The 57,671-nt window shown below is 47.6% G+C and carries 54 protein-coding genes (2 of these 54 cut by a window edge); 26 read left to right on the forward strand and 28 right to left on the reverse strand.

What is annotated here, in order from left to right:
- On the forward strand, positions 1–1,024 hold the 3' portion of the coding sequence (locus QUB63_RS18540; RefSeq protein WP_332946736.1) for a phosphomannomutase/phosphoglucomutase. 503 nt of this gene lie to the left of the window's left edge; the window shows 1,024 of its 1,527 coding nt (coding positions 504–1,527); its start codon lies beyond the left edge, outside the window; its stop codon occupies positions 1,022–1,024.
- A gap of 123 nt (positions 1,025–1,147) precedes the next feature.
- The gene (locus QUB63_RS18545) at positions 1,148–1,375 is read left to right on the forward strand and encodes a hypothetical protein (RefSeq protein WP_332946737.1); all 228 of its coding nucleotides are present in this window, start codon (positions 1,148–1,150) and stop codon (positions 1,373–1,375) included.
- Between the two features lie 87 nt (positions 1,376–1,462).
- On the opposite strand, the gene QUB63_RS18550 is transcribed toward QUB63_RS18545, so the two are convergent.
- Both QUB63_RS18550 and QUB63_RS18555 read right to left on the reverse strand, forming a co-directional pair.
- On the reverse strand, positions 1,463–1,858 hold the full coding sequence (locus QUB63_RS18550; protein WP_332946738.1) for a hypothetical protein: 396 nt from the start codon (positions 1,856–1,858) through the stop codon (positions 1,463–1,465).
- A 247-nt stretch (positions 1,859–2,105) separates the two neighbouring features.
- Positions 2,106–3,185, reverse strand: a complete 1,080-nt coding sequence (locus QUB63_RS18555; protein ID WP_332946739.1) for a serine hydrolase — start codon at positions 3,183–3,185, stop codon at positions 2,106–2,108.
- A gap of 10 nt (positions 3,186–3,195) precedes the next feature.
- Between QUB63_RS18555 and QUB63_RS18560 the strand changes: the two genes are divergently transcribed.
- Complete coding sequence (locus tag QUB63_RS18560; RefSeq protein ID WP_332946740.1) at positions 3,196–3,816, forward strand: hypothetical protein; 621 nt, start codon at positions 3,196–3,198, stop codon at positions 3,814–3,816.
- Positions 3,817–3,999: 183 nt separating this feature from the next.
- Here QUB63_RS18560 and QUB63_RS18565 read toward each other — a convergent pair whose 3' ends face one another.
- Positions 4,000–4,971: an RNA methyltransferase gene (locus tag QUB63_RS18565; protein WP_332946741.1), complete on the reverse strand. Its 972-nt coding sequence runs from the start codon at positions 4,969–4,971 to the stop codon at positions 4,000–4,002.
- Between the two features lie 130 nt (positions 4,972–5,101).
- On the opposite strand from QUB63_RS18565, the gene QUB63_RS18570 reads away from it, so the two are divergent.
- Together QUB63_RS18570 and QUB63_RS18575 are read left to right on the forward strand one after the other, a co-directional pair.
- Positions 5,102–5,257, forward strand: a complete 156-nt coding sequence (locus tag QUB63_RS18570) for a DUF2256 domain-containing protein (RefSeq protein WP_293216634.1) — start codon at positions 5,102–5,104, stop codon at positions 5,255–5,257.
- A 63-nt stretch (positions 5,258–5,320) separates the two neighbouring features.
- Complete coding sequence (locus QUB63_RS18575; RefSeq protein WP_332946742.1) at positions 5,321–6,286, forward strand: isoaspartyl peptidase/L-asparaginase; 966 nt, start codon at positions 5,321–5,323, stop codon at positions 6,284–6,286.
- A gap of 149 nt (positions 6,287–6,435) precedes the next feature.
- On the opposite strand, the gene QUB63_RS18580 is transcribed toward QUB63_RS18575, so the two are convergent.
- Positions 6,436–7,686 carry a WD40 repeat domain-containing protein gene (locus QUB63_RS18580; protein ID WP_332946743.1) on the reverse strand — a complete coding sequence of 417 codons (1,251 nt, stop codon included), beginning with the start codon at positions 7,684–7,686 and terminating at the stop codon, positions 6,436–6,438.
- A 195-nt stretch (positions 7,687–7,881) separates the two neighbouring features.
- On the opposite strand from QUB63_RS18580, the gene QUB63_RS18585 reads away from it, so the two are divergent.
- From QUB63_RS18585 to QUB63_RS18610, 6 genes are all read left to right on the forward strand, one after another.
- Positions 7,882–8,475: a tetratricopeptide repeat protein gene (locus tag QUB63_RS18585; protein WP_332946744.1), complete on the forward strand. Its 594-nt coding sequence runs from the start codon at positions 7,882–7,884 to the stop codon at positions 8,473–8,475.
- A gap of 56 nt (positions 8,476–8,531) precedes the next feature.
- The gene (locus QUB63_RS18590) at positions 8,532–9,029 is read left to right on the forward strand and encodes a hypothetical protein (RefSeq protein ID WP_332946745.1); all 498 of its coding nucleotides are present in this window, start codon (positions 8,532–8,534) and stop codon (positions 9,027–9,029) included.
- Between the two features lie 73 nt (positions 9,030–9,102).
- On the forward strand, positions 9,103–9,606 hold the full coding sequence (locus QUB63_RS18595) for a hypothetical protein (RefSeq protein WP_332946746.1): 504 nt from the start codon (positions 9,103–9,105) through the stop codon (positions 9,604–9,606).
- 551 nt (positions 9,607–10,157) lie between these two features.
- Positions 10,158–10,469: a hypothetical protein gene (locus QUB63_RS18600; protein WP_332946747.1), complete on the forward strand. Its 312-nt coding sequence runs from the start codon at positions 10,158–10,160 to the stop codon at positions 10,467–10,469.
- Between the two features lie 367 nt (positions 10,470–10,836).
- The gene (locus QUB63_RS18605) at positions 10,837–11,340 is read left to right on the forward strand and encodes a hypothetical protein (RefSeq protein ID WP_332946748.1); all 504 of its coding nucleotides are present in this window, start codon (positions 10,837–10,839) and stop codon (positions 11,338–11,340) included.
- A 750-nt stretch (positions 11,341–12,090) separates the two neighbouring features.
- Positions 12,091–12,753, forward strand: coding sequence for a hypothetical protein (locus QUB63_RS18610; protein WP_332946749.1), 663 nt, complete (start codon positions 12,091–12,093; stop codon positions 12,751–12,753).
- Between the two features lie 65 nt (positions 12,754–12,818).
- Here the strand turns inward: QUB63_RS18610 and glmU are convergent, their stop codons facing one another.
- A complete protein-coding gene (gene glmU, locus QUB63_RS18615) occupies positions 12,819–14,204 on the reverse strand; it encodes a bifunctional UDP-N-acetylglucosamine diphosphorylase/glucosamine-1-phosphate N-acetyltransferase GlmU (protein WP_332946750.1) in 1,386 nt (461 codons plus the stop codon).
- A 469-nt stretch (positions 14,205–14,673) separates the two neighbouring features.
- Between glmU and QUB63_RS18620 the strand changes: the two genes are divergently transcribed.
- On the forward strand, positions 14,674–15,699 hold the full coding sequence (locus QUB63_RS18620; RefSeq protein ID WP_332946751.1) for a DNA-directed RNA polymerase I subunit RPA34: 1,026 nt from the start codon (positions 14,674–14,676) through the stop codon (positions 15,697–15,699).
- 140 nt (positions 15,700–15,839) lie between these two features.
- Complete coding sequence (locus tag QUB63_RS18625) at positions 15,840–16,664, forward strand: sulfurtransferase (protein WP_332946752.1); 825 nt, start codon at positions 15,840–15,842, stop codon at positions 16,662–16,664.
- A 163-nt stretch (positions 16,665–16,827) separates the two neighbouring features.
- On the opposite strand, the gene QUB63_RS18630 is transcribed toward QUB63_RS18625, so the two are convergent.
- The 7 genes from QUB63_RS18630 to rfaE2 all read right to left on the reverse strand — a co-directional run bounded on the left by QUB63_RS18630 (position 16,828) and on the right by rfaE2 (position 24,767).
- A complete protein-coding gene (locus tag QUB63_RS18630) occupies positions 16,828–18,300 on the reverse strand; it encodes an MBOAT family O-acyltransferase (protein ID WP_332946753.1) in 1,473 nt (490 codons plus the stop codon).
- 607 nt (positions 18,301–18,907) lie between these two features.
- Positions 18,908–20,467 (reverse strand): ATP-binding protein, encoded by a 1,560-nt coding sequence (locus QUB63_RS18635; protein ID WP_332946754.1) that lies wholly within the window; start codon positions 20,465–20,467, stop codon positions 18,908–18,910.
- An 82-nt stretch (positions 20,468–20,549) separates the two neighbouring features.
- Entirely contained in the window at positions 20,550–21,569 is a 1,020-nt protein-coding gene (locus QUB63_RS18640; protein ID WP_332946755.1) for an ATP-binding SpoIIE family protein phosphatase, read from the reverse strand.
- Positions 21,570–21,839: 270 nt separating this feature from the next.
- Complete coding sequence (locus QUB63_RS18645) at positions 21,840–22,238, reverse strand: anti-sigma regulatory factor (protein WP_332946756.1); 399 nt, start codon at positions 22,236–22,238, stop codon at positions 21,840–21,842.
- Between the two features lie 264 nt (positions 22,239–22,502).
- A complete protein-coding gene (locus tag QUB63_RS18650; protein ID WP_332946757.1) occupies positions 22,503–22,880 on the reverse strand; it encodes an STAS domain-containing protein in 378 nt (125 codons plus the stop codon).
- A 263-nt stretch (positions 22,881–23,143) separates the two neighbouring features.
- Positions 23,144–24,013, reverse strand: coding sequence for an STAS domain-containing protein (locus QUB63_RS18655; protein ID WP_332946758.1), 870 nt, complete (start codon positions 24,011–24,013; stop codon positions 23,144–23,146).
- Positions 24,014–24,272: 259 nt separating this feature from the next.
- The gene (rfaE2, locus tag QUB63_RS18660; RefSeq protein ID WP_332946841.1) at positions 24,273–24,767 is read right to left on the reverse strand and encodes a D-glycero-beta-D-manno-heptose 1-phosphate adenylyltransferase; all 495 of its coding nucleotides are present in this window, start codon (positions 24,765–24,767) and stop codon (positions 24,273–24,275) included.
- Positions 24,768–25,555: 788 nt separating this feature from the next.
- Here rfaE2 and QUB63_RS18665 point away from each other — a divergent pair.
- The 3 genes from QUB63_RS18665 to QUB63_RS18675 all read left to right on the forward strand — a co-directional run bounded on the left by QUB63_RS18665 (position 25,556) and on the right by QUB63_RS18675 (position 28,094).
- Positions 25,556–25,717: a hypothetical protein gene (locus tag QUB63_RS18665; protein ID WP_332946759.1), complete on the forward strand. Its 162-nt coding sequence runs from the start codon at positions 25,556–25,558 to the stop codon at positions 25,715–25,717.
- A gap of 403 nt (positions 25,718–26,120) precedes the next feature.
- Positions 26,121–26,951: a hormogonium polysaccharide biosynthesis protein HpsJ gene (gene hpsJ-B / locus QUB63_RS18670; RefSeq protein ID WP_332946760.1), complete on the forward strand. Its 831-nt coding sequence runs from the start codon at positions 26,121–26,123 to the stop codon at positions 26,949–26,951.
- 225 nt (positions 26,952–27,176) lie between these two features.
- On the forward strand, positions 27,177–28,094 hold the full coding sequence (locus QUB63_RS18675) for a glycosyltransferase family 2 protein (protein ID WP_332946761.1): 918 nt from the start codon (positions 27,177–27,179) through the stop codon (positions 28,092–28,094).
- 188 nt (positions 28,095–28,282) lie between these two features.
- Here the strand turns inward: QUB63_RS18675 and glgB are convergent, their stop codons facing one another.
- The 3 genes from glgB to QUB63_RS18690 form a co-directional block, all read right to left on the reverse strand.
- Entirely contained in the window at positions 28,283–30,577 is a 2,295-nt protein-coding gene (gene glgB / locus QUB63_RS18680) for a 1,4-alpha-glucan branching enzyme (protein ID WP_332946762.1), read from the reverse strand.
- A 387-nt stretch (positions 30,578–30,964) separates the two neighbouring features.
- Positions 30,965–31,639: a glutathione S-transferase family protein gene (locus QUB63_RS18685; protein ID WP_332946763.1), complete on the reverse strand. Its 675-nt coding sequence runs from the start codon at positions 31,637–31,639 to the stop codon at positions 30,965–30,967.
- A 120-nt stretch (positions 31,640–31,759) separates the two neighbouring features.
- On the reverse strand, positions 31,760–32,020 hold the full coding sequence (locus QUB63_RS18690) for a serine protease (RefSeq protein ID WP_332946764.1): 261 nt from the start codon (positions 32,018–32,020) through the stop codon (positions 31,760–31,762).
- A gap of 343 nt (positions 32,021–32,363) precedes the next feature.
- On the opposite strand from QUB63_RS18690, the gene QUB63_RS18695 reads away from it, so the two are divergent.
- Complete coding sequence (locus QUB63_RS18695) at positions 32,364–32,951, forward strand: hypothetical protein (RefSeq protein ID WP_332946765.1); 588 nt, start codon at positions 32,364–32,366, stop codon at positions 32,949–32,951.
- Between the two features lie 436 nt (positions 32,952–33,387).
- Complete coding sequence (locus tag QUB63_RS18700) at positions 33,388–35,295, forward strand: peptidoglycan D,D-transpeptidase FtsI family protein (RefSeq protein ID WP_332946766.1); 1,908 nt, start codon at positions 33,388–33,390, stop codon at positions 35,293–35,295.
- A 149-nt stretch (positions 35,296–35,444) separates the two neighbouring features.
- Here QUB63_RS18700 and QUB63_RS18705 read toward each other — a convergent pair whose 3' ends face one another.
- The 6 genes from QUB63_RS18705 to hpsA form a co-directional block, all read right to left on the reverse strand.
- Positions 35,445–36,074 carry a transcriptional regulator gene (locus tag QUB63_RS18705; protein ID WP_332946767.1) on the reverse strand — a complete coding sequence of 210 codons (630 nt, stop codon included), beginning with the start codon at positions 36,072–36,074 and terminating at the stop codon, positions 35,445–35,447.
- A gap of 594 nt (positions 36,075–36,668) precedes the next feature.
- Positions 36,669–37,307 (reverse strand): Uma2 family endonuclease, encoded by a 639-nt coding sequence (locus QUB63_RS18710; protein ID WP_332946768.1) that lies wholly within the window; start codon positions 37,305–37,307, stop codon positions 36,669–36,671.
- Positions 37,308–37,757: 450 nt separating this feature from the next.
- Positions 37,758–38,375, reverse strand: coding sequence for a pilus assembly FimT family protein (locus tag QUB63_RS18715; RefSeq protein WP_332946769.1), 618 nt, complete (start codon positions 38,373–38,375; stop codon positions 37,758–37,760).
- Positions 38,376–38,432: 57 nt separating this feature from the next.
- On the reverse strand, positions 38,433–39,509 hold the full coding sequence (gene hpsC / locus QUB63_RS18720) for a hormogonium polysaccharide secretion pseudopilin HpsC (RefSeq protein ID WP_332946770.1): 1,077 nt from the start codon (positions 39,507–39,509) through the stop codon (positions 38,433–38,435).
- 59 nt (positions 39,510–39,568) lie between these two features.
- Complete coding sequence (gene hpsB / locus QUB63_RS18725) at positions 39,569–40,222, reverse strand: hormogonium polysaccharide secretion pseudopilin HpsB (protein WP_332946771.1); 654 nt, start codon at positions 40,220–40,222, stop codon at positions 39,569–39,571.
- Between the two features lie 49 nt (positions 40,223–40,271).
- Complete coding sequence (gene hpsA / locus QUB63_RS18730; protein ID WP_332946772.1) at positions 40,272–45,518, reverse strand: hormogonium polysaccharide biosynthesis protein HpsA; 5,247 nt, start codon at positions 45,516–45,518, stop codon at positions 40,272–40,274.
- A 503-nt stretch (positions 45,519–46,021) separates the two neighbouring features.
- Between hpsA and QUB63_RS18735 the strand changes: the two genes are divergently transcribed.
- Entirely contained in the window at positions 46,022–46,945 is a 924-nt protein-coding gene (locus QUB63_RS18735) for a hypothetical protein (protein ID WP_332946773.1), read from the forward strand.
- Here the strand turns inward: QUB63_RS18735 and QUB63_RS18740 are convergent.
- Positions 46,929–47,207 (reverse strand): hypothetical protein, encoded by a 279-nt coding sequence (locus QUB63_RS18740; RefSeq protein WP_332946774.1) that lies wholly within the window; start codon positions 47,205–47,207, stop codon positions 46,929–46,931. The two genes, QUB63_RS18735 and QUB63_RS18740, sit on opposite strands and share 17 nt — an antisense overlap.
- Positions 47,208–47,389: 182 nt before the next feature.
- A complete protein-coding gene (locus tag QUB63_RS18745; RefSeq protein WP_332946775.1) occupies positions 47,390–47,788 on the reverse strand; it encodes a hypothetical protein in 399 nt (132 codons plus the stop codon).
- A 323-nt stretch (positions 47,789–48,111) separates the two neighbouring features.
- Here QUB63_RS18745 and QUB63_RS18750 point away from each other — a divergent pair, with 323 nt between their 5' ends.
- The 3 genes from QUB63_RS18750 (at position 48,112) to QUB63_RS18760 (ending at position 50,948) form a co-directional block, all read left to right on the forward strand.
- Positions 48,112–48,888 (forward strand): sulfotransferase domain-containing protein, encoded by a 777-nt coding sequence (locus QUB63_RS18750; protein ID WP_332946776.1) that lies wholly within the window; start codon positions 48,112–48,114, stop codon positions 48,886–48,888.
- A gap of 753 nt (positions 48,889–49,641) precedes the next feature.
- Positions 49,642–50,514 carry a 3-deoxy-7-phosphoheptulonate synthase gene (gene aroF / locus QUB63_RS18755; RefSeq protein ID WP_332946842.1) on the forward strand — a complete coding sequence of 291 codons (873 nt, stop codon included), beginning with the start codon at positions 49,642–49,644 and terminating at the stop codon, positions 50,512–50,514.
- A 233-nt stretch (positions 50,515–50,747) separates the two neighbouring features.
- On the forward strand, positions 50,748–50,948 hold the full coding sequence (locus tag QUB63_RS18760; protein WP_332946777.1) for a heavy-metal-associated domain-containing protein: 201 nt from the start codon (positions 50,748–50,750) through the stop codon (positions 50,946–50,948).
- Positions 50,949–51,162: 214 nt separating this feature from the next.
- Here the strand turns inward: QUB63_RS18760 and QUB63_RS18765 are convergent, their stop codons facing one another.
- Entirely contained in the window at positions 51,163–51,573 is a 411-nt protein-coding gene (locus tag QUB63_RS18765; RefSeq protein ID WP_332946778.1) for an ArsR/SmtB family transcription factor, read from the reverse strand.
- A 142-nt stretch (positions 51,574–51,715) separates the two neighbouring features.
- On the opposite strand from QUB63_RS18765, the gene QUB63_RS18770 reads away from it, so the two are divergent.
- Positions 51,716–51,883, forward strand: a complete 168-nt coding sequence (locus tag QUB63_RS18770; RefSeq protein ID WP_332946779.1) for a metallothionein — start codon at positions 51,716–51,718, stop codon at positions 51,881–51,883.
- 275 nt (positions 51,884–52,158) lie between these two features.
- Positions 52,159–52,419 carry a DUF7219 family protein gene (locus tag QUB63_RS18775; RefSeq protein WP_332946780.1) on the forward strand — a complete coding sequence of 87 codons (261 nt, stop codon included), beginning with the start codon at positions 52,159–52,161 and terminating at the stop codon, positions 52,417–52,419.
- A gap of 156 nt (positions 52,420–52,575) precedes the next feature.
- Here QUB63_RS18775 and QUB63_RS18780 read toward each other — a convergent pair whose 3' ends face one another.
- Positions 52,576–53,625, reverse strand: coding sequence for a metal ABC transporter solute-binding protein, Zn/Mn family (locus tag QUB63_RS18780; RefSeq protein WP_332946781.1), 1,050 nt, complete (start codon positions 53,623–53,625; stop codon positions 52,576–52,578).
- An 89-nt stretch (positions 53,626–53,714) separates the two neighbouring features.
- On the opposite strand from QUB63_RS18780, the gene QUB63_RS18785 reads away from it, so the two are divergent.
- Positions 53,715–54,434, forward strand: a complete 720-nt coding sequence (locus QUB63_RS18785; RefSeq protein ID WP_332946782.1) for a metal ABC transporter ATP-binding protein — start codon at positions 53,715–53,717, stop codon at positions 54,432–54,434.
- A gap of 129 nt (positions 54,435–54,563) precedes the next feature.
- Positions 54,564–55,400, forward strand: a complete 837-nt coding sequence (locus QUB63_RS18790) for a metal ABC transporter permease (protein WP_332946783.1) — start codon at positions 54,564–54,566, stop codon at positions 55,398–55,400.
- A gap of 261 nt (positions 55,401–55,661) precedes the next feature.
- Here the strand turns inward: QUB63_RS18790 and QUB63_RS18795 are convergent, their stop codons facing one another.
- The 3 genes from QUB63_RS18795 to QUB63_RS18805 all read right to left on the reverse strand — a co-directional run.
- Positions 55,662–56,342: a CADD family putative folate metabolism protein gene (locus QUB63_RS18795; RefSeq protein ID WP_332946784.1), complete on the reverse strand. Its 681-nt coding sequence runs from the start codon at positions 56,340–56,342 to the stop codon at positions 55,662–55,664.
- Between the two features lie 237 nt (positions 56,343–56,579).
- Positions 56,580–57,629 carry a WD40 repeat domain-containing protein gene (locus QUB63_RS18800; RefSeq protein WP_332946785.1) on the reverse strand — a complete coding sequence of 350 codons (1,050 nt, stop codon included), beginning with the start codon at positions 57,627–57,629 and terminating at the stop codon, positions 56,580–56,582.
- A protein-coding gene (locus QUB63_RS18805; RefSeq protein WP_332946786.1) for a CobW family GTP-binding protein crosses the window boundary here: on the reverse strand, positions 57,617–57,671 show its 3' portion. The gene runs 917 nt beyond the window's last position; only the last 55 of its 972 coding nucleotides appear in the window; its start codon lies beyond the right edge, outside the window — the gene reads right to left on this strand; it ends in the stop codon at positions 57,617–57,619. Before QUB63_RS18805 ends, QUB63_RS18800 begins: the two co-directional genes overlap by 13 nt.

The following is a 57,671-nucleotide window of genomic DNA, read 5'->3' on the forward strand; positions in this document are numbered from 1 at the left end:
CTCAGTTTATGCCAACCAATTCGTCGAAAAAATTAGGGAATCAGTCAATCATCCCGATAATTTTGAGCAGCCGCTGACTGGATTGAAAATTGTTGTGGATGCGGGTAATGGTGCGGGCGGATTTTATGTTGATAAAGTCTTAAAACCTTTAGGTGCAGACACGACGGGCAGTCAATTTTTAGAACCCGATGGCACTTTCCCCAATCACGTGCCAAATCCCGAAGATAAACAGGCAATGCAGTCAATTTGTCAAGCGGTAATTGCCAATCAAGCTGATTTTGGGATTATTTTTGATACGGATGTCGATCGCAGTGCGGCTGTGGATTACGTTGGCAAGGAACTCAATCGCAATCGCTTAATCGCGTTGATTTCGGCGATCGTCCTACAAGAGCACCCAGGCTCTACCGTCGTCACCGATTCTATCACGTCCGATGGTTTAACGCAATTCATCGAACAGGATTTGAAAGGAATTCACCATCGCTTTAAACGCGGCTACAAAAATGTGATTGACGAGTCGATTCGCCTGAATGCAGCCGGACAGGAATCGTGGCTGGCTATTGAAACATCTGGACATGGCGCTTTGAAGGAAAATTACTTTCTGGATGATGGCGCTTACTTGGTGAGCAAATTATTGATTGAGTTGGCTAAATCCAAATTAGCTAATCAATCTTTGCCGGATTTAATTGCGAATTTACAAGAGCCTGAAGAAAGTGCCGAATTTAGGATTAAAATTGGTGTGGATGATTTTAAAGCCCACGGAACTCGCGTCATCGAGCAACTGCAAGAATTTGCCTCAATGCAAGCCGACTGGAAAATCGTTCCCAATAATTACGAAGGTGTGCGAATTTCCTGCACGTCACCTAGCGAATCCGGCTGGTTTCTGTTACGCTTGTCACTGCACGATCCGGTGATGCCTTTGAATGTTGAATCTAATGTTAAGGGTGGTGTTGCTCAAATAGTCGATCGGCTTTTAGCTTTTTTCCAAACAACAGAATCCCTCGATATGTCGGCACTTTCGAGCTAAGTTTCACGAACCTGACTACTAAAGGATGTTTTAGGTACGTTGTTGCGCTTGGGCGCTCTTGTTGTATATATGAAAGAGCGCTCTTCGCGCCACAACGTACCTTACCCAAGGAGGAATTTTATCATGTGGCTTTTAATAATTAAATGTTCTGCAGAAAGCTGGACTCTCAATTCCAAAGCTTTCAAAGCGATCGCAGAAAAATATCCGGCCACGCCTCTTTCTTCTAAAAAGATGAAAGGCGACGGTCAACGCATTATGGAATATCAACTTGAAAATGTCAATGATGTAGAGGATTTTATGGAAGAATGCTTGACTTTAGATGGCTTTACTGCTAGTTTTGAATCTCTGTAAATCTCAAATCGACTGACAGGGCGATCGCCATATCGCCTAAAATAATTCTACGATGGGCGATCGCAACTGTCCGAAGTGCTGTTAAAGTCAATTTGAGCTGCGAATGCGACCGTTGTAATCGACTCTTATCCTCCCATCTTGGGAAACAGTAACAACTGTCTCTACCGTGTAGACAGACGAACCGGGCTTGTAACCTTGAAACGTAAATGTCCAAGTACCGTCACCATTGTCAACAAACGGCGATTCTGCTGATGCACCGTGCATAGAGGCTTCGGCTCGATATTGGCCCAAACCTCCGTTAGCATTTTCTGCTGCTTGACGGGCTAAGTTTTTCGCTCGATTGAGCTCGATGTTATTGGAAATAACTGTAATATCTGTGAATTCACTTTGAGAAGAGCGAATGGGGTTGCTCAAGGCGGGGGAGACTCCCACGGCTAAGGTTGAGAGCGCTAGCAAACAAGCAAGTCGGGTGGTTAGTTTCATAATACAAACTCATTTATAGTTTGTAAACTCTACGGGACTTGCGCTAACATACCCGGAAGAGTTAAAAATTGTCTGAACAGGCTCGAAGTTAGAGGTTTTTATCGGTTGGTAGTGAGGACTTCAGTCCTCTGATTTGGATGCGGACTGAAGTCCTCACTACCAACCTATTTTAGGTGAGGATTTCTGTCTTCCGATCCCAGATGCGGACTGAAGTCCGATGCTGCGAACCAATTTTAGGGTGAATCAATTAATTTTTAATTTTCACTTTTAAATCGGCGGGTGTTTCTCCGTCGTTCAAATAGCGGTAACTCATCTTAGAAATATCCCGAATCAAACTTTGAGCCGGCTTCTCGGTTTCCGGGGGATGCTTCACCATCACCGCTACTAAATAACGCTTCCCGTTTGGTAAATCCACCATCCCCGCATCGGCTAGCATTGTATTGATGTTGCCGGTTTTGTGAGCAATAACTGCTCCTTCGCCCAAACCTCTCGGGAGCAAAGAATCGTTTTGTGTTTGGCGCATGATTTGCAAAATCCGATCGCGCGATTTGACTGAAACCAAATTTCCGCGATCGACCTGCGCTATGATATTAATCAAATCCTTCGGGCTGGTAGTATTAGTTCCCTCCAAATCCGGCAACTTATTGCGCAGTACCGTCGCCCTCAAACCCCAGCTTGCAAAATGCTGATTCAAAACCTCAGCACCTCCCAACAATTCAACCATCATATTTGTCGCCGTATTGTCGCTGACAACAATCATTTTTCTCGCCACTTCCAAAGCCGAATACTTCTTACCCGGAGCGTCGTCTTGCATCTCCCCAGAACCGCCGACAATGTGTTCGGGCTTCAGCGTCAGCACCTGATCTAACTGCACTTTGCCTTCATCTACTGCTTGGAAAAAAGCCACTAAAATCGGCACTTTAATCGTGCTCGCTGAAGCAAAAGCAGCATCGCCGTTAAAATTTAGGTAGCTTCCATTATCTAAATCAACTAGAAATATTCCGGCTGTCAAAGTAGGATTTTCTGTTGCTAAAACCTGAACTTCTGTTTTTAAAGCTGCTAATTCTTGATTCAGTTGCAGCGCTTCAGGGGCCGCCGGTGCAGCAGAGGCGCTGTCGGCTGCGTTTTTCTCGCCTGCGATGGTTTGTTCTTGTGTCGCTACAGTCGATCGGCTCACAGCATTTACCACCGACAGCAGCGTACCGCAAATCACCGCAATCCCAACTCCCAAAATCAGCAACCGAGTAGCGTGCACCAACGGCGGCACGTTCCGAGTTGCAGAACGTTTGCCCGGTCTCTGACTCGCTTGCGGGCGCGGTTTCGCCACGGGGGTTTTTTTGGCATTTGCGGGCGTTTTCGCGTCTGGAATGCTCGCAGGGGGCGCGCTGGAGCGACTTTTACGGGGTGCGGGGGGAGTTGTCGTTTGGGGTTCGCTGGTGGGATTGCTGGCGGGAGTGCTTACAGGCGAAGTCGGTTCGGGAAAATTGAACAAATCGACAGCAGCGAGATTTTTTTTGCGCGGTTGGCGACTCTTCGCCTCTCCAATTTTGGTGGTTTTGGTGGTTCTGGGTTTTCTGGGGTTAATTGCGGATCTGGGATCGGACAAAAAGTCCTGTGTATTCAATTCTTCGGGGGAAGGTGCGGGAGAATTGGCTCTAATTCTGGTGCTGCGGCTTGGTTGCGGAGGGAAAGTCGCAGGTTCTGATACTGGAATTTCTGCGCCGTTTTGCGGTTGGGGAGGGCGGCGGCGGCCGGATTTGCCAGACTCGGTTGAAGCGCCGGATTTAGGCGGCTTTGGGCCGGAGTTGGTAGAGGGTATCGAGGACATTGAGGACATCACTGATAATATCGATCGTTTGGGAAACCGCTCTGCCACGTCTTACTCCTTCTGCACTGTAAATTTCAAGTTTAAGATTTTTCAGCTTGCCAGCCAATCGATTTTAGATTTTAGATTTTAGATTTTAGATTTGGGATTTACCCGAAACGCACCCGTGGTATTAGAAACCGGGTTTCTTGCCGGGAAATTACCTTAAAGCGTAGGTTTTTAGTCAAGAAACGCGGTTATGAAGGTGACAAGTTGGTAAATCCAGTTCGATAGCCAAAAATCGTCAATGTCACATCCCAAATTATCAGCATTTCCCCTAGCTATCCGTTGGATTTTCTGGCAGCGCCCCATCCAGAGTATCAGAAACTGGCGATCGCGCGTAAGTTTTTATTGCCCATTCTGTTTGGCGGATCGCGCCCCGCAGCATGGCGACTTCATCAACACTCGGATAAGCCCTGTTGTACAAACGCCGAAATTTTTCCATCCGACTTGCTGCTGTGTGCGGATGCAAATATCCAATTTTCAGCAGCAGCGTTTCTAGTTGCTGGTAATATCCCTCCAAATTGTCCAAAGAAGCACTGGTGAGGGGAGGGTCCGATGGGGATCGGGAGAGGGGGAGAGGGGGAGATTGGGAAAATATTCCCTCTTTCTTATTCTTTGTATCCGTTACATCCGTTACATCCGCTACAGAATCCGTTGCCGAACTTCTCTCCGTTACATCCGTTACATCCGCTACAGAATCCGTTGCCGAACTTCTCTCCGCTACATCCGTTACATCCCGTACAGTGCTCGTTGCCGAACCTGCTTCCCGATACAGTTCGTAGCAGCAAATAGCCACAGCTTGGGCGAGATTTAAGGAAGTGTAAGCATCGCTGCTGGGAATCCGAATCAAGCGCTGGGCGCGGTTTAATTCGGCGTTAGTCAAGCCGCAGTCTTCTCGACCGAAAATTAGGGCGCTGGGGGCTTCTAGCAACCAAGGTAAAGCATCTGCTGGTGTTTCTAGCTGCATTGGGTGCGATCGAGAATCGTCTCCTGTAGTTGCGATCGCCCTGACACATCCTACCAAAGCCGCCGACAAACTCTCGACTACTTTCGCCGCGGACAGTATGTCGGCGGCGCGCACAGCCATCAGTCGGGCTTCTTCCCCTAAATAATCGCACTGGGGATTTACCAAAATTAATTGGCGCAAACCCATATTTTTCATCACGCGGGCTACTGAACCCACGTTCAAGGGCCCTGCGGGTTCGACTAAGACGATTCGGATGTTGGCTGATGCCGTTTCGACCATTTTTACTGGGGAGATTTTTTGCTGAAATTAAACGGCGTTGCATAAATCTTCGATCGGTCAACCGCAGATTTAATGCTTATTTACGCCCATTTACGCAGATAATCTAAGATAGCGTACTGTCAAAATTAGCATGGCCAAGCAGCGATCGAAATCGGATTTACCGACAAAAATGTGCCCGGTGTGCGATCGACCTTTTACTTGGCGCAAAAAATGGGCCGACTGCTGGGATGAGGTGAAATACTGCTCGGATCGCTGTCGCCGTCGCCGTAATAGCACAGAAAATTAAGAATCTGTTGCTATTTGCCAAACAGAAGCTAAGATTGCAAAAGAAAATTTCACGGTTAGAAGTATGGCATCGCAACAGGTGCAACCAAAGCTAGTTATTCACGGCGGTGCCGGCAGTTCTCTACACAGCAAGGGCGGAATTGAAGCGGTGCGCAAATCGCTTTATGATGTTTTGGAGGCAGTTTATCCGCTGCTCAAAGACGGTGCGAGTGCCGTAGATGCAGTGGTGCACGGCTGTCGGTTGTTGGAAGATGACCCGCGATTTAATGCGGGTACGGGTTCTGTGGTGCAGTCGGACGGGCAAATTCGGATGAGTGCTTCGCTGATGGACGGTTTGGTGCAGCGTTTCAGCGGCGCGATTAATGTTTCTCGCGTTCAAAATCCGATCGAACTTGCTCAATTTTTGCAGAGTTCGGACGATCGGGTATTGTCTGATTTTGGTTCGGCGGAATTGCTGCGAGAACTTCAGTTGCCGATTTACGATCCGATGACGGATTTGCGCTTGCACGAGTGGATGCAGGAACGCCAAGGCAATTTTAACAAAGCAATGGCTACTGTGGTGGCGGAAACCCCCCTACCCCCCCTTACCAAGGGGGGACAAAGGGGGGTTGGCACGATCGGAGTTGTAGCTTTGGATGCCGAGGGGCGCTTGGCTGCGGGAACATCGACTGGCGGCAAGGGTTTTGAGCGCATCGGGCGGGTTAGCGATTCTGCTATGCCGGCGGGAAATTACGCGACTGGGAATGCGGCTGTTAGCTGTACTGGTATCGGCGAGCACATCATGGACGAGTGTTTGGCGGCGCGAATTGTGGTTCGGGTAACGGATGGTTTGAGTTTGAAAGCTGCTTTTGAGCGTTCTTTTGCGGAAGCTGACGATCGCAAGCGAGATTTTGGTGCGATCGGAATTGATGCTAGCGGTGCGATCGCGATCGGCAAAACTAGCGAGATCATTCTCGGTGCTTTTCACGACGGCGTGCAAATGGGCGATACTTTGGAAACGAACAAGGGAACGCTGGTTTTTGTTGCTTAGGAATGAGAATTAAATAACTTACAATCTTTATTGTTCTTGTGGGATGGGCTCTCCCGCCCATCCCACAAACTTGTGTAAATTATTTAATTTGCGATCCTTACCGGGATTTGCTAGTTTTAATAATTTAGCAATAATTATTGAGATTAATATTAAATTCGCAACTGCCAAAGTTTAACTGTACCATTATCGCTACCGCTAACCAGAGTTTCGCCCAACTGCCCGATCGCCACCGCAGAAACAGGGCCCGAATGTCCCTCTAAAGCGTGCAGCAATTCGCCGCGCAGATTCCAAAGCCTAACAGTACCGTCAAAACAGCCCACTGCAAAATATTTCCCGTCGGGGCTAATCGCGGCGGCGGAAGTGATGCGAATTCCTGTTTGCAGGGAATGCAATAATTCGCCTGTTTGCAAATTCCACAGTGCGATCGTTTTATTGCCATGACAGACGAGAGTTTGGCTGTCTGGAGTAATTGCTACATAATTTTCGCTGCCAAATGTTCGCCTCACTTCTCCCCCCGGCAATTCCCACAAAGTGACGGTGGCCCGACAGAAACCGCTGGCTGCATTCAGCCCGCTGGCTATTAACATTTTGCCGTTGGGACTCAGGGCGATCGCACTTATATCATCCCCTTGATAGCCTTTCAAAACTTGCAGCAGTTGGCCGCTGTTGAGGTGTTGCAGCTTGACAGTGCCGCAGGTGGTGCCGATCGCCAAAATTTGCCAGTCGGGGCTCACGGCGACAGATTCGTGGCGGTGTACGTCTGCTAAGCGCTTCAGCAGTTCGCCGTTTTGCAGGTTCCACAGTTTGACTGTACCCGCGCGCGATCGCGTCAGCAGCGTTTTGCTGGCGGGGCTGAAAGCCACTAGCAACACGGCGGTTGAATGTCCGCAAATAGTCCGAAGCAGTTCCCCGCTGTGCAAACTCCAAACTTTGACTGTACTGTCGTGGGAGCCCGTTGCTAGTAATTGTCCGTCGGGACTGATCGCGGCCGATAAAATGCTGTCTGAATGCTGGAGAGTGGCTTTTAAGATGGCGCCGGATGAGGTTTTTGGTTGTTTTTTATACCCGGCTATTGCCAGCCAGTCGATCGCGTCTCTCCAATTTTTGAGTGCATTTCTCTGCCGATTTGTCAATATTTCTATGTATCGGTACAAAGTTTTGGATAAGTCAACCTCTACACCCTTGATTTGTTTGTTGAGAAGTACCGCCATCTCGGCGGGGCTGCAGCCGCACAGCAAGCCGCACAAGTGCCTTTTTTCCACGGGTGTCAGCCCTCTTCTGGTGTGGGGGGCGAATTCTAGTTTGGCGTTTGCTAAGTCGCTGTACAGCTTTTCGATGTCCCAGTCGTAAATTGCCCGTGCAAAAGGTTCTTCGGGTCGATCGGGGGTAGAGGGTGTCATTTGTGGCAGTCGCGATCGAGTTCCTAGTCAAAATCCTAACCAAAATCCTAACATTCGCTGTGCGCGATCAAACTGTTTTCACCGCTAATCTATTTTTAACACAGCAAACAGCAGCAAGAGTTTCCGGTAAAAAATGTGCCGAAATCCTGACCTTTACAGTTTGCTAAATAACTCTACATTAACCGGAGAAATAAAATGCCTGGAATTGCGATCGCCTTATTTTTTATCCTCGGTTTGGTTTTAAGTCTTGTTGGTTATATTTGGGGATTAGTTCAAGCTTTTGGAGAGGAAACTATTTGGGGAGTCCTTTACTTGGTTGTTCCCTTTGCCGCCTTGGTTTTTTATGTCAAAAATTGGAGCAATAATAAAATCAGAAAAACCTTCTTAATTCAATGTGCTGGTTTGCTGATGTTTGTTTTGGGAGGTGTTACTACTTCAGTATTTTATGGCGGAAATTTCACAAAAACCTCTGCTCCTCGCCTGAATCTAGAACTAAAAAATAACGATAGCTCTCCTTCTTCTTTTCCTTCGGAGCTTAACATTTATCCATCACCAAGTCAAGAATCATCTCCGGCTGCTGATCCATCTCCTCAAAGTTCTATAGCGCCGATTCAAAAAGACGAATTCAAACAATCGATGAAACTCGGGTATGTCTACTACGGACAGAGAGACTATCAAACGGCTTTAATCAATTTTAACAGAGCTTTGCAGGTGCGTCCTGGCGATGCTTATGCTGTCAAGGCTGTTGACAATACCAAAATGGCGATCGCCGGTAGCCGGACTAAATAATCCGTGGCTTAGAAATTAGTAATTCACATCCTTTCCCAAAATAACAGGATAAACTTATGAAAATTCTCAAACAAACACCAACGCAACTAACAATTCAAACCTCTAGCATCTGGGATGGTTTACTCTTGATTTCTCCTTTTATTGTCATTGGCTTATTGCAGATTATCTTGGCGTCAAACTGGATCGGTGGAGGTATATTTCTGTTATTCTCGCTGTGTTTGTTGGACGGCGCAATATCTGAAATCTATATCTTTGACAAAACTTTGGGTAAAATGACCGTTAAACGACGGGGTTTGTGGCTGAATCATGTTACCGAACGCTCAACTCGCGATATTTGTGCGGTGGAATTAGACGAAATAGCAGATAGCGAGGGAAATTGTAGCTACTATGTTGAGTTGTTGGTGTTGGGATGCGAGATCCTTTGTTTGAGAAGCAATTCGGTAACAGAACAATGCCAAATGGCTGACTCGATCCGCAGCTATGTCTCGACGTGCGATCGCAGCACTGAAACAATATCTTTGCCAAGCAAGTTCACCGGAGGCCTTGTCAAATAATCTGTGCATGATAAAATGGACACAATAGAGAAATTAGCAATTCAAGTTTTTGTGTCATCAAAAGGATGAATTCATGAAAAAACTCAAGGGAACGCCATTTAATGAACTAAAAATTAAAAGATCTAACATCTGGCTGGACTTGTTATCTAGCTTGCCCTTTATTCTCGTTGGATTGTGGATGATTTTTAATGCACAGAATACAACAACTCTAAGTTGCCAACGCATAGAATCTAAACAAGGCAATTGTAAACTCACAGGATCGAGCTTATCGGGTTCAAATACTCAACAAATATCTCTGGATAATTTACTGGGAGGCAAAGTTACCAAAGGTAGAAAAGGTAGCAGCAGAGTTGTACTGTTAACCAAATCGGGGGAAATTCCGTTTACTGATGGCTACACTCGTTGGGGGGATAAAAATATTTCTGCTAATAAAATCAATGATTTTGTGGCAAATCCCGATCGCAAATCGTTGCATGTAAGTCAAGACGATCGCTGGTTTGTATGGATATTTGGGATCATGTGTGTGCTGGCTGGGGTATTTAATTATGTTGAGAAACGCGAAAAATTAAATCTGTAGATATACAACTTTAGGCAAAATGACAATTTAACAACGCGGTTGACTGGTGAATAATTTTACCGGATACTTCTATTGCGATATTTATGGGTAGCAGCAGGCACAGGAAAATATAAGAAGTAAGGTATTCGCTACTATCTTTGTCTGTTAATGCGATCGCAACGCAACCTATTCTTTAACCGCAGTCAACAAAAAAAAATGGCTGATTTGATTCGTGGCTATCTGACTTAGCGATCGCAGCACAGAAGCAATATCTTTGCCAAGCAAGTGCACCGGAAGCCTTGTCAAATAATCTGTGCATGATAAAATGGACACAACTGAGAAATTAGCAATTCAAGTTTTTGTGTCATCAAAAGGATGAATTCATGAAAAAACTCAAGGGAACACCATTTAATGAACTAAAAATTAAAAGATCTAACATCTGGCTGGACTTGTTATCTAGCTTGCCCTTTGTTATCCTTGGATTGTGGCTGGTTTTTTGTGCACAAAATACAACTCTAAGTTGCCAACGCATAGAATCTAAACAAGGCAATTGTAAACTCACAGGATCGAGCTTGTCGGATTCAAATACTCAAGAAATATTTCTGGATAATTTAGTGGGAGGCGAAGTTACCACAGGTAGGAAGGGTAGCACCAGAGTTGTACTGTTGACCAAATCGGGGGAAATTCCGTTTACGGATTACTACACTTCTTGGGGGGATAAAAATGCTCTTGCTAATAAAATTAATGATTTTGTGGCAAATCCCGATCGCAAATCGTTGAATGTCAGTCAAGACGATCGCTGGTTTGGATGGATATTTGGGAGCCTACTTGTGCTGGCTGGGGTGTTAAAATATGTTTGGAAGCGCGAAAAATTAAATCTATAGCTTTGATAAAACTTTCGGTAAAATGACTGTTGAACAACGGGGTTAGCGGGTGAATAATTTTACCGGATACTTCTCTTGCGAGATTTATGAGTAGAAGTAGGTACTGGAAAATATAATAATTAAGGTATTCGCTGCTATGTTTATCTGTTAATGCGATCGCAACGCAACCTATTCTTTAACCGCAGTCAACAGCAAAAAAAAATGGCTGATTTGATTCGTGGCTATCTGACTTAGCGATCGTAGCACTGAAGCAATATCTTTGCCCAGTAAGGCGCCGGAGGCATTGTCAAATAATTTGTGCATGATAAAATAGACACAAGAGAGAAATTACCAATTTAAGTTTTTGTCTCATCAAAAGGAGAAATTTATGAAAAAACTCAAGGGAACGCCATTTAATGAACTCAAAATTCAAAGTTCTAACATCTGGCTGAACTTGTTATCTAGCTTGTTCTTAATTGTCGCTGGATTGTGGCTGGTTTTTTATGCACCAAATGCAACTCTAAGTTGCCAACGCATAGAATCTAAACAAGGCAATTGTAAACTCACAAAATCGAGCTTGTTTGGTTCAAATACTCAAGAAATATCTCTGGATAATTTAGTGGGAGGCCAAGTTACCAAAGGTTCTAAGCGTAACACCCGAGTTGTACTGTTAACCAAATCAGGGGTAATTCCGTTTACGGATTACTACACTACTTCTTGGGGGGATAAAAATGATCTTGCTAATAAAATTAATGATTTTGTGGCAAATCCCGATCGCAAATCGTTGAATCTCAGTCAAGACGATCGCCGGGGTGCATGGATATTTGGGAGCATATTTGTGCTGGCTGGGGTATTACCATATGTTTGGAAGCGCGAAAAATTAAATCTATAGCTTTAATAAAACTTTCGGTAAAATGACTGTTAAACAACGGGGTTAGCGGGTGAATAATTTTACCGGATACTTCTCTTGCGAGATTTATGAGTAGAAGTAGGTACTGGAAAATATAATAATTAAGGTATTCGCTGCTATGTTTATCTGTTAATGCGATCGCGCTGACAATTATACTTTAAAAGCAAAAAAACAGGCTGACTCGATCCGCAGCCCTTTGGACGAGCGATCGCACTGAGTTAATACACTTGCTGCTAAAGTGCGTCAACCGTAGCTATCCAGTAGGGAATAGCCCAAATCAATAAGTAACAATAATTTCCTAGGCGCTAAAAACTTTGCATTCTGTTACATTATAAAGTTTTCCTCATCTTTCTTTGCCATTATTTGCTGTAATATCGCGCTAAAGCTAAGGTTTCACTGGCACTGAAATAATTAATATATTTTTAAGATTCATCTACTTTAAATCACGGAAAGCTTTCTTAAACGACGCAGCCGGAGGTAAACTCGCGACATTTGTTGTCGGTCAAACATTTTAGTGCTAGTGTATTACCAAGATAAGAAGGGTCATGGCATAGGATGACTTCCAATAATATATAAGTTAACAATTGGGCGGATATGGGTCAGCAACTCGATCGGTAGCATCAATTTTGGAATCAAAGGGCGCAGTAAATGAAAATAATCAAGCAAACAGCAACTGAACTAATAATTCAGACGAAGAGCATATTGGATTTGTGGTTCCCTAGTAGTTTATTAATGGCATTTGGACTGATCTGGCTGGCTTTTGACTATCATGCAGCAACCCTGAGCTGCCAGCGATCGCAGGAAAAACAAGGAAATTGCCAGTTGGTGCGATCGCACTTACTGGGATCGGACATCCAAGAAATTCAGCTTGCTGCTTTGCAGGGAGCTAAAGTTGAAAGATTTGGCTCCAAAAGCAGAGTTGTACTTGTGACGAATGTTGGGGATGTTCCTTTCAGTGCTAACTCGACTAACTGGGGGAATAAAGACGCTGCTGCTTCGGACATCAATTTTTTTGTTAAAAATGCAAAACATCGCTTGCTGCGCTTAAGCCAAGACGATCGCCCCTTGGGATGGACAGGAGGCATATTTTTGCTCGCAGCAGTCGGAGCGATCGTGTTGGGAAAGAATGAAACCTACAGCTTCGATGAAAAATTAAACACCCTGACTGTTAAACAGCGGGGTTTGTTGGCACGTAAAGTAATTGAATACTCTCTGTGCGAGATTTATGGGGTGGAAGTCGAGCGCAAAAAAGATCGGGATAATGACATTTGGTACGAAGTCAGACTGTTAGTTAGTGGAGGAGATCGCATTTCCCTGCCGCACACTATGAGTCCGTACAAGCAAGTAGAAATCGCCAAAGCGATTAATAACTACCTGCACGCGCGATCGCACTAAGGTATTGGTAGTAAGGACTTTAATTGCGAAAATTCTGCGGACTAAAGTCCTCACTACAAACCTAGTTATTTCTTCGCATCTTTTAACTTCCAACCGGGTTTGACAACTTGCCGCGATCGGGCAATTACTAAACAGTCATTCGGCACATCTTCTGTAACTACAGAACCTGCCGCTACGGTAACATCTTCTGCCAAAGTTATCGGTGCCACCAGCACGCTGTTAGAACCGATTTTAGTCCGATCGCCTATTTGAGTTTTGTGCTTGTTTTTTCCGTCGTAATTCGCCGTAATCGTCCCTGCACCGATGTTGACTTTTTCTCCCAAAGTCGCGTCTCCTAAATAAGACAAGTGAGCGACATTAGTGCGATCGCCTATTTTAGCATTTTTCAATTCTACAAAATTGCCGACTCGACAGTTCGCCCCTATTTGTGCGTGTCCGCGCAAGTGTGCGTAAGGGCCAATTCGCGAATTTTCGGCCACAATACTGTCAGAAACTACCGAATAAAGCACAGTCACATTTTCTCCAATTTGACTGTTTTCAATCAAACTGCCGGGGCCGATGCGACTCCCAGAGGCGATCGAAGTTTTCCCCCGCAAGTGGGTTTGCGGTTCAATTACCACATCCGGCTGCAACTCTACGGTATCGTCGATCGTGATGCTTTGGGGATCGATCAGCGTTACGCCCGCCGTCATCCACTTGTCCTTTACCCGCGCTTGCAAAATATCGGAAGCTGTGGCTAAATGTTTGCGATCGTTAATTCCCAATATTTCTTGATAATCTTCAACATCCACCGCCATCACAGGAGAGAGGATACTTACCGTATCAGTTAGGTAATATTCTTTTTGGTCATTGTCTGCTTTCAAATCTGGCAAAATTTTCTCTAAATGCGGCCAGTGAAAACAGTAAACACCTGCATTAATTCGCTGGTTTTGCCTTTGAGCTGTTGTGCAGTCGCGGTCTTCGACAATTTGCTGCACTAGGTTTTGACTGTCGGTAAATACTCGTCCGTATCCTTGAGGATTTGGCAAATTAGCTGTCAATATAGTAGCAGAGTTTTTGTGCTGTGTGTGAATTGCTATCAATTGTTTGATAGTTTCTGCCCTCAGCAAAGGTACATCCCCATTTAAGACCAGCAAATCTCCTTTCCATCCCTGTAAGTGAGGCAGCAGTTGCTGGATGGCGTGACCGGTTCCCAATTGTTCGGTTTGTTCGACAAATTCTAGGGGAGGAAATTCGGGATTTTCCGGTATTTCTTGACCTCGAATCAGGGATTGTTTAACGAGTTCGCCTCGATAACCGACGATGACAAGTCGCCGGGAAATTTTAATTTCTTGACAGCTTTGGAGGACTCGCTCAACTAGCGATCGCCCGCCCAATTCGTGTAGAACTTTAGGCAAGTCAGATTTCATGCGCGTGCCGCGTCCAGCAGCTAAAATTGCTATTGCTATCATTGTGCGATCGAGCTATTTGCTATAAAAACTAGAATATTGACTAAATGATGATATCACTGGCTGTCCGTCGATGGTACTGCGATCGCACAATTTTTTAATCTCCAATCTCGAATCCGGGCGCCGCACGTCTTTTTGCAGCCTGATGTCGGTTTTAGGGGCGATGCTTGCGGTATCTTGGAGTTGCGCGCGGTATCAAATTGCTGAGGACTGAAGTCCGAACGATCGAACCGAACTCAGGTTCGATCGTTCGGACTTCAGTCCTTCCCCGAGGGATGCGAGGGGAAGCGAGAGTGATAATTTGCATCTTTGAGCTTGAATTTACCGAGATAGATTATACTATTTGTTGAATTTCAGTTATGCTGTTTTCAAATAAAAAAAACTATTGTTTCGTGACTTTTTCATTCCTTCTTCCGACTTTCCTCGGACTTCTTCCTTCTTCCTTCCTTTCGGCATTATCAGGTGTCCAGCTATGACAGAGCTTAATTTTCAGGAACTTGCCAAGCAGGGAAATCCACAGGCGATCGCATCTTGGCTCAACAGCCAGTTGCAATCTGAAGGGATCGCAGCCACCGCGAATCTCGACGGCGACTGTTTGGATGTAATTCTTGAGGCCGAGCAAGTACCGAGAGAAGATACTTTAGTTGATTTTGTCCGCAGCCAACTGACGAATTTGCAGCCGGATTCGATTCGCAAAGTGAAGGTTGAGGGGCGAGAAAGCGGTAAGATTGCAGCTTGGAGTCAGGAGTTTAGTTTGGAGAATAGCAGTTTGGAACGAGAGAGCTTTGCGCCAGAAGGTGTGGCAAATACGGAGGTTGCTAATACGGACTCGCGCCCTGAGATGGAGAGCAGTATTGAGGAGGATAAATCGCCGGAACTTGCTGCATTCCAGAAGCGGCTGCGATCGACTTTCATTGTCGTCGGGCTGGTAACGGGTATGTTGGCGATCGCCGTGGTGGCGTTTGTCAGTAAGATGTTGAACGAGCCGACAGCAACTGCTCTGAAGAATCCAGATGAAACAGAGAATTTAGCAACTGTACCGGATACTTTTCGAGATGCCGTTAACAGCGCCGTCAAAGCAGCAGAGTTAGGGCGAGTGGCAAAAACGAAGCAAGATTGGACGATGGTTGCCGATCGCTGGCAAGAAGCGGTATCGTTGATGAGAAGAGTACCGGTGTCTAGCGCCAACCACGAACTAGCTCAGACAAAAGTGATCGAGTATCAAAAATATCTGCTTTACGCTCAAGAATCAGCAGTAAATCCCCCTGTACCCGAGCCAACTCCCGCAACACCCCAAAAAGAAACTTCCCAGAAAGCAACTCCTAAGAAATCTAATTCTGACAAAGAAACTTCTGAGAAAGCAACTCCTAAGAAAGCCAATTCAGAAAAAGACACATCTGAGAAAGAAAGTCCTAAAAAAGCCAATTCCGAAAAAGAAACTCCGAAAAAATCTAATTCAGAAAAAGCAGAACCAGAGAAAGCAAATCCTTCTCGATAGATTAGTCTGAGACGCACCGTTCAGAAACCGGGTTTTTTCCGAAAATACTTCGCGAGAGCCGTATAAATGCTAAAAAACCCGGTTTCAGGGGTCTTTTAGCGTAATTCCCTAGAGATGTTAAAATACAGATTTGAAGAGTTATGACTGACACCAATTTAATCGTTTCTCCTGAATGGTTGGCCGCCAATACCGAAAATCCGCAACTTGTAATTATTGACTGTCGGTTTTCCCTCGCTGACCCAGAATTGGGACAAAAACAATATCAAGAAAGTCACATTCCCGGAGCTTTCTATTTAGATTTAAACCAAGATCTCGCGAGTGCAGTTGGCACGCGCGGCGGCAGACATCCGCTGCCAAATATCGGAGAATTAGCGGATAAATTGAGCGCGATCGGCATTAATTCATCAGAAACTTTAGTGGTGGCTTATGACGATTCGCGGCTGGCTTTTGCGGCTCGGTTGTGGTGGCTGCTGCGATATATGGGACACAGCAAAGTCGCTTTGTTAGACGGGGGTTTGGGCGCCTGGAAAGCGGCGGGATATCCGGTAACAAATACTTTGCCCGATCGCCCCCACGGTAAATTCGTGGTGAAATTGCAGCCGGATATGGCGGTAGACATTGAGGCTGTAAAAGAGCGAAAAGACTTGCCGGACACGGTTTTGGTCGATTCGCGGGAGAGCGAGAGATACGAGGGTTTGCGGGAGCCGATCGACCCCATTGCAGGCCACATTCCGGGTGCTGTCAACTACCCTTGGCAAGGGGTGACGGATGAAACTGGAAAAGTGCGATCGGCCTCCGAACAAAAACAGCGGTGGACTCAATTACAAAAAGCGGAAGAAATCATCGTTTATTGCGGTTCCGGGGTGACAGCTTGCGTTAATTTACTGTCCTTAGAAATCGCCGGAATTCCCGATGCTAAACTCTATGTCGGTAGCTGGAGTGACTGGTGTTCCTATCAGTTGTAGGGTGCGTACCAAAGCACCAATAAGATTCGGCGGTATTCTTGTCTTGAACCCACGGAGGTGGGTTTCGTCTGTATAAACCTGGTTTCAACCGCCCGGTATTTTTGTCTTCAACCCGCGGAGGCGGGTTTGGTATGTATAAACCTGGTTTCAACCGCCCGGTATTCTAGAAATCAAAATAAATATAAGGCAAACCCCCATCGGGAGCCAACACCCAAACCGCATACAAACAAAGCGGCACCAACACCAATTTCACAGGCCAATTTAACTCCAACTTCAAACCCCGACTCAGCGCATAATTCCCCAGCATCGCCGCAGCCACAGCCGCCAAAATCCAAATTAAATGCACTCTTTCCAAACCCAAAGCTTCCACATAAACTTTATGAACAAACTGCACGTCAGCAGGGTGTCCCCACAAATGCGAAATCGCCCATCCCGAATCCTTTAAATCGGGAAGTCGGAAAAATATCCAACTACCAAAAACCATCGCCTGAGTTAGCAGCCAACCCATCGCCATCCCGATCGGATTTTCCCACAAAAACTCGATCCGCAACTTCTTAAAAACCACATCCGTCACCCGGTGCACCGCCAAAGCCAAACCGTGCAAACCTCCCCACACAATAAATCCCCAAGCTGCACCGTGCCAAATTCCGGCAATTAACATCACCAGAGACAAATTCAGACAAGTGCGCCACAAACCGACTCGCGAACCCCCCAACGGAAAATACAAATAATTGCGCAGCCAATCCCCTAAAGTCATGTGCCAGCGGCGCCAAAAATCAGCGATGCTGGCACTAAAATAAGGGAAATCAAAATTTGGCGGCAAATACCAACCCAGCAGCAAAGCAGTACCCCGCGCCATGTCAACATAGCCGCTAAAATCGAGATAAAGTTGCAGCCCGTAAGCAAAAATCGCCAGCCACAAATCCTCGCTTCCCGCCCGCTGCAAGTTGGTAAAGCTTAAATCGACATAAATTCCCAAGTTGTCGGCGAAAAGACCTTTTTTTACTGCGCCGAAGGCGATCGTCCAAAGTGCCTCAGAAATGCGATCGGGCGTCGGAAATTTCTGTGATTTCAGTTGATAAATCAAATTGTGATACCGAGTAATCGGGCCAGAAATCAGTTTCGCAAAAAACAACTTGTAAGCAGCAAAGTGCAGCAGCCCCGTAGCAGCCGGCGCGCCTCGGTACACATCAATCAAATAAGCAATGCACTCAAAGCAAAAGAAACTCAATCCCAGGGGTGCGATGACGTGAGTTTTCACCCAGTTAGCACCGTCGAGAGCAACAGGCCAATTTAACAAAGTGCCGATCGAATTCAATAAAAAAGGCACATACTTAAAACCCAGCAGCAGCAACACATTCAGCCCAATTCCGAGCCACAGCAGCCACAAGCGGCGGCGGTTCCAAGATTCATTAGCAATCCGCCAATCCAGAGGTTCCCCGATCGCCATCGCCAAGCAGTAATTAAATACAACACCGACTAACAGCAGAGGAATGTACCAAATTTGCAGCGAAGCATAAAAAATCAGACTACCCGCCAGCATCACAAACAGCCGCCACCACCGCAGGGGAACCAACCAGTAAGCCGCGAACAAAACTAACAGAAACAGGGCATATTGAAGGGAGATGAAAGTCATGCGATTTTAGATTTTGGATTTGCGATTTTGGATTGAAAAATTGGGGATGGCTTATTTTGTATTGGTTTGGATCGCGGGCCTAAATTTGCATTATTTTTTTAACTAATGTCATTTTTTACAAATAAACAAGATCGGATATTCGATCGGGACAGGGCGCAGTACCCCTTGGTGTCAACAATCGGTTAAAACCATCTGTATCTCTCGTTTTTAGCCCAGCCTCGATCCCCCTAAATCCCCCGATCCTCGGGGAGTAGGGGTCGAATTTGAAAGTGCTTCCAGTTCCCCCCTTAAGAAGGGGGGCTAGGGGGGAGCGAGATTTTGCTAATAACGAGATTTATCATGGATTTTAGCCGATCGCCCACACGAACAAAACCACCGCCCAAGTCCCTACTGTATAGTCGGCAACGGAGAACTGCTACATTTTACAGCACAAGTGTTAAATGCAGTCGCAAATTAAATAAAATTCGTTTTTGTAAACCTGGTTTCAACCGTACCTCCGATCTATCTTGAAATTATCTGCGTTTATCTGCATCGATCTACCCGATATTTGCGGTTTCGGGATCGAAGATTTATGCAATAAGTCTAAAGACTAGCCGATCGCAAACAATCAGCACCGTTGGCGGCGCCCATCGCAGTACAATGAATTTCTACCAGCAAGTCTTTGGGCAAATACCGAAAAACTCTTTTGATCCTTCACGATCAAAACTTTTGGTGCTGAATCCCGCGCAGGCGATCGAGAATTTGCCCCTGTTAACCGTGTTTCATTTCCCTTAGCTGCGGACATTTCCGAAGATTCTTCTGGATCTCCAGCATATACGATCGGCAAATTGACAAAAAAAGTCGAACCCACCCCGGGCGAACTTTGTATTTCAATACTTCCCCCCAGAAATTCAGCCATTTTTCTGCACAGAGACAATCCCAATCCCGTGCCTTTCACCCCCTTCTGCAAGTGATTTTCGACTTGGACAAATTCTTCAAAAATCCGCGTTTGGTCGGCTGGGGGAATGCCAATGCCCGTATCTGCCACAGAAAAAGTAACTGTTCCCCCCTCTCCCATTTGGGCAGCAACTCGGACTTCTCCTGTTTCGGTAAATTTGAGAGCATTAGAAATCAGATTGCGCAAAATCTGAGAAACTTTTCCCTCATCGGTGGTGAGGGTTGGAAGTTCCAGCGGCACTTGAAAAATTAGACTGACGGGCGATTTTTGTGGTAGCAGGGGGCGCATCATTCCCCGCAGCGCGCTGAACAAATCTTCGACTTCAAAATCAGCCACGCGCACAGTTACTTTTCCGGCTTCGACTTTGGCTAAATCTAACGAATCGTTGACAAGTTCTGCCAGAGATTCGGCGGATTTGCGAATAAAATTTACTTGCTTGTCTTGTTCGGGTGAAAGTTCTCCGTCGAGGCGATTTAACAAGATTTCGGAAATGCTGAGAATTGTGGTTAGCGGAGTGCGAAACTCGTGACTCATATTGGATAAAAAGCTGGTTTTGAGTTCGCTCGCACGCTGGAGAGATTCGGCTTTGTCGTTCAATTCCGCATAAAGTGCCACGACTCCGCGATTGGTATCTTCTAGTTCTTGATTTAATTGTACGAGTTCTTCTTGACGCTGGCGGAGTTCGTCTAAAGTCCGCAGCAATTCTTGATTTTGCTGCTGAATTTCCGCATAGGGATCTTCGGGAATTTGGCGCGCTAGTTTGTCAACTAATTGATTGAGTTCGATCGCACTCAGCGCAGGCATCAGTTTAGAAAACTGCTTAATTAATTGTACAGCCGTTCCGCGATCGGGCGCCGAATCGATTTGCACCTCGTCCATCAACCGTTTCGCGGCTGCTAAACCGATGCCAGCACCAGTTTGCGATCGAAAATTGGGGCCCAACACCGCCGGTAAATCAGCAATTCCCGGCCCGCTGTCAGAAATCCGAGTCCGAAAAACTTGTTGCGATTCGCCTTCGACAATAAATTCTACTTTGCCGCCGCCTGCATATTTAAAAGCATTGCGGGCAATTTCGGAAACTGCTGTCGCGATGCGGGTTTGTGATTGGGAATCGAACCCTAGCCCCTTAGCAATTTGGCGAGCTCTTTGGCGGACTTGTACGATGTCTTGTTCAAAGCGGACTTCCGTCGTCAAAATTGGGTAAATCATGCCATTTTCGCATTGGAGCATTAGGGATTTTCGATCGGGGAATCACTGATGACTATCATGGTTTAGAGCTCGCCTACAGTTTCATTCTTTTTGGGAACTGGTATCAAGCTGGTTGTCTCACCTTGGCTACCACAACAGTCATGTCATCGCGGGTGCGTTTGAAGTCCCGGTAGAGTACGGCTGCGATTAAAGCCGGATGTCTGGTAGCTAAACCAGGGTAGCGGTTTAAATCCCACTGCGCCGCCAAACCGTCGGAGTGCATGATGAGTAAGGACTGCTGCGACCAAGGATAGACAAATTCTGCTACTTTTTGCATCCGATGTCCCACTGTGCCATTGTAAGAAACCATGCTGCGGGCTTGGTTGTCTGTGAACACTACACCAGCAATGTTGCCAACTCCGGCAAAACAAATCGTTTTTTCGGTACGATCGATTCGCGCGATCGCAGCAGCCGCTCCTCTGGTATTTTTTAAAGCAGCGTGCGCCTTCTCCAAAATAGCTTTCGGCCCCAGTTTAGCGTTTTCTCCAAATACCCGCACCGCTTCGAGCGACGCTTCCTCGGCCAAAACCCCGTAGCCGAGCCCGTCGGCGACTAAAATCAAATTTTTGTCCAGGCAATTTTGGGCCGCCCAGGAATCGCCACAAATTTGCTCTCCAGCTTTCGGCAAGCGAACGACCCCAAATTCCAAGTAATTGCGGTTTTCGGAAGCTTCCCGGCTATTTTGGGTCGGGGAAAGTCGCATTAATAAAGCTGTCCCCAGTTTTGGTACAGAATGAATATCAAAAAAACTAGAGAGGCGTTTAATCGCGCCGAGTCCAGTTCCCGGGGTTCCCGCAGTCGAAAAACCGTCCCGCAGACACTGGCCGACATTTGCCATTCCCGGCCCCCGGTCTAGCGCTACTATTTCAATGCTATATCCTGCCGCTGTTTTTACGGTTTGCAGCAAAAGTTCTCCTTCGCGGGCGTGTTTGACCGCGTTTTTTGCGGCTTCGGTGGTCACAATTGCCACTTTACCGCGATCGGTCTCGTTAAATCCGAGTTCGGCCGCGAGGGCGACAGCGATTCGCCGCGCTTCTCCGACTTGACTTTCTTCTGTTACGGGCAGGACTACGGCATCTATCATTATTTTGTAGTTCTCATCTAAAGCTGGCGCGCATTTAAAAAGTCATCAGTCATTAGTCATTAGTCATTAGTCATTAGTCATTAGTCATTAGTCATTAGTCATTAGTCATTAGTCATTAGTGGTTTCAGAAACCGGGTTTCTTCCTAGATTTATCATGACCAAACACAAAACTCGTAGAAACCCGGTTTCTCGCCCCCTCTCCCACTCTCCCCATCCCCCCATCTCCCCCTCTCCCCATCTCCCCCTCTCCCCATCTCCCCATCTCCCCACTCATCGCCAGCGGACGATCGCAATTTTAGTCCCCTTACCCACTTTGGAAACAATCTCAAATTCGTGCATCAACCGCTTAGAACCGCTCAGCCCCAACCCCAAACCACGATCGGAAGTATAACCGTCAGTCATTGCCAATTCGATGTCTGGAATTCCCGGGCCCTTGTCTTCAAATATCAGCCGCAGCCCTTTGCGGCTACCTGATTGGAGCGTTTCGAGAGTTACAGTTCCCCCTTTACCGTAGTCTACAGTATTGCGGGCGAGTTCGCTGGCTGCGGTAACAATTTTTGTTTGGTCTACTAAGCCGAATCCCATTGCTACAGCCCAACTTCGCACTTGCTGTCGGACGTGGACTATATCGGAGGACGATCGAATTTCTAGTGTCTCACGTTTTGACATGGCGGCTAATCTACTACAATAGAACTTCTCCACAAAAGATATGACTTACCCTCATCAACCAAGTTTCCCGTAAGAAATCTAAAGTTTGTCAACAAGCTATCTAGAAACAAAGCAGGTTTCTTTACACCTGTGTTAAAAAAATGCAACTATAGGCAACTACCCAGCCATATCCAGTAAGTCATTCCCATCTAAAATCTCAAATCTCAAATCTCAAATCGAAAATGGTATTACTTCCTGTGCCTAATTCACGGAAACATTTATGGCTTACACTTCCGCCTCAGGAGAAAAACCCAATGATTTTCGCAACAAATTCATGCCCTTTTCAACACTTAAAGCGGTGCGAACTCCTGTCAGGGAAAGCCCCAATTCAACCAGCGTGATCGCAACTGCTGGCTGCATCCCCACCACCACTGTTTCAGCATCTAAAATTCGCGACATGGTAGCGATATTGTTGAGAATGCGACCGATAAAAGAATCGACGATTTCTAGGGAAGAAATTTCGATTAAAACACCTTTTACCCCTGTTTTGACGATGCGGTTGGTCAGGTCGTCTTGCAGCGTCATTGCCAAGCGATCGTGCATATCTACTTGGATTGTTACTAGCAGAAATTCTCCCATTTGCAGGATCGGAATCCGTTCCATAAATTCACCTATCTCTGAGCTTTGAATCAAATAAACTTTCAGGCCGGAAGACAATATAGCCCTTCTCAATTTTCGTGAGGTACGCGGGCGAGCAATTACCTTTTTCCCGATTACCAGTTACCTTTTTACCGATTCCCCATTACCTTTTTCCCGATTCCCAATTACCAATTCCCCATTACCAATTACCAATTCCCCATTACCAATTCCCCATTACCAATTACCAATTACCCAAATGCACTGTTACACCATAAGTGCTATAGTTTTTATCTTTCCTCTTTAAGATTTTTTATAGTTAAACCTTGGCGCTGCAAAGCGACTTTAAAAGCATCTGCTAAAGTAGCTTTGGTGAGAATATCCTGCAAGTCAACTCCCAAATGAACGATGGTTTGAGCGATTTGCGGGCGAATGCCGCTGATGATGCACTCAGTACCCATCAAACGGGCGGCGGCGACAGTTTTTAATAAATGTTGAGCGACTAAAGTATCAACAGTCGGCACGCCTGTAATGTCTAAAATCGCAAATTCTGACCCGGTTTCCATGATTTCCTGCAACAGAGTTTCCATGACTATTTGAGTGCGGGCGCTGTCGAGAGTCCCGATCATGGGTAAAGCAAGAATGCCTTGCCAAAGTTTGACTACGGGTGTTGACAATTCGAGCATTTCTTGCTGCTGGCGTTCGATGACTTCTTCGCGAGCTTTGAGAAAGATTTCTGTCACCCAAAGCCCTAGCTGATCTAATAAGCTGGTGGAAAGCCATAGTTGTTCGACGAGTGCGTCGCGGTTTTGTGTCAATTCGTGACAAAGCCGATCGAACAATGGCTTTTTGAAGCATAAAATAAAACTCGCTATCTCTGAGGGGGTAAAGCCCCTCTGAACGCGCGATCGCGAAACTTCTGCCAGCAGCAGCCGCATATTCTCCCATTCGGGCGTCTGGATGTCGCTAAAGTTACCGTGCCCCACTGCAATGTGGAGCAATTGCAGGAACTCTTGACACTCCGATCGCAATTCTTTGGCTCTCATCAAGTCGTCCCGCCGCAGCCCGGTGTTTTGCAGTTCTTTGAGCCAGTCTGCTAGTAGCTCAGCTTTGTTTTTTTCTAGGATTTGGGCGATCGTGTTATTGCTTGTGAGTTCCATTAAAATTATCTCCTGCTTAGCAATTGGGATGAAGTTGTACGAGCGATCGCACTCTTGGTATTTTAGATGGGGCAACTTCTGAGTTTACCAGAAATAATTGGTTTAAAGCCCCAAGCCTTGTAGGGAGAAATTAAAAAAAGACGATTCATTATTCCAATCCTCGGACTTCCAGGTAGAGGTCGCCCTCAAGCAGTCAACTGTCAACTGTCAAGCGGTCAACTGTCAACTGAACTCACTGTTTGCTGTTTGCGATCGGGGGCTAGGCGCCTAACTGCAAAATGCGTTTGACGATCGCGCTGGTAGAACTCGGAACTTCTATTTCGATCAACGAAATCTTGCCGCCTCCCGCGATAACCGCCGGTGCTTCCGGCAGAGTTTCCCGTTGATAGTCGCCTCCTTTAACGTATATATCAGGCTTCAGGATACTTATCAGTTTAGTTGCTGTAATCTCGGAAAAAATTACTACGGCGTCTACTGATTTGAGGGCGGCTAAAACTTCGGCTCGCTGATTTTCCGGTACGATCGGGCGGGGCGGCAATCCTGGCTGCTGCGGTTTGATAGCTTGCACGCTAACGTCGCTATTCAAGCCCACCACGAGCGATCGCCCCAAAGCTTTTGCCGCCTGCAAATAGCGGACGTGGCCCGCGTGCAGGATATCGAAGCAGCCGTTAGTAAACACGATCGGACGCCAGGAATCCGGATCGGATGCGATCGAGCTTTCAAGTTCTATCAACCTGTAAACACCAGAAATCATTGCAGTCATTACCAGCAAATTTTAACAGCGATGAATCATCCTACCAAAAAATGCGATAACCTGCACCTGCGCCATTTAACAATCAATCGCTCGATCTGCCACTAATTAGTAGTTAGCAATTAGTAATTGGTAATTAGTAATTGGTCGCTCTACACCCTGAAGGAACAAGCAAGAAAGCGGGAGCATCAAGCGCAAGCTGTGCTTTTGTAGTGCCCTCCCCGCTCGCACTCAAACAAAAATCCTTTTTACACTCTCGTGAGATGCTCGCAAGAATGCCATAAAGGCTTCGCGATCGGGAAAACAGAAGGAAAAAGCACAAAACAGCTACTGTTGAATCACCGGACCCCCTCCAAAAGAACGGATACTTGTGAACCACACTCGTCGCCACCCGCCCAAAATTTTAGACGAATGTTCGGGCTCCGGTGATTCATCTGTGGAGTAAATCTTCAATGCGAAAATCTTCAATGCGAAAATCGACTGACTGCCCTGTAGTGCTGTTGGTAATTGGAGGTGAAAAACGTTGGGAAACAATTATTTATTCCAGCTCTCTGTGAGATCAATTACTATAAGACAGGGGATGAAAGTGCCGCGGCATCTGGCAGGCGCCAGATGTAGGGGGTGAAACCCACCTAAACGTTACCCTCCTGTGTCTATTATTTCTGACACTGCCGCGCGAGCCAAAGCTAGTTAAAAGCTGGAACCCAAGCGTCCAGAACTCATCTTTACCCTGCATTCGTCAGACTGTAGAAGAGGCTAGCAGTTGCTTGCTGCCGTTTCAGCGCGCTATCTTGACAAAGTTCCACAGCCGATCGCGCTCCGCGCACAGCCTCCTGTGCGTGCCAAACTCTGCATACCAACCAGTGCAGCAACTCGGCCCAACGCGCGGCGATCGCGCAGCAAGTGAAAACCCAGGGGAAATTCTAGGCAAGTACCCGATCGAGCTATTTTAGTGGAAAATAACGTGAAGTACCCAACCTGCCTCGCCTCTTGTTGGGGCTTCCAAAGTCCTAAAATGGGGACGGTTTGATTGGTCTGCAGAGTTTCCCATCTCAGCAGCCGTTTTCACATTCAAGACTCCTGCTTCCACGGAGCAAGGGACTGAACCTCGGGCGATGGTGTGATGCAGGCCGCCCGATGGCCCCCAAGCGAAGCAACCAGCGAGTACGGGAACACTAATACCAGTTCCCCAAAAAAATGAAACTGCTTTGCGAGGGGCCAAACCCTTATGGAATCAGTGATTCCCCATCGAACACCCAACATCGAACATCGAAAATGGTATAAGCTCTCCCACCAGTTAACTCATTAAACAAAATTTCGTTGAATCTAACGCTGTAGAATTATCTAACAGGAATTATGAAAGCAACTAACAGCCGTCAATTTTCTTCAGTAGCTGCTCGCACTCTCAAAGTAGTCGGGATTATCTTGATTCTCTCTGCTTTGCTTGACTGCATTGTTCTGTCGCTACCCGGAGAAATCTCCGACATGAGCAATCGAGTCTGGCAGCTTGCCGCCACCACTCAGATAGTTGACCGGGGGATTATTCCTTTAATGGGTATCGCCCTGCTGATGACGGGCTTTTGGGTGGACAGCAGCAGCGGAGTCTCTATTGAGCGGCGCAATGTTTGGGTGGACTTGCGATTCTGGGCGCTGTTGATTTCCAGCTTGCTAGGGCTAATTTACCTGTTGCTGGTTCCCGTCCACCTCAACAATACTCGTTTGGAACTCAAGGATGCTCTCGCTCAAGTCGATAAAGAAGCCGGACAAGCAGAAGGTCAACTTGAGGGGCAAATTAAAAGCGAGCAGTTTAAAGCTCAGGTAGAACAGCTCAAAAGCCAGCGCCGCAGCCAGATAGGCGCCCTGCTGCAAGACGACGGGAAGCTGCAACAAGCACTCAAGAGTCCAGATGTTCCCAAGGAGTTGAAAGCTGTGCTTCAGGAGTCGAAAAATGACCCGAAAGCCCTCGACAAATTCCTCGAACAGCAAGCCCAAGAACTGCCAAATCAAGCTCGCAACGAGATTCGCACCCGCAAGCAACAAAAAGAGAAAGAGTTGAGAACTCGATCGAGAAATTCGAGTTTGCAGACGGGAATCAACAGTTTGTTGTTAGCTATAGGCTACATTACTGTTGGTTGGACTGGACTCAGAAGTATCGGAATTCTGCGGTTCGGCCACCGCAAAAATTGACCCACCCAAAAACCGATACAAGCCGCCGACGCTATGAGTGTAGAGAGAGCAAAATTTTAGAGCCGAGTTCCTGCTCCCAGATTCATCTGTTGAGTAAATCTAAAATCTAAAATCTCAAATCTAAAATCGACTGACCGACGCCATCGCTCCCGAGCGCAAGTCGAGACATCCCTGAGAAATAAATACTTGATTTGCCGGATAGTTTGCCCTTACTGAAAGCTGGGAATGTTCTCAATTTATATTCTGACTTACAACGAAGAGATTGATATCGCCGCTTGCATTGAATCGGCACTGCTTTGTGACGATATCATTGTAGTTGATTCTTTCAGCAGCGATCGCACCCTTGAGATTGTTCAGAACTATCCCGTCCAAACAGTGCAGCACCGCTTTGAAACTCACGGACGCCAGCGGACTTGGATGCTCCAAGAAGTAGAATGCAAGTACGAATGGGTTTACATCCTCGAAGCTGACGAGCGGATGACGGCTGCACTGTTTGCTGAATGCTTAAAGGCGATCGAAAGTCAAGAATATATCGGCTATTACGTAGCTGAAAAAGTAATATTTATGGAGCGCTGGATTCGCCGCAGCACTCAATATCCCCGCTATCAAATGCGCCTGTTTCGCAAAGACCGAGTGTGGTTTAGTGACTACGGTCACACAGAACGGGAAGTCTGCAACGGCCCGACTCACTTTTTGAAGGAAACCTACCCTCACTATACTTGCAGCAAAGGTCTTTCCCGCTGGATTGAAAAGCACAACCGCTACTCGACTGACGAGGCGGCTGAAACTCTCCGCCAATTAGCAGCCGGTCAAGTAAATTGGTGGGATTTAATATTCGGCGCGTCGGAGGTAGAAAGGCGCCGCGCTTTGAAAGATTTTTCTTTGCGCTTGCCTTTGCGGCCTGTGGTGCGCTTTTTCTATATGTATATTTTACTAGGCGGATTTCTTGACGGTCAAGCTGGATTGGCTTGGTGCACGCTGCAAGCTTTTTATGAATATTTAATATTGCTGAAAGTTTGGGAAATGAAGCATATGCCGCTGCCAAATTTAGATGCAGTGGAGGAACAGTCTATTTCGGAAGTAATAACAGTTGAGCAGTCTAAAGTTTCTTACAATCTTGGCGCTTCCGATACTCGGAGTTGAAAATTGAGCATTGGTACGTAGTTGCGCTTGGGCGCTCTTTGATATATATGAAAGAGCGCCCAAGCGCAACTACGTACCTAATCCAATACTGAGAAAAAAACCCGGTTTCTTGAAGAACCGGGTTTCTCAATACCCTAAAAGTTTGAGGTTTAATCAAGTTTTGATTGTTAAGTCAAAACTCTCACAACTTAAAACTCTTGAGATTTTGCTGCTGTTTTTTCCCGATCGATCTTTAGAATCAACACACCCAAAGGCGGCAAACACAAGTCGATCGAATAAGAACTGTTGTGGAACCACCACTCATCAGTCCACTTACCCCCCAAATTCCCCATATTGCTGCCGCCGTACTCCCGCGCGTCGCTGTTAAACAACTCCGTATAGAAACCCGGTTCCGGCACTCCTACGCGATAGTGAGAGTGCGGCTGCGGCGTAAAATTGCACACCGTCACCACAAACTCATCGCCATCCTTCTCGCGGCGCACAAAGGCCACCACGCTGTGCCGGTTGTCGCTGCAATCAATCCACTCAAACCCATCCTCAGCAAAATCTTGACTGTAAAGTGCCGTTTCGCTGCGGTACAAATGGTTCAAATCCTTAAAAAACAGCTTCAACTTTTGGTGAGGATCGAATTGCAGCAAATGCCACTCCAAATCCCCCCAAACGTTCCACTCTTGCCACTGGCCGAACTCCATCCCCATAAACATCGTTTTCTTTCCGGGATGAGCAAACATAAAAGTAAACAAACACCGCACGTTTGCAAACTTTTGCCATTCGTCCCCTGGCATTTTCCCGATGATGTGGGCCTTGCCGTGGACGACTTCATCGTGGGACAAAGCCAGCATAAAATTCTCGCTGTGGTTGTACCACATACTGAAAGTTATGTTGTTCTGGTGGAACTGGCGGAACCACGGGTCCATGTGGTAATAGTCGAGCATATCGTGCATCCAACCCATGTTCCACTTGAGGTTGAAGCCCAAACCGCCTACATAAGTCGGCCAAGATACCATCGGCCAAGAGGTAGATTCTTCGGCGATCGACAGTGCCCCTGGAAAATAGCTAAAAATGACGTGATTTGCCTGACGCAGAAAATCTGCCGCCTCGATATTTTCGCGGCCCCCGTACTGGTTGGTCAGCCATTCTCCGGGTTCGCGACAGTAATCCAAATACAGCATCGAGGCTACGGCATCTACGCGAATCCCGTCGATGTGATACTTGTCAAACCAGAACAGAGCGTTTGATACTAGGAAATTCCGCACTTCGTTGCGGCCGTAGTTAAATACTAGGGTTCCCCACTCTTTGTGCTCGCCCTTGCGGGGATCGGCGTGTTCGTACAAGTGAGTTCCGTCAAAGAAAGCCAAACCGTGTCCGTCTTTCGGGAAATGCCCGGGCACCCAGTCCACCAGTATGCCAATGCCGTTGGCGTGGCACTGGTCAACAAAATACATGAAATCTTCAGGTGTGCCGTAGCGGGAAGTTGGGGCGAAATACCCGGTTACTTGATAGCCCCAAGAACCGTCGAAAGGATGTTCTGCCACTGGCAGTATTTCGATGTGAGTGAATCCCAAATCTTTGACGTAGGGAATCAGCCTAGAGGCCAATTCGCGGTAAGTCAAAAAGCGCGCGCCCGGATTGAGTTCCGAAACCGGAACGGCTGGTTGTATTTCTCCGTTCGGCAGTACGGCTGGTTCAGCAGTAGCCGCGTGCAGCCAAGAACCGATGTGGCATTCGTAAACCGAAATCGGCTGCGTCAGTTGGTCTGTGTGCCGCCGCTGTTCGATCCAAGCGCTGTCGTGCCAAGTGTAGGTATCTAAGTCGGTGACAATTGAGGCTGTTTTCGGCCGTACCTCTTGCTGGAAACCGTAGGGGTCGGATTTTTCGTAGGGATGTCCGTCTTGGTTTTTCACTTCGTATTTGTAGTGAGTTCCGTAGGATAGTCCCGGAATGAATAATTCCCAGATGCCGTTTTGGGATTTCCGCATTTGATGTTTGCGGCCGTCCCAATAGTTGAAATCTCCTAAGACTGAGACGTTGCGGGCATTTGGAGCCCAAACAGCAAAATATACTCCTGTGATGCCGTCTACTTCGGTGAAGTGGGCCCCTAGTTTTTCGTAAATCCGGTGGTGGTTGCCTTCTGAGAATAGGTGAAGGTCAAATTCTGTGAGTTTGGGCGATCGAAAGGCGTAGGGATCGTAGATAAAGCGTTCGTGTTCCCCTTCTTTGACCCGCAGTTGATAGTTTGCTAGTTCTGGGGTGTCGATCGTACATTCAAAAAAGTGAGGGTGACGATCTGATTTCATCGAATATTCGGCCCTCGCCTCCGGCAAAACTACCGATACTGCATCCGCATTCGGCAGATAAGCTCGGACGGCCCAGACTTTTTTGCCATTTTCTTCGATCGCGTGGGGGCCTAGCACTTCAAATGGATCGTGGTGCTGATTCCCAACAATCCGGTCAATCTGTTCAAAGGGGACGGTCGCGGGCATAAAACTACTTACCTCAATCTTTTGACTAAATGGCTTTCAAAACCGTTGGCGGCGCTGCACTTTACATTTGGATACATTTTTTATCGCTCATCCTACCACGATCGCTGCCGACGATCGCGCGGGCTCTTGACTTGCTGGCGACCAAGCTGTGATTTTACTGCTAAGGGCTAACATCTAAGTATAGAAATATTAAAACCCATCGAAAAATTTATATTTTTCCGATACTCTCCTTGACTTTTTTTAACCTGTGTGATATGTAACTTTTTTTTTCAAACTCTTGTGGATTTGCGAACCCACGGGCGTCAAGGAGCGTGAGTTTTGCCGAGAACTCAATGATGGTTAACCGCTGGAATTTTCAGGCAGGGGCGATCGCCCGCCCGGTACACTTTAAAATCCCGGAGGCAGGGTTTCGCCGCAAACTTCGTGAATTTGGGCAATGCGCTCAAACAGCCAAGGATAGTCAATGCGATATTGAGGAATCAAAGCTAAAGGACTCAGCAGCGCGGCAGCAGTAATATCTGCCACGCTCAAGGAGTCGCCTACCAAATAGGAACCATCAGGCCAGCGACGGTGCTGCAACCAATCTAAAGCAGCACTCAGGCGCAACTCGGCGAGTTTTGCCGAAGCCCGGTTAATGCCGAACTGGCGGCGCGCCAATTGAATCACTAACTGGCTCAAAACAGACGGGTCGATTTCCTTGCCCGCACCGGCGCGAAACTCGTAGTAAACAAATCGAGTGGCAATGCCGATGCTTTCATCGAGCCAGTCTTCGATCGTCCAAGCCTCTGCTTGCATGCTCTCGTCTGCGGGCAACAGCGGCGGCGAAGGAAAACGAGACTCGATCGAGTGCAAAATTTGCGTCGAGTCGGAGATCGCCGGAGGTTGACCGTCTAGTTGAGGTAGAAGTACCGGCACTGTCCTCAAACCCCCCGTTAGAGGCTTGAGTTTCAAAACGTGCAGGCCCGGAGTCAAATTTTCAACTTGAAAGGGGATGCCCTTGTAACCCAGCGCTAAGCGGATTTTGCGGCAGTAAGGGGAGGTGCTGAACTGTAGTAAAAGCATCTGACAATAAATAACACCCAACTTGAGACCTAGACTGATGAGATTGAAAAATGCGAAGAGCGAACCATTTTTCACGCTTGAGCCTAGGCCTGTTGGGGTTGTACTCCGCGATCGCCCTAGTTAGGGCTTTTTAGGAGATGGAGAAGGAGAAGCTGTTCCACCAGCCGGAGACTTTTCAGCGCCAGGAGACTTTTCAGCGCCAGGAGAAGCCTTTGGAGATTCCTTCGGTGCTGGAGAAGAAACAGGAGGAGGAGTTGTGCCGCCACCAGCACCGCCCGGAGAGGGGCTAGTGCCACCGCCGCCGCCGGCATCACCGCCACAGGCGCCGAGGGCTGCTGCCAAGCCCATTGCCAAAGTCAAACGAATTAAACCCTTGTTCATAAACACTCCTTAACATTCAAAACCCATCGCAAGGAAGGGAATAGTGTACTTGAGAAACAATGCTGGCACGAATAGATCGACGATTCGCTCGTTGATTACAATACTGCATTTGTTAATAAATTTCACATAGATTCTGGCGAACCGGCAAAAAATTCCTTTTTTTGGCAAATCCTGAAGTCAAAGTGACCAGTGGTAGGATGGGTTGGTTTGTTTGTTTGTGAGGTATCTTTGGTAAGGATAACCGATCGAGCCGAGATTGCCCTAAATTGGCGACCGGCAACCGAAAAAACTCCTAACCTCAATCAAGCTGCGCTCTGCCCCACTTTACGTATTGGTGAACTCTATGACGGCTGCTATCAGATCCCCAGATTCTCCTCGCCGCTCCCGATCGAGCGGCAAGCCCACCGCAGACAGGGCCAAAAGCAAAGTTACTTCTATTGCCCGAGCTAGGCGGGCTGATACTGGGCCGGTATTGCCCAACTACTCGCGGACTGACGAACAGCCTGGACCGGGCGCGCCAGCATCGGTGCTGAAAGTGATGCCCGATCGCCAGTCGCAGCCGGTGTGGCTGCGATCGCTCTTGCGGGTGGAGCGCGCCTCCTCAGCGGTAGTGGTGCTGCTGTTGGGCGGTGCTCTGACTCTCTACGGCTTGACTGTTTACGGCGAGCAGCGCTGGAGTCAAGAGTATCAAAAGCTGGAAACTCTGCGCCGGGGCGAACAGCAGTTGAGTGCTGCCAGCGAAGTCTTGAAACACCAACTTGCTAAAGAAGCCCAAAATCCAGAAACCGGTTTGGCTCCGCAGAAGCCTGGGGACACGATTTTCTTGCAGCCGGTTCAGGATCGCCGATCGCCCGTTGCCCCAGCACCAAACTCAGAAGAACCTGCTCTCAAGAAGCGATCGTCGGCTGTGGAAACACCGCTGGGCTATTGAGGCAATGTCGGTCGATTTTAGATTTTAGATTTGAGATTTTAGATTTGAGAATTGACTTGCAGCGCAGAGAATCTGGAGGCTTGAACCTTAAGTCTAAAATTTTGGGATCTCCACGACGATTGTCTGTGGGCTGCTTGTATCCGTTTTTGGGCGGGGTCAACGCGGAGAGGGCCCTCTTGGGAGAGTGTCCGAGGGCCTTGCTTCCGGTTTGATTTTTGTGCAAGTGCCGATCGATTTCTGAATCCCAACCGTCGGTTAAAATTTTCAAATAATTAATACCAGTTCAAAAAAAGAATGCAACAGTAAGCACGCCATCTAAATCCCATATTTATCAGTCATTCCCAATTCTTCAATTCTTCAATTCTTCAATTCCCAAATCTAAAATCTAAAATCTAAAATCTAAAATGGTATAACTTGTCGGTGGATTTTGAATGCTATGAGTTATGACCCCCGTTTTGACCGCTACAGATCGCCGAATTTTAAACGCCCAAAACCGTCGGGCGATTCCCTACGGGATAGCTACGCCGCGCGTACTTTGTGGGGCAAACAAGCTAAACCAAGAGTTTCCGCTACCGCTAGCAGCCGACCTCGGCCACCGCTGGAGCGTTTAAAACGCAGCAAGTTCCGCTTGTGGGCTGTGTGGGCGGTGTTGATGCTGTCGGGGCTGGGGCTGGCTGTGAATTTGTTTTATTTGCAGGTGACGCGCGCTCCGGCGCTGCGCAAACAGGCCGAGCAACAGCAAACTCTCAAAACGAAGCCGTTTGTGCCGAGACGCCCGATTGTTGACCGCGCGGGGAATGTTTTGGCGATCGACAGACAGGTGTACACCCTCTACGCTCACCCGAAGTTGTTCAAGCACTCGAAGGCGGAAATTGCGGCTTCATTGGCTCCGATGTTGCCGATCGATGTGGCTCCTGGCAATACGGCGGAAACTGAACTGCTGCGAAGGTTTAATCTGGCCGAAAGCGGTATTACGATTGCTAGTTCTTTGGCTCAAGAGGTGGCGGATCGCGTGGGCCGGATGCAAATTAAAGATAGTCCGGTGGATGGGCTGGAGTTGGTGCGGCAGCAGCAGCGTTTTTACCCGCAGCAGGAGTTGGCGGCGGATATTCTGGGTTATGTGGATGGGGAACGGAAGGGACAGGCTGGGGTGGAGTACAGCCAGCAGAATTTGCTGGAACGATCGATGCCGTCGATTCAATTTAGTAAGTCGATCGACGGGCATTGGGTTCCCGATGGGCTGACGGCGGGTTTTGTGCAGCTTGATGACTTGAAATTGCAATTGACGATCGACAGTCGCTTGCAGCGGGCCGCCCGGATTGCCCTGAAGGAGAAAATGGAGAAACACGAGGCGAAGCGGGGTACGGTGATTGTGATGGATGCCCGCAACGGGGAGTTGCTGTCGGTGGTGGCGGAACCTTCTTATGACCCGAATCAATATTTTAATTTCGATTTGTCGCGCTATAAAAATTGGGCTGTAACTGATGTTTATGAGCCTGGTTCGACTTTTAAACCGATTAATGTGGCGATCGCCCTGGAAGCCGGTGCGGTCAAACCTAATACTGTGTTTAACGATGAAGGTCGGATTTATATGGATGTCTGGACTATCCAAAATTCCGATTACCAATCAGCAGGCGCGCGCGGCCCTTCGACTGTTACTGAGATTTTGAAACATTCTAGTAATGTGGGGATGGTGCACGTAATGAACACGATGAAATCTTCTCTTTACTATCAGGCTTTAGAAAAACTGGGACTGGGACAAACTGCGGGTACTGATTTGCCTTTTGAAGTAACCAGTCAGCTTAAAAATCGAGAGCAATTTATTAATTCTCCGGTGGAAGTTGCTACTACTGCTTTTGGTCAGGGTTTTTCGATTACTCCGATGCAGTTGGTGCAGCTTAATGGGGCTTTGGCTAACGGCGGCAAGTTGGTAACTCCTCATGTTGTGCGGGGACTTTTCGATCGGGATGGTCAAGCTTTTTGGAAGCTGCCGAGGGCTGTTCCGAAGCAGGTTTTTTCGCCGAAAACTACTAAGCAGGTTTTGGAAATGATGGAAACAGTGGTTGATGGCGGTACGGGGAAAGCTGCACAAATTCCTGGGTATCGGATTGCTGGGAAAACGGGGACGGCTCAAAAAGCTAGTGCTGGTAGGGGTTATTCTGATAAGGCGATTATTACTAGCTTTGTGGGGATCGTGCCTGTGGAGGCTCCTCGGTATGTGGTGCTGGCGGTGATTGATGAGCCTAAGGGTGGTGGTACGGGGGGAGTTGTGGCAGCGCCGATTGTGGAGTCGGTGATGGAGGCGCTGATTTCGATCGAGAAAATTCCACCGAGTAAAAAGTAGGAAGCGCGGGTTAAATGGAGTTGATTCGCGTGGGGGCGGGTTCACCGATGTCTGCTGTATCTCTCGTGTATAGCCTCTTGCCAGATCACCCTGGCGCCCCCCGAACCAAGGGGGGGACAAGAGTACAAGGGTGAGGCCTGGGTGCGGTGTCAGTAGCAGTATCTTTTTTTGTCGTTGTTTGGATTGGGTTTTGATTGTCTGCTGGAGATGCGCTTATGTCCTAAGAGAGTGGAGATGATGACGCAGCGTTCGCTCTTGTTTAAGTTGGGATGAGATAGTGTTAGGGTTCCTTTGGCTCTTATACTCGTTAGCGTGCAGTCGTGGTCGTTTCGAGATACGGGGCAACCTCGGTAGTTGAACATGACTCGCCAGATTGTTCCGTTTTCTTTTTGCTCGTTGCTTTCATTTACTTGGAGCACTGTTGTTTCATGTGTATCTATTTTAATTTTTGGCTCTAGGTTTTTCCATTGGTTGGCTGGTACTTGGCCTGGTGTAATCTCGGCTTTGTGGACTGCTACTTGTACGTTTTCTCCTACTTCTTTGAAGCTGGTTTGCCATGAAATTTTGTCGCGTTTGGCGTTGCTGCGCGCAAGTTCCATTGCCCAATAAGCCCGATCGACTGATACCTTCAAACGCTGGTTGTTGATGAACATCAGCCAAGAGGGGCTGACGATCGCACAAAATATCCCGATGATTAAAATAATTATCAATGTCTCAACCATTGTAAAACCACCGGCAGGTGTAGCGGCTCTGCCTTTGAGCGTTTTATTGATTAACATTTTGATGCACTCCTTGATATTTGGCTTGAAATGAAAAATGGCTGGGAGGAAGTATTTTTTGATGTGTCGATCTTAACTTTTGAGTTTGGTTAGTGTGTAGCTCGGTATTTACTGAAAATTTATACCTATTCAAAAAAGCTGCGCGCCCCGATACGGCAGTGACGTTTCCCTACCCACATCGCTTGCAATGTATATTTTATGACAATATAACAGTCAGAACACGGCAGTGCCTTTTCCCGGCCGGCCTCGCTGGGAATGTATCTTTTGTGACTAGAGGGCAGTCTGGACACGGCAGTGCCGTTTCCCTACAGAGAGCCCCGCAGGGGATAAATCGCCCCATTGATTCGATCGCCCGCCGTGGATGAGAGTCGATCGCCCTTTGGGAGAAATCGCGGGTATTGATGCGATCGCCCCCTGCGGATAAATCGCCTAAAAACCTTTGTATCTCTCGTTTATGGTCGAGTCTCGATCCCCCTGGCATCCCCCTTCTTAAGGGGAGTAGGGGTTGACGAAAGAGAGCACTCTTATCCCCCCCTTAAGAAGGGGGGCGCCGGGGGGATCTGCCCTATGGGATGACAGTCGATCGCCCGATCGCTAATTTTGCGCTTTCACCAAAGCTCGAAAGGCTTTCATGGCGACGTTTCTGCCGGCTGTTTTGCTCTGCTCTACATACTGGGGAATGAGATCGGCGATCGGGAAGTTGGGAAATTGGAGACTGCGATCGGACTGTATGTATTTTCCATCTTGCAATACACTGATTTGGAGGTTGCGGCCGTTGTAGCGCCACAATTCGGGAACTCCCAATGCTTCGTAGTTGTTGAGCTGAGTGCGCGATGTGATGTCGATTTCTATGGCTAAATCGGGAGGGGGGTCTGTGGCTAAGTCGATGCGATTTTTGCCTCGGACTGCGGCTTCATTTTGGATGTAGAAACAGGCATCGGCTTCTAATCCTTGAGCCATATTTGCATTTTTTAATGTGGTTGAACCCAGCGGCCAAAATTCTATATCTAGTTCTTCGAGAAGAATTTTCACTAAGTCGCCAATATTTTCTTTGCCAATTTCGTGTTCCGGTAGCGGTACCATGATTTCTAATGTTCCGTTGCTGTATGAAAGTCGGGATGCGCGGTTTTCTCCCAATTCTGCTAATATGGTTTCAAACATCGGCCAGGTTATGTCTTTTAGCAGTAATTGATTTCCTGGTTGGACTATGATTTGTTTGAGTTCTAGCTGCATAGTTTGACTGTTTTAAGGGGATTTGAAATATCAAATAATTTATGTAATGCCATTTTGCGATCGCATGAAATACAGGACACGCCGTCGTGTCCAAGGTGTGTTAATTTAAGCCCGAAAACCTTTGTATCTCTCCTTTATAGCCGAGACCCGCTCCCCCTAAATCCCCCTTAAGAAGGGGAGTAGGGGTCGACTTTGACGCTTATTCTTGTCCCCCTCTTCTTAAGGGGGGCTAGGGGGGAAGAAGCCTCGGGTATAAACGAGAGATACAAAGGGTTTGAGCCTGATTGTTGACACGATGAAAGTCATTGCCGTGTCCGGTGCGGGGAGCTTTTAATAATTGGTATAAGATTGAGCATTCTAGCTTTTTTAAATTGGTATTAATATATTTTAGGAATTCAGAACTTATGCCGAATCGCTGTTAAAAATTCAAATTAAATTTATTGAAAGCTATTATTGACAAACATTTCCCTCATCAGTTCGCATTCCTCCTAGGAGAGTTTGCACAATTACGCACTGTTTTGTACCGCCGTTAACTGAAGAAACTGTGACTATAAAAGGTAGGGTTGGTTGACTGTTTGGATCGAAGGCACCATCAAATTTAAAGGTCAGCGATTTTTGAGTAGCAGTAAGAGGAGGATTAAGAACAGGAACAGGAGTATCTCCACCAATAACAGCAAGTTGAATCTGTCCTGGTTTTATTTCACCTCCACCATTTAACTGCTGGGTACTACCACCCGTAGCTATTGCCGGGTTAAACGTGACATTTAGCGGGTCAGATGTGTCAAATATAATAGTAACATCGCGCTTGGTTCGCTTGGCTTCACTTTGTGCAAGTCGTAATGATTGGAAAACTCGATCGTTCACAGTGCGGACTCTTTGTCTGTTGATGAATCCCAGCCAGCCCGGAGCTGCGATCGAAGCAAATATACCTAATACCAACACTACGATCAGCACTTCTAGAAGGGTGAATCCTCCATCGCCCTTTCTGGATGCAGTATTGTTGAAATTAGGGCTGGCTTTGGCGGCAGAGTTCTGCAAAAGTTTTAATAATATTCGTGGGGTTTTCATTGTAGTCTCCTGTTTTTGATCGGCGGGGGCGATTCGGAAATGTGTTTCAAGTATAAGTTACTGTCCTAACGCACCGCGACCTTGTACTTGCACGCTTGCTGTTGGGAAAAATGCGGGATTTTTAGGATTGTAAGTAGCATCTGCTTGAAGGCGGCGCAGGCTATTTCCTCTGATAGTAACTCTGGCTATGTTTCTTGCTGAATCTACGCAAGCGTAGAAGCTATTAGCTGGGTCGCTTACTCTTAGGGTTGGTTCTAGGATTGCGACTGGTGCGATTTGCCCTGGTACTGTAGCAGTGGGATTGCCAAGAGCTTTTTCGCACTCCTGTGGATCGCTTGCTGGCACCGCCGTCTGGTCTATATAATTAACCAGCACTTGAGGATTTTGCCCCGTAAAAATTGGATCTGCGAATCCCGCTGGAGTTGTCACGTTCAGCCTTGGTTGGCTAAAGTTAAAATTTGAATTAAAAGCTGGGCTTACTTGTTGACCATTGTTGGCCTGAGTATTGTTGTAGTAGGGTTGAGTAACCGGATTGGGTGAGCCTGGATTTCGCACGCCCTCTCTAATTTCATAGCGCTCAATGCGAGATGGGCAAATGGTTCCTGACGGCTGACACCAAATAGAGTTAGGAGTGGTTTCTTGAACCACATAGTAAGCAACTAAAGCTCGCACGTAGGTGTCGTTGCAAGTAGTTGAAGCACAATCTTTTGGCAGTACCCGATTAGCCGGGTTAGTATTAACAGAAACAGCATTTGGAATCTGCTGGCGTTTCCAGAAGACGAGAATGGGGGTTCCCCCAGCCGGATTTGGAAGTTGAGCTCTGATACCAGGAGTTCCATCGGCAGCGGCATTATTGATGGTGTTATTATCGTAAATATAAATAGCTTGATTCAAGTCTTGAGCAATGAAATCAACGGCAGCCTGAACGTCTTGCTCGGTATTTGACTTGACTTGTTCTCTCCTGTCGGTATTCAGCATATCAACTACAAAGGCAAGCATCGGGGTGATGATTAAAAATGCCATAATCGAGCCGACCAATAGCTCGACTAGAGTCATGCCCTTTTCTGTTTGAGCTTGTTCAGAGCGGTTTTGCTGGTGCTGAGTTTTCAGAAGCAACCTGAGTAAAGTTTTCATTTTGACTTCTTCCTTGACCAATTTAGGGGAGGGATTTTGATTTGATAACAAGGATTTGATTACCTACAGACAGAGCTAACTGTTCCATTGGGGTTAAGGCGAGAACATAATGATTGACGCGCCGAACCACCTCCATTAGTAGTAGGTGGGATTTCTGTCTGCATTATTACCAAAGGCGCTTTAGGGTTGCCGAGCCCGGAATTAGCAACTGATTGCTGTTTGGTGTCCAGAGCTCCCGCAGAAGAAAACGCATCGGCTCTGTAAACGCGAACGGTTAAAGAGTAGCCCGTGTCTGTCGGCCCGATGTTAGGATTTGGATTGGTGTTAGGAGAACGAATACCCTGAACGAAAAATTCTGTGCTACCAGCACAGCCGGGCGTTTCATCTAAGTTATAACAGTACAAAGCACCCGAGCTTGTGGGAGCGGCCGGAACGGTGGCCGGATCGGAGGTAGGAAACCCGGGCGGGCTCGCTGGGGTTGAGCCGGTTGGTCGGATCGCACCTGTTCTGAGTGCGTCAATGTAAGCTTTCCCCGCCTGCGCGGCCAGTTCCGTCCGCCGCGCTTGGACGCGAGTTGCTACTGAGAAGGCCATCACCGGGGCGATCGCGATCATCAGCACCGAAACTACAATCATCGCTACCAACGACTCGATAATCGTGTAGCCGCCATCTCTGGGCTGGGATGAATTTTGGTGTTGTTTTTGCTCAGTCATAAGTAGAACTCCGGTAATTGCGCGACAAAAAGTTAGTGGATTAAGCGGGCTAGCAGTTATTTCTAGTTGCAGTCGCGTGCTGATTCGCATTCGGCTGACCGGGAGCTACCATTCCGCACATCAGAGTTTTTACCCAAGCGTCATTCCGAGGTACTTCCCGGAAATATTCAGCAGGCTGAGTCCTTGTCGAAGGAGTGGTGAACTTTTGGGTAAACAAGTCAGGTGGCTGAGATAGCAAACCCACGTCATAACCCCAGTTTCTGATGGGCGGGGTGAAATAGGGAACCAACCCACCAGCACCATTATCAGTGTTGTACGTATTTGTGATAGTTGGGGGCGCAGGGAGAGGGCCTCCTCCCTGAAGCTGAAACAGGCTAGGTATAACCGTGCCCGGCAGAATTCCCTGGTACGGTGCAGTGCTAAAGGCGCTGCGGTTTTGCTGGATGAAAGAGCCTCGGATGTTAGTAGTAGCTACCCCGTCATTCCAGCTTTCCAAGAATCTCGTAAAGTTTTGCAAGCCCCCGTTAAATTCTCCGCTGTTGGCATTGAGTGTCCGTGAAGGAGTGTCACCCGCTGCCACGATCAGATTGAAGGTGGTACTTACAGCCTGGGGTATCCACCCTGTTTGTCTGGCAAAACTTGTGCCTCTTGGCATGGTAGTCCCGCCTGGAGCATTGGCTGCTGACACAATTTGGGTCTGCGGGACTGGGAGCAGTAGCGGCTGCGACCCGTTAAAGGGGAGTGGTTGTAGTGGAGTTGGCGCTGGGTTTGGTGTCGATCCTATTGCCGAATTGGCAGGTGCTGATGCTAGGGCTACAGGGGGTAGCGGTACATTTGCTCCGTCTGAGGTGTTGGCAGGGGTGGTAGTGGGGTTGACCACATAGGGGACACTGACGTTATCGAAGTTGAGGTTGCCCGGATTCGTAGCGGGGGGAGTAGCCCCAGGGTCTCCTGCAAACCACAGAGAATTAGGTGTGGGAGCACCGGGACCTGGTGCGATCGCTAGTCCAGGAGCAGCACCAATCCCTAAAGGCTGGGGATTGGCGGGGGCTACCAACTGGTTGGCGGCGGGAGTAGTGGCGGGGGCAGTAGGGGTGGGGTTTCTCTGAAAAGCTACGCGGCGGGGGAATCGCTGCAAAGCTGGCAGTGGGGGATCGGCAGTTGACCCAGCTTGAAAAATAGCAGCGTTAGTAGTAGGTGTAGCATAATTATTGTTGCCGGCAGCCAAAGCATCGGCTGCGGAGATTGGTGCTGCTGCCAGAGGATTGACAAACCAGTCATTATCGGTACACGCAGCCACCGGCAGTTTTGTGCAGGTTTCCATCACGTACTGTGGGAAATTCCCGCGCCGCTGGACGGGAGTGACAAAGTTGTTGAAGTAAGAACTCACTAGCGGGGGAGCTGGATTCACGTAGGTAAGGTCTGTAATCACACCGGCAGTACCTGGGGCAGCTAAATTACCGTTAGGTAAGAACGCGCGGCTGGAAAGTCCGTTAGTGACAAAGTTGTTGTTGAAAAATCCTTGCTGTCGGCGCGGCCACACAGCAGCAGCGCCCGCATTGTTTCTCAGGTCAAAATCTCCTTCGTTGCGGAAGCCAAAACGGTAATTTTGTGAGATTAGGGTTAGTGAGTCTGCCAGTACAGTTGCCGGTCTCCAGAAGTCGCCGTTGGTGCATTGCGGAAGCCTCGGGTCGCCCGCACGGCAGGCAAAGTTGGTGTTAAACTGGGCGTTGCGCGTGTAAAAATTTCCCCAACCTAGTGGGTTTACCGTCTCATTAAACTCTTCTACTGCCGTAAAAGCGGCTGTAGTACCCGGAGGGGCGGGCGGGATGTTGCCGTGAAGGTTAAAGTTGTTTTTGATGTAAACCGGCAAATTCGATACCAATGTCAGTCCTTTTTCTCGGACTACAGCATTCACGTTAGCAGGTGCTGTGGGGGCGGCGCCGCCGCGAAATAACTGCTGTCCGTTAATCAGGACAATGCCGTTAGGCTTGCGGGTGGGATCGAGCAGATAGTCTGTGGGACTGACTCTTTTGCTTGTACTTTCATCGAGCTGCGTTGGATTTGAGGCATTGAGAGTGCGATCGCTGCGATCGGGCAATGCGTCGTCTCGGCTGGCGTAGATAATCCCGCTGTTGGGCAGCAACCACTCAGGTGCAGTAACAGTGGGCGTTTGAATGGGAACGGGCGTGGGCCCGCGCAAGAGATTGATGTCTAACTGAGTAGCCCGAATTTCTAGGGGTTGCCGTTCTTCTAGGGGTTGGTTGTAAGTGCCTGTTAAAGTTGCCGCTTGTTGGGCCCTGGCAGGCACGGGATCGTTTGACGCGGGACTGCTGAGGGTAAAGGCTTCGTTAACGGTCGTGTTCGCGTTGTCGCGCTCGTTCGCCTTGACTTCTCTGGCGTTCAAAAATGCTACTTCTTGAATTGCCCCGTCGGGAATGGGCATCAGTTGACCACCCGGGGCGATCGTGCCGTCAAGTATCTGTAGCGCGCAATTAGTCGAGTCAATAGCTGCTGTTTGTGCTAGCGTGCGCTGGTTTGGATTGACTTGGAGGGCGGTTCTCAACGGCCCGTTGGCAAACCTACCGTCCGGGAAGACTAAGTTAGCCTGGGCTTCCAAAATTGGGTCTCCATTCGCAAGCAAGCCATTGGGCTGCCGAATAGATTGAGCGGGTGTCAGTCTTGCCGTCGGGGGGCCGTAGGTGATGCCGTTGTTGGAGCCGATAACTGCCTGCTGCGTTCCCAGTGTCAGTGGTGCTAGTGGTGCCAGCTCTCCGCTGACATCCGGCAGCCCTAGGATGTTTCTGGCTGTGGAAGCGTTGCTGGGGTCGTAGTAGCTGCTGATACAGGCCACGGGGGTTTGCTGTGGTTGGGTTCCTGCTGGTGCGGCTGCTAGCGTTGTTGGATTGTAGCCGTTGTTTGCGTAGTGATAAACTGCCGTTGCCCGCATCCGCAAGTCGCCTTTGGCAAATTGGTTACCTACGCTTTCACCAATATTATTTGTTGCTAGTTGTGGCAGACCGGTGCCGTTTGCTAATACTCCTGTCCCCCATGAAGTCCAACCGGGAGTACCAACATTGCTATTGTTGTACACTTGCGACCCCGGCCCCAAGGGTGACATCGGCATTGAGTCCGGCCATACGACGGGGTACTGTTCCACGGCCCTCGTTGCTGGGTCGTCGTAAGTATTGGCGGGAGTTGGACCGGTTGCTATCGATGCGGGGCCGCTTTTCAATGTGCCAGTACCAGCATCTATCCAACTGGGCGGCGGCAGGAAGGAATTAGTGCGATCGTACACACCGGCGCCGGTAATTACCCGCAGGCCACCAACAGCGTCCAAGGGAGTTGTCGGTATTTCAGCCGCTGTTTTTTCCCAGAAACCGTCTCTGTAAGGAGGATTTGTGGTGGGTGGTAGTTCGCCTGTACCGTTTCCGCGATCGGTGTCTCCCACGTTAGCAAGTTTAATCACTTGTGGTGTGCGGGTGCGAATTGGGCCTCCTGTCCATGTAGTTGCGCCGTCTACCTGTTGTGAGTCACTGACAAACTTGGTGCCGTTCCAGCGCTGTGCTGGCAAGTTGTTGCCCGCGATGACTCGTTCTCCCAAATTTATTTGGCTGGCACCTGACTCTATATCATTGGGATTTCGCGACGGTAGCTGATCGGGACTGATAGTGAGATTAGTCGGCCCAGCGAGAGTACCTACGCCCGCTGTCGCTTCAGTAACAGGAAGGCTCCACCGAGGGTTAGGTCTCAGGCTATTCCTACCATTGTCTTGAATAATCAAGGGAGCATCTGCTGGAGTGATTCCTCCGTTTGGCGTTCCCGCAGCTACTTCTGCAAAAGGAACTTTCCGCAGCCGAGCTTTAAAATAATCTTCCAGTGCTTGATCGCGGGTCTGGTTCTTGGGGGATTGCTGCGCTTGAATAACCTCAACTGGGTCGTTATTGCCTGGATCTGGATCTGCTGCCTTGTGAGCCTGTACCAGCGCATTTAACCGCGCGGAGTAAGCGTTGTTATTGTAGAGTACCTGAAGACTGTTTTGAGTGACAGATTGATTGGGATTGCTGTTAATTGTAGCCCCGTCCGAGCCCGGTTGATTGGGGTCGTTGTTAATGCTTTTGAAAAGATCTACTGCGACGGGAATTGTAGTGGTTGAGTTGCCAGACCACCCGTTTACTACATTACCTGCTACAACAATTTGGCTATTGTCTGCATCGTAAAAACAAGATTGCTTGCTGCTGACTTGAAATAGTCTAAGTTGGGCATTGCCCAAAGGCGATACTAATAAGTTGCTATTTGTAATCATCCGCCCGTTTAGGTTTAGCGAAACGCCGGGAGATATATCTAGATCGTCTTCATACACAACCGCATTATTGCTGAGGGGAATTCGGCTTTGGTCTTGTTGGTATTCTAGGGCAGATACGCTGGAAGTTCCCTGGAAAGCTTGATACCGAGCACCCAACGCGCTCGCTTCGGTAGTTGTTATGGGTACGTTGACGGTGTAAACAAAGAAACTTTTCTGAAATCTGCCATTGCTCGCTCTTTCCCAACCGGAATTGCCCACCAAACTTGCAATTGTTCCTGCTCCTTGGGTGCAAGCCGGGTTGAGAGTTCCTGCTTCCATTGGGGGCGTTCTGGCATCGATCTCCTTTCTCGGTCTCTGCGTTTGTGGGGTGCGAAAGTATATTCCGTAAAGAGTAAAAGTATCAAATATGCCGTCGTTGTTCGTATCGACGGGATATCTCCAAGCAGTATTGATCGCCTCGTTTTCCGTTCCAGCAGGGGTTATAAGCGATCCTTGTGGGTCGTCAGTCGGGCTGATATTATTTGCTGGAACGCTAAGATCCGCTCTCAGGATCAGTCGCTCCTCGTCCCCGAATTTATAAAAGTCATTTGTGGCATCATAAGCCGACATCATCCGGTACAATTCTGCATCTGACGGAGTAGCTGTCGGTCTTTGCGGGTCTTCCCGCAACATATATTCAATTTTTGCTTTTGCCCGATCGAGCGCGGGAGTTGCGGCCGCCAGCACCTGCTGGTTGACGCGCACGTTGCGAGCCATATTCCCCCGATCGAACGATCGCAGGACGATCGCCACAGTCAACAATATCACTACCAGCAACACCATCGTCACCGTCGGCAGCACAAACCCCGCCACCGGCAGTTTCGCCCTGCGGCCCATTGCCATCAGCGATCGCAGCATTGCTCTCATCAGCCGCTTCGCCCCGGATCTGGTAACACCAGCAATCCGCCGCAGCAGCGATACGATAACTTTGGATAATTTGCTCTTAAACATTGACGCCTTCCCGGATTTTTTCAGAGATGGTCTTGCAGGTAGTTACTGCTCGACAGTACGATCCCATTCTTATAGTTCCCATTTTCCCCAACTTTCCTATCACCCCTTGCAAAAATTCACAATATGTGTAATTTCACTGAAAAATAAAACCGACAAACCCGCGATCGGGGATCGCCGCCGATATATTTTCCCCGAAAGATTTGCAGGGCAAGGATTTGGGCTGGGAACTCCACTCTAGTCTAGTTCAATGATATTGTCAGCGTCCAGAGGCCGAGTGAGTCCGATCGCGAAAAAAGAGCGATCGCGATCGCATCGCCCCAAACGCCCAGTCACAGCAAAGCGGGTTAATTTAGCTCTTCGTCTATTCCGATCCCACCCTTAGATTCTTTTGAGGGTCAACAAGAGTGAAGCTAAACAGCGGCGGGCTTTGTTCGTGTAGGTGCGATGTTCCGGCATCAGTCTTGTTAAAATAATATAGATAGTCGTAAATAATTTTTATTTCAATGGCTAATAGACACCGCCCAATTTTAATTTCTTTCTTAATTTGTATTTTTTTCTTAACCCTCTATCATACCTTAGTTTTAGGTGGAGTTGTGTTACCCAGCGATGGAATTAATGGGCCGCAGAGCAATACTATCAAAGCTCAACGTTACATTTACAATCAAAAATCCGAGCGAGAAATAGTTTTGGTAGGAAGTTCAATAACTGCACGGATCGATCCCGATCGCATCAGCCCTCAAGCCGTAAGTCTAGCTCTGCTAGGAATGTCTAGCCCAACAGGCTTACAAATCATTGAAAGAGAGAAGGTTAAACCCAAAATATTATTACTAGAACTAAGCGAAACAATTCTCAAAGGTGAAAAATATAAAGCCAGCCAGGATTTTATTGGAAACATATACCAACCCTTCTTTTATTTTATTCGTTTATATTTTCCAATGTTTAGACAAGAATATCAGCCAGTTAGCAGTATAGTTCAAACCTTAATCAAAGTCGCTACAAAGGAAAATAAAATTTCATTTCGTTTTTTAGAAGAAGCAAACAGCACCCAAAAACAGATAGACCCCGAATTAATAGAAAAGCTAATTCAACAGCAAATAGAAGCGAAAAAATCTCCTATGTCTGAAGCAGTAAAGAACGCAATCATTGAAGAGTCTGAGTACATCAAAAATAAAATCACCCAATTAAAAAATGCAGGAGTGCGAGTTATTTTGATGGATGTACCTAACGAACAACGAGTCAAGGACACAATCATGGAAAAGCAACTGCGAGAATTATTTCGAGAGCTTTTTCCCAACAATATTTATGAGTGGCTACCAGAACCGCCGTCAAGAGAGTGGAAAACTAATGATGGGATTCACTTAGTTACGTCGAGCGCCAAGGAGTATGCTAATTTTTTGAGAACTCAACTGTTTAAAACTGCTCAATAGACATTTCCCAAACATCAATTGCTCGATCGAGATTTAGGCTGGGACTAAATTGTACGCCATATCCTTGGGGAAAGGGCACTGCCGTCTCCTCCTCGAATCTATTCACGTAAAGCGAAGATTCCTTAAATGCAGCCCAGAGAGCATCGCAAGCCTGTTTGTCCATCAGCGAATCACTAATCGGGCGATCGTGAATCACAGCAAACAAATCAAACTCGTTGCGTTTTGGATTCCACTGGTATTGCAAAATAGGAGCATATCCCATTTCGATCAATTGTGCGATCGCGCGTCATAGTTAGGGCCAGATCCCCCCTAGCCCCCCTTAAGAAAGGGGGAACCAGAAACACTCTTGTCCCCCCCTTCTTAAGGGGGGTTAGGGGGGATCGAATCTGGGCTATAGTGCGATCGCCCGCAGCGTGCAAAAGTGCGATCGCCCGCCAACAAATATCAAGCTGCGGCCGCAGCATTTGCTTGCAGAGGCTCGATTTCCTCCGGCGCAGCGTGACGGCGCGGGTCATTAAAGCCCCAAGCAAATAACCAATCGGGGTCAGCGTGTCCGCAGCCGATCGAATATATCTGACTGTGCCTAAAATGTTTGAAGAACTCCTGACACTTTTCGTCAGTCATTAGCGACTCATCTAGCGGCAAATCATGAATCAGAGCATACAAATCAAATTCATCTCGCTCTGGATTCCATTGATAACGCAATTGGGGACTGTAACCAAGTTCGCTCAGCTTTGCCAAAGCCTCATCAGGGTTAGCGTAGCCGTCTAATCGAACGCGGTTGAGACAAACCACTACCTGAACGTGGCGGTACTTTGCGGGTGTTAATCGATATTCAGTCATGAGTTTTTCCCTCTTTTCTCATCACAAGTGTAATAGGCTCTCCCGGTTACGTTTGTATCTCTCGCTTATAGCCGAGGCCCGATCCCCCCTAGCCCCCCTTAAGAAGGGGGGAACCGGAAACGCTCTTGTCCCCTCCTTCGGGGTATAGAGGGGATCGAGATGATTGTGGGATCGGACAGCAGACCGGTACTGCTCTTGTCCCCCCCTTATTAAGGGGGGCGCCGGGGGGAGCGCGCGATCGCAATTCGACTGTAAGCTATATTTATCAACAGTTCGACGCCCAAATTGACACGCCCCGAAGCGCCAGATATCATCGCCAACCCATGAAACAACCCTCCAAACCCCCCGATTTCATCATCATCGGCGTCCAAAAAGGCGGCACGACATCCCTGTACAACTACCTGATCCAACATCCCCAAATCGCCCCCGCCGCCCAAAAAGAAATCCATTATTTCGACCTCAACTTCGACAAAACCCCGGACTGGTACTATTCCCAATTTCCCCAAGCACAAAGCGGCGAACATTTGCTAACCGGAGAAGCCAGCCCCTACTATATTTTTCATCCCCGCGTCGCCCAGCGCATCCGCGATTTATGTCCCAAAGTTAAAATAATTGCCCTGCTCAGAAACCCAGTAGAACGCGCAATTTCCCATTATCATTACTACATAAAAATTGGATACGAATCGCTGTCTCTCGAAAGTGCGATCGCCTCGGAGTCCGAAAGACTCAAAGGCGAAATCGAAAAAATCCTAGCCAGTCCAAATTACTACAGTTACGAGCACCAACATCACGCCTATGTAAGCCGCGGCATTTACGCCGACCAACTTCCAGCGTGGATGCAGCTATTTCCCAAATCACAACTTTTAATCCTCAAAAGCGAAGATTTGTATGCAAATCCTTGTGGCACATACAACAGCGTGTTAGAATTTCTAGACTTGCCGCCGCACCAATTAGAAACCTACAAAAAATACAACTCGAACCAATATCCGCCCGTGAGCGAGACAGTATACGAGCAATTGAGGGCATATTATCGATCGCCCAATCAGAGATTAGCAGAAATGTGCGATCGAGACTTCGGCTGGGATTCAGTTGACAGTTGACCTGTGACAGTTGACAGTTTAACTGGTTTAACTCGTTCCCCGGCTGAGCCTGGGAACCCGTATCTAGAGGCTCTGCCTCGCTCTTGAAAATCGAGGCAGAGCCTCGGGATCTGCGTTACCAGGCTCAGCCTGGTAACGAGTAAGTGGCGTAGGGAAATGGAAATGCCCATTAGTATCAACTTAAGCTGCAACCCGCAGTCCGGCAGGGGTTGAAACCCCTGCCTCAGAGCGAAAGTCCTCTGAAGAGGACTGATGAGTTCTTCAGTCCTCTTCAGAGGACTTTCGCTATTAGCCAGGGACTTCAGTCCCTGGCGGTCTTTGGGGCTAAGTTGACACCAATGGGAAATGCTGTTTCCCTACATTTTGCAAAAAGGCCTTGACATTCCTACCAGTCTGTGCTAGCTTAGCGGATAGTATTGCATTTAATCAATAAATCGCATCGCTTCACCTATGTTCACAGCAAGCAGCAATTTTTATTTTTGGTACTGGAGAGTTCGCCCGGAGTGAATTTACAATTCACTGTGAACATCCGGGCGAACCGCAGCTTAACACCTGCGGTTTTGTTTTTTCTAGTTCTTTTCCCAACAACCAATTTATCCCAAGCGAAAACAGCAATGACATTATTCAGTAACTGGTACTACGGCTTTTATTTTTGGCCCTGCAGGAGTTCTGGGTAAACTGTCGTGCTGTCTTTTCGCGCCAACCCGGAACTCCTTAAAAGTTCCGGGTTTTTTGTTGTCAACCAATCACTCGATTTTCCAGGAGAATTCCGTCATGTTAGATGCCAAACTCGCAACCAAATCTCATCCCGAACACCAAACTATTGTCAAGCTATCAGAAACAGTCTCAGTCGGCGGGACAGAATTATTAATCGTCGGCGGGCCCTGTACCGTGGAAAGTTCCGAACAAATGGAAACAGTCGCCAGCAAACTCTCAGTCGCACCGGTGCAAGCTTTGCGGGGGGGAGTCTACAAACCCCGGACTTCTCCCTATGCTTTCCAAGGGATGGGAATTGAGGGACTCGAAATTTTAGCCGATGTCAGCCGGCGTTACAATTTGCCGGTGGTGACAGAGGTAATGTCGATCGCCCAAATCGATCCGGTTGTCACCTATGCTGATATGCTGCAAGTAGGCAGTCGCAATATGCAAAACTTCGAGTTGCTAAAGGCGATCGGTCAAGCCGGAAAACCAGTTTTGCTAAAACGCGGTTTGTCAGCCACAATCGAAGAATTTGTGATGGCCGCCGAATACATTCTCAGCCACGGAAACCCTGACGTAGTTTTGTGCGAAAGAGGCATCCGCAGCTTCGACAATTACACGCGAAATGTTTTAGATTTGGGTACAGTCGTGGCGCTGAAACAGTTAACTCATTTGCCAGTAATTGTAGATCCTTCTCACGCCGCCGGCAAGCGGGAATTAGTCGCACCTCTAGCAAAAGCAGCGGTTGCTTGCGGTGCAGACGGGTTAATTGTTGAGTGTCACCCGCAACCGGAAAAATCGGTTTCTGACGCGCGGCAAGCTCTTTCTTTGCCGGATATGGTGGATTTAGTTGGGAGTTTGCGGGCTGTGGCGGCGGCCGTGGGGCGGTGCGTACCGGATGTTAAGTCATTAGTCATCAGTCATTAGTCATTAGTCATCAGTCATTAGTCATCAGTCATCAGTCATTGGTCATTAGTCATTAGTCATTAGTCATTAGTCATTGGACTTGAGATTTCTTTCAAAAAAATTCGGACGGGTACGCGAGCCCATCCCACAATTTTTTTTCTTGTGGGATGGGCACGCGAGCCTGTCCCAAAAAGCAAAATTTGATTAAAATAAAAGCAGAATCAATCCTGTCATCTACAAGATATCGCTTAATTATGGCACTCAAACTTCATGTTCCCTCCATCGTCTGTTCCGGCTGCGGAACCACTATTACTGAAGCAATTAAAACTGTTGAACCGGAAGCTAAGATTGATGTGGATTTAGCAGCCAAGACTGTGACTGTGGAAGCTCAAGCCTCGGAAGAGTCTATTAAACAAGCTGTGGTTGCTTCCGGTCACACTGTTCTGGAAGCATAATATTAGGATAAGCCCTGGTTTGCAGTCAGGGCTGATGTACAGATAATCGCTTGCATGAATCTTTGGTTGGGGAGGGCGAGTTTACAAATATTCTCGATGTGCATCATAGATATCGGTGAACTCGCCCCTACAGCATCCGCGCATACAGAAATTCCCAATGACAACTGACAACTGACAACTGTCAACTGTCAACTGACAACTGACAACTGACTGATTAAGATTCTTCGTCTAAGTGTTCGGCGACTGCTCGGTAAAGTTCTAAAACGTGTCGATCGAGTAAACTATAAAAAACTTGTCTGCCAATTTTGCGGTAACTTACCAACCGTATCGCCCGCAGCGCCCGCAACTGGTGCGATACCGCCGATTCGCTCATGTTCAAAGCCGCTGCCAAATCGCACACGCACAGTTCTTGTTTTGCCAAAACTGACAGCAATCGCAAGCGGTTCGCATCTCCCAAAAGACTGAAAAACTCGGCCATCCGCTGGGCTTTTGCCGTGTTGAGAACTTGTGTTTGGATGTCACCGGCCCGCTCTGGGTCAACTAGGTGCGGGCGATCGCACGTTGGTGTATCGTTTTGTTGGTCAGGCTGACTTATCGCTCCGTTAACAGCAGACTTCGGTGACATCTTTTCCAGGCTGGTTTTAATTCTCATTTTCATGTTAGCGCGATCGACTTACCTTTTGTTACAAAACTTTTACATTCCCTTGACATACATCTGAATATGTGTTCATATATTAGTATACCGAAACAAACCAAGAGAAAGTAAAATGACTACCGTCACCCAAATGAAATGCGCCTGTCCTTCTTGCCTGTGCGTTGTCAGCCTCAGTGAAGCCATCGAAAAAAGCGGCAAATCCTACTGTTCCACTGCTTGCGCAGACGGCCACCCCAACGGCAGCGGCTGCGGCCACACCGGCTGCGAGTGCAGCAAATAAATATTGCGCTTCAGAAAAGGTTAAGGAACAACCGTAAAGTCTATCTAAAGGGAGATGCAACCAGGGCATCTCCCAATTTTTTGGCTTTTAGGTTAAATCAAGGTTAAAATACGGGTAATTAAAGGTTAAAATTGCCTTTATAGACTAAGTACACAGCGAAAAAGCACAATTGTTACCTGCGGAATACAATAAAAGCAAGTTAGGGTCGCGATACTCAGTACAAATACTGCTATTAATAGCAGAGACACAACCAAAAGTTGAATTAGGAGGGGGCCATGAAAGAGCGGGAAGATTTTTTACATCCTCGCAATCGCTACTACGGTGATTTCACGCCAGAAAACTTGGCGTTTAATGCCAACTTGCAGGAGTTTGCTCAGAAAATAACTTATATTTGCTCGCTAGAAACGGGCGGCAAAATAAGCACTGAGAAAGCCTATAAAGATATTAAGGCGCTTTGGAAAAACTTAAAATCCTCTAAGAAGCAATTGGGAATTGGCCAAAAACCCCCCAGTACCGATGAGGGAAATTCACCCTAAATTCATCGCAGAGAAGACGGCGGTTGAAACCAGGTTTATAAAAACTTTCGTCCGCCGGACGCCAACTGAAGAAAATAATATAATTTTAACCGCCCCCTCGGAAAACTGCGGAGGCGGTTTTTGTTTGTCTAGGTGCGGTTTCAACCGCCGACTTTTCTATGGTTTAGAAGTTGGTGTTGCTTCTCCTGCAAACAAAGTGCAATTGCCGCCGAGGCCGGAAGCAATCGCACAAGTATTGGTTTTTAGCATTCCTTCATAGGTATCAGCGCCAGTACCTGGGCCGCCCAACTCGTCGCTGTAGAGTTCTTTGTCGGAAATTTTGACATTGGCTTCCCTCGCTACAGTCTGCATTAACTTGGGATTAGTCGTGGTTTCGACAAAAATTGTCGGCACTGCTGCTGCCTTAATTTCTGATGACAATTCGGCAATTATTGCTGCTGTAGGCTGTTCTTCTGTTGTGACTCCCTGCAAAGCTCCAGCAACCTCTAAACCGTAAGCATCGGCATAGTAACTCAGAGCATCGTGAGTTGTGACTAATTTGCGTTTGTCCGCCGGAATAGTCGCAATTTGTGCTTTGATCCAAGTATCTATTTTTTGCAATTCCCCAGTTAATTTAGCGGCATTGCTGGTATAAAGTTGAGCATTGCTGGGGGAGACTTTTTTTAATTCGTCGCGAATTGTTTCTACCATGCGGATGCCATTTTGAGGATTGTGCCATACGTGAGGGTCGGGAACTTTTTCGCCTGCTGCGTGGGTTTTGTTTTGTGCTTTCTCTTCGCCGTGTTCGTGCTCGCGATCGCCCATCAGCGGTTTGGGAACGGCGAGTTCGTGTACGGCGATTTTTGGTGCGGGATTACTGCTGGATTTAATTAATTTAATGATGCTGGGTTCGTGGTCGTAACCGGCGTATAAAATCAAATTTGCTGTTTCAATGGCTTTGCGGTCTTCTGGCTTGGTTTGGTAGGCGTGGGGGTCTTCTCCGGGCTTGATTAGACAGGTGGTGTCGATCGAACTTTGGGCAATTTCCTTCGTTAGATCGCAGATAACACCAGTCGTAGCCACGACTTTTGGCAAGTTGGATCTCGGACTCTCCGGCGCCGAATTGCGGGCTTGGGGGCCAGAACTGCACCCAACCAGCCCGCAGCCGATCGCCAAAACCGCCAAACCGCACCATCTGCCGCTTTTTCCGGTCAAGTTCTGTAACATTTTTACCTTTGGAACGATAATCGTTATTACTTTTAGAGTTATCCTATTGTAGTAGCTACGAACAAGAATCGTTCTCAAAAGCTGGAATTATGTTAGAAGTGCAAGACTTGGCTGTGAATTATCGAGGAATTTCGGCCCTTAACAGCGTGAATTTTCATTTAGATCCCGGACAGTTAACGGGGGTGTTCGGCCCCAACGGCGCTGGGAAAAGCACGATGGTGAAAGCGATGCTGGGATTGATCCCGGCCTGTCGGGGGATGGTAAAATATCAGGGGCGGTTGTTGAAGGAACAGTTATCGCGGGTGGCTTACGTGCCGCAGCGATCGCAAATTGACTGGGATTATCCGATTACGGTGTGGAATGCGGTGATGATGGCGCGAACTGTCCAGACTGGTTGGTTTCGCAGTCCATCGAAGCAGTCGCAAGAATTGGTAAAAGCTGCTTTGCTGCGGGTGGGAATGTGGGATTTGCGCGATCGGCAAATTGGCGAACTCTCCGGGGGACAGCAGCAGCGGATATTTTTAGCAAGGTCGATCGCCCAACAAGCCGATTTATTCTTCTTCGACGAGCCCTTTAGTGCGATCGACAAAGCAACAGAAGAGATTATTTTCGATATTTTTGCCGAACTCAAAGCCGAAAATAAAACCTTGCTAGTAATCAGCCACGATTTAGGAGAAACCTTAAAACAATACGACAATTTATTATTGCTAAACAAGCAGTTAATCGCCACGGGTTCCTGCCGCGAAGTCCTCACCGCCGCCAATATTCAAAAAGCCTATGGATACGATTTAAGCTTAGTTGCTGCGTAAGCAAAATGGGGTTACTTAAACTTTCGGGTGTTTGCGGTTCCTAACTTGATTATTCAGCCCGCTTGGCATGGGCTTCGTTTGTGTAGACCTGGTTTCAACCGCCGACTTTTCTTTAGTCTGTGTAATTAAATGCTAAACCTACTAATTGAACCCCTAAAATTCGAGTTCATGCGAAATGCGATCGCCGTTGGAATTCTGCTAGGAATACTCTGCGCCGTTGTCGGAGCGTACTTAATCGTACAGCAAATGGGAATGATGGTAGACATGATTGCCCATTCAGTATTAGCAGGACTGCCGGTGGCATTTTCTTTAGGTTTCAATATTGCGATCGGCGCATTTATCTCAGGAATCATCAGCGCCGTAATTATGGCATGGATTCAATCGCAATCGCGGATTAAAATAGATGCAGTTATGGCATTAATATTGTCTACATTTTTAGCAATTAGCGTCACCTTGATTAGCGTATTGCGGACAACAAAACTAGACTTAGACGGGTTTTTATTCGGCAATATCTTGTCAGTTGCACCGTCAGACGTACAGCAGACTTTTATGATAACTGTAATTATTTTGGTCGCAGTTAAACTTTTTTACAAAGAACTGCTGTTTTATACTTTTGACCCGCTGGGCGCGCAAGCATCCGGTTTACCTGTAAACTTGATTTACTTGGGGATGATTTCGGCGATTACGCTGACGGTGGTGGCGAGTTTGCAAACGGTGGGGGCGCTGTTAGTAATTTCGCTGTTAATCGGACCTGGAATTACGGCATATTTGTTGGTAAAAGAGTTACATTTAATGATGGGAGTGGGAGCGATAATTGGAATTACAGCTAGCGTGACAGGGATGTATCTCAGCTATTATTTGAATATGCCCTCGGGTGCGGCAATTGTATTAGTTGTTTTTGGATTATTTTTATTAGCTTTGCTGTTCAGTCCCAGTCAAGGAATTTTGACCCGAAAGAGAGGATAATCCGATTTGAGATTTTATAATTAATTATGACTAAACCTCTTGTATAAATCTTAGATTGATAAATTAACCGCAGATGTAAGGCAGATCGACGCAGATCAACGCAGATAATTTCAAGAGATGAAGAAAGCAAGGGCGGGTGAGTTTGTTACCGAGATTGTTTGCTGTCACAATCACTAGCTAAACCCGCCCTGCAAATATGCGTTTTTTACCAGAAAGAATCTGTCAACTGTCAACTGTCAACTGTCAACTGTCAACTGAAGCTTACTTAGCTTGACAATAGGTTTCGTAAACACCATCAAGCAGTAAATTAAGAGCAAAAGTTGCTTTCTCAGCGGCTAACAATGCTTCTTGTTGTGCTTCTTGAGTTTCACAAAGCTGTAACAGCGCTTCGCGGGTGGCTTGCGAGTGGAACTCGTCGGCTGTTTCGTGGACTTTAAAGAAAGACAAAGCTGCTGCTGAATCGATGCCGTAAAATTCCTGCAAACCAGCGATTTTGGTTGTGGAAACTTCGGGGATTTGCGCTTCGTAAGCGTAGAGGGCGGCTAAACCTTTGGCGGGAGATTCGCTGCGGGCTAAGTCTTTGAGAATGCGGACGGATTCGGTAGTTTTTTCTAAGTGTTCGCGCGAGAGAACTGCGTTTCTGTCTAAACCCAAACCTTCGGCAAAGCGCAGCCACAGTTCGGGGTGATTTGCAGCGCCTCGCTCTTCTTCTATGAGGTTTTCGAGGAGCATTTGACGAATTTTGATGTCGTCGCAGGCGGCGTGCGTAGCGCTGACGTAGGTGGGGAAATTGTGGACTTGCAGGTAGTATTCTTGTGCGTACTCTTGCAGCATTGCGATGTCGAGTTTGCCTTCGTTCCACATTTGGTAGAACGGGTGTTTCAGCAGGTGGTTTTGGTCGAGAATGCTGTTGAGTTGTTCGAGAAATTGCTGTTGGGTCATAATTGTCGATCGCCTTTGAGGATAGTGCAGCAAACCTGCGATAAAATGGGTTCGTAGTGAGGACTTCAGTCCTACACTAAAATGGTTTCGTAGTGAGGACTTCAGTCCTCCACTAAAATGTTATGGTAATCTAGCATTTTGTCAAGAGTAAGTTTTCAATTGTTTATGTTTGGCTCAAGCCAGTGCCGACACCCAGCAGCCAAGTTAACATCTGTTAAATCCCTTACTCCGCAGGGATTACGACCAAACAAGCAATTCGCCGCCATTCCCGCCGGCCGCGAGAAACTGGCCGTCGGGATGCCATGCGAGACAGGAAAAACCGCCCTCTGCGCCTTCGAGAATTTGCAGCAATTGTGCTGCTTCGTACCACAAACAAACTTGACCGTCGGCAGATGCAGAAGCTAATAAAAATGTGCTAGGTTGAAAGGCGATCGCGCTTACGACATTTTCATGCACTTCTAACCCCCAAGAATCCCAGCCGACACTTTCATCAGCGTGTTTTTCCCACACCGAAATGCCTCCAAAACTCGAAGCAGCCAACAAAGATACACCCAAAGAATTAGTTCTATCCGACCAAGCCAACTCCCGAACCTTCCCCGGAAAACCCTGCATTACCCACGGTTCAAAACTGCCCCATTCACTAACAATTAGAGTATTGTCCATATTGCCGCAAGCTAAATATTCCCCTTGTGGCGACCAAGCAATTGCACCCGTTACAGACGGTACTGATAAAATTTCCGGGTCTTCGTCCCAATCTTCGCCACTCCAAACTTTAACACCTTGATAGCCGCTAACTGCCAGATATTGAACAATCGGATGCCATGCTAAATCTAGGATAGATGATGAGTCGAAATTCAGCGTTACTTCCACAACATTATCATCAGCATTCCAGACTTGAACGCAGCGGCCCATGCTAAAAGCTAACTGATTGCAGTGGGGACTCCAAGCTAACTTATCAACCCAGACGCGCTGATTGTCCAAATCAGCAATTAATTCCCCAGAATGGACGCGCCAAATTCGCACCCGCCCGTCTTGTCCGCCCGCAGCTAAGAATTGACTGTCGGCGGAAAAAGACAAACAATCGACTGATTTCCCTGTAGCAGTTTGCAGCGGTTGTAAGGACAATTGATTAATTTCGCCTACTGTCGCCAGCATCACTTCCCCCGCAGCGGAACAAACTGCTAAAGTTGTGCCATCCGACGACCAAGTAACAGCAGTTACGTAGTCAGACAGCATTGCTGCGGAGTGAAATTCCAGGGCTTGTTCGCTACTTTTTAAACTAGACACCGACGGAAATCCTCTCGCAATTGAGTTTCGTTTAAGTTGCGA

Origin of the sequence: Microcoleus sp. ARI1-B5, assembly GCF_036705795.1 — a bacterium.
GTDB lineage: Bacteria > Cyanobacteriota > Cyanobacteriia > Cyanobacteriales > Microcoleaceae > Microcoleus.

Coding starts and splice junctions, on each gene's coding strand:
- QUB63_RS18605 (WP_332946748.1), top strand. CDS start 10,837: ATGAAAAAACTCAAGGGAACGCCATTTAATGAACTCAAAATTCAAAGT.
- hpsC (WP_332946770.1), bottom strand. CDS start 39,509: ATGAAAACTTTACTCAGGTTGCTTCTGAAAACTCAGCACCAGCAAAAC.
- QUB63_RS18775 (WP_332946780.1), top strand. CDS start 52,159: ATGAAAGAGCGGGAAGATTTTTTACATCCTCGCAATCGCTACTACGGT.
- QUB63_RS18700 (WP_332946766.1), top strand. CDS start 33,388: ATGAGTTATGACCCCCGTTTTGACCGCTACAGATCGCCGAATTTTAAA.
- glgB (WP_332946762.1), bottom strand. CDS start 30,577: ATGCCCGCGACCGTCCCCTTTGAACAGATTGACCGGATTGTTGGGAAT.
- QUB63_RS18780 (WP_332946781.1), bottom strand. CDS start 53,625: ATGTTACAGAACTTGACCGGAAAAAGCGGCAGATGGTGCGGTTTGGCG.
- QUB63_RS18550 (WP_332946738.1), bottom strand. CDS start 1,858: ATGAAACTAACCACCCGACTTGCTTGTTTGCTAGCGCTCTCAACCTTA.
- QUB63_RS18740 (WP_332946774.1), bottom strand. CDS start 47,207: ATGGGATATGCTCCTATTTTGCAATACCAGTGGAATCCAAAACGCAAC.
- QUB63_RS18565 (WP_332946741.1), bottom strand. CDS start 4,971: ATGGTCGAAACGGCATCAGCCAACATCCGAATCGTCTTAGTCGAACCC.
- QUB63_RS18795 (WP_332946784.1), bottom strand. CDS start 56,342: ATGACCCAACAGCAATTTCTCGAACAACTCAACAGCATTCTCGACCAA.
- QUB63_RS18675 (WP_332946761.1), top strand. CDS start 27,177: ATGTTCTCAATTTATATTCTGACTTACAACGAAGAGATTGATATCGCC.
- QUB63_RS18705 (WP_332946767.1), bottom strand. CDS start 36,074: ATGTTAATCAATAAAACGCTCAAAGGCAGAGCCGCTACACCTGCCGGT.
- hpsJ-B (WP_332946760.1), top strand. CDS start 26,121: ATGAAAGCAACTAACAGCCGTCAATTTTCTTCAGTAGCTGCTCGCACT.
- QUB63_RS18685 (WP_332946763.1), bottom strand. CDS start 31,639: ATGCTTTTACTACAGTTCAGCACCTCCCCTTACTGCCGCAAAATCCGC.
- QUB63_RS18640 (WP_332946755.1), bottom strand. CDS start 21,569: ATGATAGATGCCGTAGTCCTGCCCGTAACAGAAGAAAGTCAAGTCGGA.
- QUB63_RS18745 (WP_332946775.1), bottom strand. CDS start 47,788: ATGACTGAATATCGATTAACACCCGCAAAGTACCGCCACGTTCAGGTA.
- QUB63_RS18595 (WP_332946746.1), top strand. CDS start 9,103: ATGAAAAAACTCAAGGGAACGCCATTTAATGAACTAAAAATTAAAAGA.
- QUB63_RS18770 (WP_332946779.1), top strand. CDS start 51,716: ATGACTACCGTCACCCAAATGAAATGCGCCTGTCCTTCTTGCCTGTGC.
- QUB63_RS18750 (WP_332946776.1), top strand. CDS start 48,112: ATGAAACAACCCTCCAAACCCCCCGATTTCATCATCATCGGCGTCCAA.
- QUB63_RS18580 (WP_332946743.1), bottom strand. CDS start 7,686: ATGACACCCTCTACCCCCGATCGACCCGAAGAACCTTTTGCACGGGCA.
- QUB63_RS18635 (WP_332946754.1), bottom strand. CDS start 20,467: ATGCTCCAATGCGAAAATGGCATGATTTACCCAATTTTGACGACGGAA.
- glmU (WP_332946750.1), bottom strand. CDS start 14,204: ATGATAGCAATAGCAATTTTAGCTGCTGGACGCGGCACGCGCATGAAA.
- QUB63_RS18630 (WP_332946753.1), bottom strand. CDS start 18,300: ATGACTTTCATCTCCCTTCAATATGCCCTGTTTCTGTTAGTTTTGTTC.
- QUB63_RS18695 (WP_332946765.1), top strand. CDS start 32,364: ATGACGGCTGCTATCAGATCCCCAGATTCTCCTCGCCGCTCCCGATCG.
- QUB63_RS18735 (WP_332946773.1), top strand. CDS start 46,022: ATGGCTAATAGACACCGCCCAATTTTAATTTCTTTCTTAATTTGTATT.
- QUB63_RS18645 (WP_332946756.1), bottom strand. CDS start 22,238: ATGTCAAAACGTGAGACACTAGAAATTCGATCGTCCTCCGATATAGTC.
- QUB63_RS18690 (WP_332946764.1), bottom strand. CDS start 32,020: ATGAACAAGGGTTTAATTCGTTTGACTTTGGCAATGGGCTTGGCAGCA.
- rfaE2 (WP_332946841.1), bottom strand. CDS start 24,767: ATGATTTCTGGTGTTTACAGGTTGATAGAACTTGAAAGCTCGATCGCA.
- QUB63_RS18790 (WP_332946783.1), top strand. CDS start 54,564: ATGCTAAACCTACTAATTGAACCCCTAAAATTCGAGTTCATGCGAAAT.
- QUB63_RS18610 (WP_332946749.1), top strand. CDS start 12,091: ATGGCATTTGGACTGATCTGGCTGGCTTTTGACTATCATGCAGCAACC.
- QUB63_RS18585 (WP_332946744.1), top strand. CDS start 7,882: ATGCCTGGAATTGCGATCGCCTTATTTTTTATCCTCGGTTTGGTTTTA.
- QUB63_RS18570 (WP_293216634.1), top strand. CDS start 5,102: ATGGCCAAGCAGCGATCGAAATCGGATTTACCGACAAAAATGTGCCCG.
- QUB63_RS18655 (WP_332946758.1), bottom strand. CDS start 24,013: ATGGAACTCACAAGCAATAACACGATCGCCCAAATCCTAGAAAAAAAC.
- QUB63_RS18760 (WP_332946777.1), top strand. CDS start 50,748: ATGGCACTCAAACTTCATGTTCCCTCCATCGTCTGTTCCGGCTGCGGA.
- QUB63_RS18710 (WP_332946768.1), bottom strand. CDS start 37,307: ATGCAGCTAGAACTCAAACAAATCATAGTCCAACCAGGAAATCAATTA.
- QUB63_RS18575 (WP_332946742.1), top strand. CDS start 5,321: ATGGCATCGCAACAGGTGCAACCAAAGCTAGTTATTCACGGCGGTGCC.
- QUB63_RS18650 (WP_332946757.1), bottom strand. CDS start 22,880: ATGGAACGGATTCCGATCCTGCAAATGGGAGAATTTCTGCTAGTAACA.
- QUB63_RS18620 (WP_332946751.1), top strand. CDS start 14,674: ATGACAGAGCTTAATTTTCAGGAACTTGCCAAGCAGGGAAATCCACAG.
- hpsA (WP_332946772.1), bottom strand. CDS start 45,518: ATGTTTAAGAGCAAATTATCCAAAGTTATCGTATCGCTGCTGCGGCGG.
- QUB63_RS18590 (WP_332946745.1), top strand. CDS start 8,532: ATGAAAATTCTCAAACAAACACCAACGCAACTAACAATTCAAACCTCT.
- QUB63_RS18765 (WP_332946778.1), bottom strand. CDS start 51,573: ATGTCACCGAAGTCTGCTGTTAACGGAGCGATAAGTCAGCCTGACCAA.
- QUB63_RS18625 (WP_332946752.1), top strand. CDS start 15,840: ATGACTGACACCAATTTAATCGTTTCTCCTGAATGGTTGGCCGCCAAT.
- QUB63_RS18715 (WP_332946769.1), bottom strand. CDS start 38,375: ATGAAAACCCCACGAATATTATTAAAACTTTTGCAGAACTCTGCCGCC.
- QUB63_RS18545 (WP_332946737.1), top strand. CDS start 1,148: ATGTGGCTTTTAATAATTAAATGTTCTGCAGAAAGCTGGACTCTCAAT.
- hpsB (WP_332946771.1), bottom strand. CDS start 40,222: ATGACTGAGCAAAAACAACACCAAAATTCATCCCAGCCCAGAGATGGC.
- QUB63_RS18785 (WP_332946782.1), top strand. CDS start 53,715: ATGTTAGAAGTGCAAGACTTGGCTGTGAATTATCGAGGAATTTCGGCC.